The sequence below is a fragment of the Methylobacterium durans genome, from assembly GCF_003173715.1.
Classification (GTDB): Bacteria; Pseudomonadota; Alphaproteobacteria; order Rhizobiales; family Beijerinckiaceae; genus Methylobacterium; species Methylobacterium durans.
This window is the reverse complement of sequence record NZ_CP029550.1, coordinates 1589409-1644094: the sequence shown is the minus strand read 5'-3', so window position 1 is coordinate 1644094 and position 54686 is coordinate 1589409. Positions and strand designations below refer to the sequence as shown.

General features: G+C 72.1%; 51 protein-coding genes and 10 pseudogenes (2 of these 61 cut by a window edge). 33 read left to right on the top strand and 28 right to left on the bottom strand.

The window, feature by feature from the left end; all coding sequences use genetic code 11:
- On the bottom strand, positions 1 to 326 hold the 5' portion of the coding sequence (locus DK389_RS07640; protein ID WP_236960718.1) for a cytochrome P460 family protein. It extends 172 nt beyond the left edge of the window; only the first 326 of its 498 coding nucleotides appear in the window; the start codon lies at positions 324 to 326; its stop codon lies off the left edge, out of view.
- Between the two features lie 263 nt (positions 327 to 589).
- Positions 590 to 1587 (bottom strand): annotated as a pseudogene (locus DK389_RS07635) (SIS domain-containing protein).
- A gap of 182 nt (positions 1588 to 1769) precedes the next feature.
- Between DK389_RS07635 and DK389_RS35535 the strand changes: the two are divergent.
- Both DK389_RS35535 and DK389_RS32130 read left to right on the top strand, forming a co-directional pair.
- Positions 1770 to 1970 (top strand): annotated as a pseudogene (locus tag DK389_RS35535) (hypothetical protein); the annotation flags it as partial.
- Positions 1971 to 2143: 173 nt separating this feature from the next.
- Positions 2144 to 2296, top strand: a complete 153-nt coding sequence (locus tag DK389_RS32130; protein WP_162560547.1) for a hypothetical protein — start codon at positions 2144 to 2146, stop codon at positions 2294 to 2296.
- A gap of 25 nt (positions 2297 to 2321) precedes the next feature.
- Here the strand turns inward: DK389_RS32130 and DK389_RS07625 are convergent, their stop codons facing one another.
- On the bottom strand, positions 2322 to 2534 hold the full coding sequence (locus DK389_RS07625; RefSeq protein WP_109888563.1) for a DUF6494 family protein: 213 nt from the start codon (positions 2532 to 2534) through the stop codon (positions 2322 to 2324).
- A 240-nt stretch (positions 2535 to 2774) separates the two neighbouring features.
- Here DK389_RS07625 and DK389_RS07620 point away from each other — a divergent pair, with 240 nt between their 5' ends.
- The gene (locus DK389_RS07620; protein WP_109888561.1) at positions 2775 to 4085 is read left to right on the top strand and encodes a solute carrier family 23 protein; all 1311 of its coding nucleotides are present in this window, start codon (positions 2775 to 2777) and stop codon (positions 4083 to 4085) included.
- 151 nt (positions 4086 to 4236) lie between these two features.
- Complete coding sequence (locus DK389_RS07615) at positions 4237 to 4962, top strand: glutathione S-transferase C-terminal domain-containing protein (RefSeq protein ID WP_109888560.1); 726 nt, start codon at positions 4237 to 4239, stop codon at positions 4960 to 4962.
- A gap of 34 nt (positions 4963 to 4996) precedes the next feature.
- Here DK389_RS07615 and DK389_RS34925 read toward each other — a convergent pair whose 3' ends face one another.
- The 5 genes and pseudogenes from DK389_RS34925 to DK389_RS07595 all read right to left on the bottom strand — a co-directional run bounded on the left by DK389_RS34925 (position 4997) and on the right by DK389_RS07595 (position 9133).
- A complete protein-coding gene (locus tag DK389_RS34925; protein ID WP_257791932.1) occupies positions 4997 to 5122 on the bottom strand; it encodes a hypothetical protein in 126 nt (41 codons plus the stop codon).
- A 47-nt stretch (positions 5123 to 5169) separates the two neighbouring features.
- A pseudogene (locus DK389_RS35530) lies at positions 5170 to 5985 on the bottom strand (DUF2336 domain-containing protein); the annotation flags it as partial.
- 291 nt (positions 5986 to 6276) lie between these two features.
- Positions 6277 to 7335: an HD-GYP domain-containing protein gene (locus DK389_RS07605; RefSeq protein ID WP_109888558.1), complete on the bottom strand. Its 1059-nt coding sequence runs from the start codon at positions 7333 to 7335 to the stop codon at positions 6277 to 6279.
- 122 nt (positions 7336 to 7457) lie between these two features.
- Positions 7458 to 8246 (bottom strand): trypsin-like serine protease, encoded by a 789-nt coding sequence (locus DK389_RS07600; protein ID WP_109888556.1) that lies wholly within the window; start codon positions 8244 to 8246, stop codon positions 7458 to 7460.
- Between the two features lie 140 nt (positions 8247 to 8386).
- Positions 8387 to 9133 (bottom strand): hypothetical protein, encoded by a 747-nt coding sequence (locus DK389_RS07595; protein WP_236960709.1) that lies wholly within the window; start codon positions 9131 to 9133, stop codon positions 8387 to 8389.
- Positions 9134 to 9451: 318 nt separating this feature from the next.
- Between DK389_RS07595 and DK389_RS34000 the strand changes: the two genes are divergently transcribed.
- From DK389_RS34000 to DK389_RS07585, 3 genes are all read left to right on the top strand, one after another.
- Positions 9452 to 9634, top strand: a complete 183-nt coding sequence (locus DK389_RS34000) for a hypothetical protein (RefSeq protein WP_236960707.1) — start codon at positions 9452 to 9454, stop codon at positions 9632 to 9634.
- Positions 9631 to 9777 (top strand): hypothetical protein, encoded by a 147-nt coding sequence (locus DK389_RS33995; protein WP_236960705.1) that lies wholly within the window; start codon positions 9631 to 9633, stop codon positions 9775 to 9777. Before DK389_RS34000 ends, DK389_RS33995 begins: the two co-directional genes overlap by 4 nt.
- A 73-nt stretch (positions 9778 to 9850) precedes the next feature.
- A complete protein-coding gene (locus DK389_RS07585) occupies positions 9851 to 10483 on the top strand; it encodes a 5-formyltetrahydrofolate cyclo-ligase (RefSeq protein WP_109888555.1) in 633 nt (210 codons plus the stop codon).
- A 33-nt stretch (positions 10484 to 10516) separates the two neighbouring features.
- Here DK389_RS07585 and DK389_RS07580 read toward each other — a convergent pair whose 3' ends face one another.
- From DK389_RS07580 to DK389_RS07570, 3 genes are all read right to left on the bottom strand, one after another.
- Positions 10517 to 10762 carry a hypothetical protein gene (locus tag DK389_RS07580; RefSeq protein WP_194075173.1) on the bottom strand — a complete coding sequence of 82 codons (246 nt, stop codon included), beginning with the start codon at positions 10760 to 10762 and terminating at the stop codon, positions 10517 to 10519.
- Between the two features lie 114 nt (positions 10763 to 10876).
- Positions 10877 to 11728, bottom strand: a complete 852-nt coding sequence (locus tag DK389_RS07575) for a DUF1206 domain-containing protein (protein ID WP_109888553.1) — start codon at positions 11726 to 11728, stop codon at positions 10877 to 10879.
- Between the two features lie 131 nt (positions 11729 to 11859).
- The gene (locus tag DK389_RS07570) at positions 11860 to 12087 is read right to left on the bottom strand and encodes a hypothetical protein (protein WP_109888551.1); all 228 of its coding nucleotides are present in this window, start codon (positions 12085 to 12087) and stop codon (positions 11860 to 11862) included.
- A 668-nt stretch (positions 12088 to 12755) separates the two neighbouring features.
- Here DK389_RS07570 and DK389_RS07565 point away from each other — a divergent pair.
- Both DK389_RS07565 and DK389_RS07560 read left to right on the top strand, forming a co-directional pair.
- Positions 12756 to 14027 carry an HlyD family secretion protein gene (locus DK389_RS07565; protein ID WP_109888549.1) on the top strand — a complete coding sequence of 424 codons (1272 nt, stop codon included), beginning with the start codon at positions 12756 to 12758 and terminating at the stop codon, positions 14025 to 14027.
- Positions 14028 to 14036: 9 nt separating this feature from the next.
- Complete coding sequence (locus tag DK389_RS07560; RefSeq protein WP_418292016.1) at positions 14037 to 16178, top strand: peptidase domain-containing ABC transporter; 2142 nt, start codon at positions 14037 to 14039, stop codon at positions 16176 to 16178.
- Positions 16179 to 16188: 10 nt separating this feature from the next.
- Here the strand turns inward: DK389_RS07560 and DK389_RS07555 are convergent, their stop codons facing one another.
- Positions 16189 to 17115, bottom strand: coding sequence for a histone deacetylase family protein (locus tag DK389_RS07555; protein ID WP_109888546.1), 927 nt, complete (start codon positions 17113 to 17115; stop codon positions 16189 to 16191).
- A gap of 368 nt (positions 17116 to 17483) precedes the next feature.
- Between DK389_RS07555 and DK389_RS33990 the strand changes: the two genes are divergently transcribed.
- The 4 genes from DK389_RS33990 (at position 17484) to DK389_RS07535 (ending at position 21620) form a co-directional block, all read left to right on the top strand.
- Positions 17484 to 17741, top strand: a complete 258-nt coding sequence (locus DK389_RS33990; RefSeq protein WP_109888544.1) for a (2Fe-2S)-binding protein — start codon at positions 17484 to 17486, stop codon at positions 17739 to 17741.
- A gap of 52 nt (positions 17742 to 17793) precedes the next feature.
- Positions 17794 to 18291 (top strand): bacterioferritin, encoded by a 498-nt coding sequence (gene bfr, locus DK389_RS07545; RefSeq protein WP_109888542.1) that lies wholly within the window; start codon positions 17794 to 17796, stop codon positions 18289 to 18291.
- A 226-nt stretch (positions 18292 to 18517) separates the two neighbouring features.
- Complete coding sequence (locus DK389_RS07540; RefSeq protein ID WP_109888540.1) at positions 18518 to 20203, top strand: methyl-accepting chemotaxis protein; 1686 nt, start codon at positions 18518 to 18520, stop codon at positions 20201 to 20203.
- A 70-nt stretch (positions 20204 to 20273) separates the two neighbouring features.
- Entirely contained in the window at positions 20274 to 21620 is a 1347-nt protein-coding gene (locus tag DK389_RS07535) for a carbohydrate porin (RefSeq protein WP_109888538.1), read from the top strand.
- Here the strand turns inward: DK389_RS07535 and DK389_RS07530 are convergent.
- On the bottom strand, positions 21611 to 21838 hold the full coding sequence (locus tag DK389_RS07530; protein WP_109888536.1) for a hypothetical protein: 228 nt from the start codon (positions 21836 to 21838) through the stop codon (positions 21611 to 21613). The two genes, DK389_RS07535 and DK389_RS07530, sit on opposite strands and share 10 nt — an antisense overlap.
- A 208-nt stretch (positions 21839 to 22046) precedes the next feature.
- Between DK389_RS07530 and ruvB the strand changes: the two genes are divergently transcribed.
- From ruvB to tolB, 6 genes are all read left to right on the top strand, one after another.
- Positions 22047 to 23102 (top strand): Holliday junction branch migration DNA helicase RuvB, encoded by a 1056-nt coding sequence (gene ruvB / locus DK389_RS07525; RefSeq protein ID WP_418292015.1) that lies wholly within the window; start codon positions 22047 to 22049, stop codon positions 23100 to 23102.
- Positions 23103 to 23196: 94 nt separating this feature from the next.
- Positions 23197 to 23616 carry a tol-pal system-associated acyl-CoA thioesterase gene (gene ybgC, locus DK389_RS07520; RefSeq protein WP_109888535.1) on the top strand — a complete coding sequence of 140 codons (420 nt, stop codon included), beginning with the start codon at positions 23197 to 23199 and terminating at the stop codon, positions 23614 to 23616.
- Between the two features lie 198 nt (positions 23617 to 23814).
- The gene (tolQ, locus tag DK389_RS07515) at positions 23815 to 24537 is read left to right on the top strand and encodes a protein TolQ (protein WP_109888533.1); all 723 of its coding nucleotides are present in this window, start codon (positions 23815 to 23817) and stop codon (positions 24535 to 24537) included.
- A 27-nt stretch (positions 24538 to 24564) separates the two neighbouring features.
- A complete protein-coding gene (locus DK389_RS07510) occupies positions 24565 to 25011 on the top strand; it encodes an ExbD/TolR family protein (protein ID WP_109888531.1) in 447 nt (148 codons plus the stop codon).
- 13 nt (positions 25012 to 25024) lie between these two features.
- The gene (tolA, locus tag DK389_RS07505; protein WP_109888529.1) at positions 25025 to 26380 is read left to right on the top strand and encodes a cell envelope integrity protein TolA; all 1356 of its coding nucleotides are present in this window, start codon (positions 25025 to 25027) and stop codon (positions 26378 to 26380) included.
- Between the two features lie 57 nt (positions 26381 to 26437).
- On the top strand, positions 26438 to 27769 hold the full coding sequence (gene tolB / locus DK389_RS07500; protein ID WP_109888527.1) for a Tol-Pal system beta propeller repeat protein TolB: 1332 nt from the start codon (positions 26438 to 26440) through the stop codon (positions 27767 to 27769).
- An 83-nt stretch (positions 27770 to 27852) separates the two neighbouring features.
- Here tolB and DK389_RS34830 read toward each other — a convergent pair whose 3' ends face one another.
- The gene (locus tag DK389_RS34830; RefSeq protein ID WP_250645685.1) at positions 27853 to 28035 is read right to left on the bottom strand and encodes a hypothetical protein; all 183 of its coding nucleotides are present in this window, start codon (positions 28033 to 28035) and stop codon (positions 27853 to 27855) included.
- A complete protein-coding gene (locus DK389_RS07495; RefSeq protein WP_250645684.1) occupies positions 27969 to 29147 on the bottom strand; it encodes an ammonium transporter in 1179 nt (392 codons plus the stop codon). Before DK389_RS07495 ends, DK389_RS34830 begins: the two co-directional genes overlap by 67 nt.
- Positions 29148 to 29543: 396 nt before the next feature.
- Here DK389_RS07495 and DK389_RS33985 point away from each other — a divergent pair, with 396 nt between their 5' ends.
- Entirely contained in the window at positions 29544 to 30272 is a 729-nt protein-coding gene (locus DK389_RS33985) for a trehalase-like domain-containing protein (RefSeq protein ID WP_236960703.1), read from the top strand.
- The gene (locus tag DK389_RS33980) at positions 30239 to 31399 is read left to right on the top strand and encodes a glycoside hydrolase family 15 protein (protein ID WP_236960701.1); all 1161 of its coding nucleotides are present in this window, start codon (positions 30239 to 30241) and stop codon (positions 31397 to 31399) included. Before DK389_RS33985 ends, DK389_RS33980 begins: the two co-directional genes overlap by 34 nt.
- 1 nt (position 31400) lies before the next feature.
- Here DK389_RS33980 and DK389_RS07485 read toward each other — a convergent pair whose 3' ends face one another.
- The 4 genes and pseudogenes from DK389_RS07485 to DK389_RS07470 form a co-directional block, all read right to left on the bottom strand.
- Positions 31401 to 32501: an HD-GYP domain-containing protein gene (locus DK389_RS07485; protein ID WP_194075226.1), complete on the bottom strand. Its 1101-nt coding sequence runs from the start codon at positions 32499 to 32501 to the stop codon at positions 31401 to 31403.
- Positions 32502 to 32728: 227 nt separating this feature from the next.
- Complete coding sequence (locus DK389_RS07480) at positions 32729 to 33199, bottom strand: RrF2 family transcriptional regulator (RefSeq protein WP_109888525.1); 471 nt, start codon at positions 33197 to 33199, stop codon at positions 32729 to 32731.
- A 46-nt stretch (positions 33200 to 33245) separates the two neighbouring features.
- Positions 33246 to 33731: a dUTP diphosphatase gene (gene dut, locus DK389_RS07475; protein ID WP_109888523.1), complete on the bottom strand. Its 486-nt coding sequence runs from the start codon at positions 33729 to 33731 to the stop codon at positions 33246 to 33248.
- Positions 33728 to 34614 (bottom strand): annotated as a pseudogene (locus DK389_RS07470) (HpcH/HpaI aldolase/citrate lyase family protein). Before DK389_RS07470 ends, dut begins: the two are co-directional and overlap by 4 nt.
- Between DK389_RS07470 and DK389_RS35525 the strand changes: the two are divergent.
- From DK389_RS35525 to DK389_RS07455, 4 genes and pseudogenes are all read left to right on the top strand, one after another.
- Positions 34556 to 35157, top strand: a pseudogene (locus DK389_RS35525) (DUF429 domain-containing protein); the annotation flags it as partial. The pseudogenes DK389_RS07470 and DK389_RS35525 overlap by 59 nt on opposite strands.
- A 169-nt stretch (positions 35158 to 35326) precedes the next feature.
- Entirely contained in the window at positions 35327 to 35488 is a 162-nt protein-coding gene (locus tag DK389_RS35850; RefSeq protein WP_472436461.1) for a hypothetical protein, read from the top strand.
- A pseudogene (locus DK389_RS07460) lies at positions 35485 to 36008 on the top strand (NUDIX hydrolase). Before DK389_RS35850 ends, DK389_RS07460 begins: the two are co-directional and overlap by 4 nt.
- Before the next feature lie 75 nt (positions 36009 to 36083).
- Positions 36084 to 36747: pseudogene (locus DK389_RS07455) on the top strand (carbonic anhydrase).
- Between the two features lie 93 nt (positions 36748 to 36840).
- Here DK389_RS07455 and DK389_RS07450 read toward each other — a convergent pair.
- Complete coding sequence (locus DK389_RS07450) at positions 36841 to 37542, bottom strand: DUF4142 domain-containing protein (RefSeq protein WP_109888521.1); 702 nt, start codon at positions 37540 to 37542, stop codon at positions 36841 to 36843.
- A gap of 375 nt (positions 37543 to 37917) precedes the next feature.
- Between DK389_RS07450 and DK389_RS07445 the strand changes: the two are divergent.
- The 4 genes and pseudogenes from DK389_RS07445 (at position 37918) to nudC (ending at position 41153) form a co-directional block, all read left to right on the top strand.
- Positions 37918 to 38783, top strand: a pseudogene (locus DK389_RS07445) (universal stress protein).
- Positions 38784 to 38934: 151 nt separating this feature from the next.
- The gene (locus DK389_RS07440; protein ID WP_109888519.1) at positions 38935 to 39540 is read left to right on the top strand and encodes a hypothetical protein; all 606 of its coding nucleotides are present in this window, start codon (positions 38935 to 38937) and stop codon (positions 39538 to 39540) included.
- Between the two features lie 257 nt (positions 39541 to 39797).
- Positions 39798 to 40214 carry an HIT domain-containing protein gene (locus DK389_RS07435; RefSeq protein ID WP_109888518.1) on the top strand — a complete coding sequence of 139 codons (417 nt, stop codon included), beginning with the start codon at positions 39798 to 39800 and terminating at the stop codon, positions 40212 to 40214.
- 9 nt (positions 40215 to 40223) lie between these two features.
- On the top strand, positions 40224 to 41153 hold the full coding sequence (gene nudC / locus DK389_RS07430; RefSeq protein ID WP_109896117.1) for an NAD(+) diphosphatase: 930 nt from the start codon (positions 40224 to 40226) through the stop codon (positions 41151 to 41153).
- Between the two features lie 27 nt (positions 41154 to 41180).
- Here nudC and modC read toward each other — a convergent pair whose 3' ends face one another.
- From modC to DK389_RS07405, 5 genes are all read right to left on the bottom strand, one after another.
- Positions 41181 to 42287 (bottom strand): molybdenum ABC transporter ATP-binding protein, encoded by a 1107-nt coding sequence (gene modC, locus DK389_RS07425; RefSeq protein ID WP_109888516.1) that lies wholly within the window; start codon positions 42285 to 42287, stop codon positions 41181 to 41183.
- A gap of 4 nt (positions 42288 to 42291) precedes the next feature.
- Positions 42292 to 42984, bottom strand: a complete 693-nt coding sequence (gene modB / locus DK389_RS07420; protein WP_109888514.1) for a molybdate ABC transporter permease subunit — start codon at positions 42982 to 42984, stop codon at positions 42292 to 42294.
- 218 nt (positions 42985 to 43202) lie between these two features.
- A complete protein-coding gene (locus tag DK389_RS07415; RefSeq protein ID WP_109888505.1) occupies positions 43203 to 43403 on the bottom strand; it encodes a hypothetical protein in 201 nt (66 codons plus the stop codon).
- Between the two features lie 164 nt (positions 43404 to 43567).
- Positions 43568 to 45406 carry a dihydroxy-acid dehydratase gene (gene ilvD, locus DK389_RS07410; protein ID WP_109888503.1) on the bottom strand — a complete coding sequence of 613 codons (1839 nt, stop codon included), beginning with the start codon at positions 45404 to 45406 and terminating at the stop codon, positions 43568 to 43570.
- 107 nt (positions 45407 to 45513) lie between these two features.
- Entirely contained in the window at positions 45514 to 45750 is a 237-nt protein-coding gene (locus tag DK389_RS07405; protein ID WP_109888501.1) for a DUF2798 domain-containing protein, read from the bottom strand.
- A 106-nt stretch (positions 45751 to 45856) separates the two neighbouring features.
- On the opposite strand from DK389_RS07405, the gene DK389_RS07400 reads away from it, so the two are divergent.
- The 3 genes and pseudogenes from DK389_RS07400 (at position 45857) to DK389_RS07390 (ending at position 50940) form a co-directional block, all read left to right on the top strand.
- Positions 45857 to 46774 carry a 50S ribosomal protein L11 methyltransferase gene (locus DK389_RS07400; protein WP_109888500.1) on the top strand — a complete coding sequence of 306 codons (918 nt, stop codon included), beginning with the start codon at positions 45857 to 45859 and terminating at the stop codon, positions 46772 to 46774.
- Between the two features lie 42 nt (positions 46775 to 46816).
- Positions 46817 to 48669 (top strand): annotated as a pseudogene (locus DK389_RS07395) (aminopeptidase P family protein).
- A gap of 106 nt (positions 48670 to 48775) precedes the next feature.
- Positions 48776 to 50940: pseudogene (locus tag DK389_RS07390) on the top strand (protein-disulfide reductase DsbD family protein).
- A 42-nt stretch (positions 50941 to 50982) separates the two neighbouring features.
- Here DK389_RS07390 and fabI read toward each other — a convergent pair.
- The 3 genes from fabI to fabA all read right to left on the bottom strand — a co-directional run bounded on the left by fabI (position 50983) and on the right by fabA (position 54035).
- A complete protein-coding gene (gene fabI / locus DK389_RS07385; RefSeq protein WP_109888498.1) occupies positions 50983 to 51813 on the bottom strand; it encodes an enoyl-ACP reductase FabI in 831 nt (276 codons plus the stop codon).
- Positions 51814 to 52164: 351 nt separating this feature from the next.
- On the bottom strand, positions 52165 to 53391 hold the full coding sequence (gene fabB, locus DK389_RS07380) for a beta-ketoacyl-ACP synthase I (protein ID WP_109888496.1): 1227 nt from the start codon (positions 53389 to 53391) through the stop codon (positions 52165 to 52167).
- 110 nt (positions 53392 to 53501) lie between these two features.
- Positions 53502 to 54035 carry a 3-hydroxyacyl-[acyl-carrier-protein] dehydratase FabA gene (gene fabA, locus DK389_RS07375; protein ID WP_109888495.1) on the bottom strand — a complete coding sequence of 178 codons (534 nt, stop codon included), beginning with the start codon at positions 54033 to 54035 and terminating at the stop codon, positions 53502 to 53504.
- A gap of 303 nt (positions 54036 to 54338) precedes the next feature.
- Here fabA and DK389_RS07370 point away from each other — a divergent pair, with 303 nt between their 5' ends.
- Positions 54339 to 54686: the 5' portion of a YoaK family protein gene (locus DK389_RS07370; RefSeq protein WP_109896115.1), read on the top strand. The gene runs 303 nt beyond the window's last position; 348 of the gene's 651 nt are visible here — the first part of the coding sequence; its start codon is at positions 54339 to 54341; its stop codon lies off the right edge, out of view.

The following is a 54686-nucleotide window of genomic DNA, read 5'->3' as shown; positions in this document are numbered from 1 at the left end:
ATGTTCGTCGCGGCTCCCGGGACGAAGGATTGCGCCTGACCGAAGATGGCGTTGTTCTCCTCCGAGGGCACGTATTTCCAGGCCAATCGCCCGATGATCGTGCCGTCGGGGAAGGGGCGGGTCCCGTCCCGATAGGCCTTGACCGCGACGTCGTTTCCGAGCACGGCGCGGAGGTCGTTGAGGCTGCCCGCCTCGTGCGCGACGCTGATCAACTGCCAGTCGCGGTAGCCGGCGGGAAGCCTGACGTCGAAGATCGGTGAGGCGTCGTCGTCGGCACCGCCGACAGCGAGGGGTATCAGGGCGACGGCACATGCGGCCATTGCCATCGCGGGTGCCCGTCTCGATGCCCGTCTCATGGAGCGCCCTCCCGCTCGCTTGAGGATGCCGGCCCGCCCCACATCTTGCAATTGCCGAATCCGTCCCGCGAACGCGAGGCTGGAAGGGGATGAGGCACCGGGCGGGGATCTCTCGGTCCCGGCTGTCCAGAAGGCAGCGCGGTGCGGGCGACCGGCCCGCTCCCGGGGAGGCTCCGGGTCCGCCGCCTCCGGTGACCGGACGCTGAAAAGACCTTGGATCGCGGCCCCGTCCGCTAGAGCGTCTCGGTCACCTTGGTCAGGCCGGCCGGCGCGTCGGGATCGAGGCCGCGGCGGCGGGCCTCGCGCTCGATCGCCCGGTAGGCCGGCACGAGCATCAGGATCGGATCGCAGGCCGGGTGTCCGTCCGGCAGCCAGGGGAGGGTGCCGTCCGGCCCGCCGCAGGCGTGCACGGCGAGGCCGTCGCGGCGCAGGTCCCGGACGAGACGGTCGACCCCGTCCGCGGTCGGGTCGGCCTGGCGCAGGGCGAGCACGGGCGTGGCGGGGCCGATCGCGGCGCGGGGCCGTGCCGCAGCTCCGCCGCGCTGTAGCCGAGGGCGGGCAGGCGCAGGGTCTCGGCGAGCTTCAGCGCGATTTCCCGGACCGTGCCGAGCCCGTGCCCGCGCCCCGTGACGAAGGCGGCCGGCGCCGCGGCGAGGTCGGCGCTCCAGGCCGACCAGTCGAGCGCGAGCGCCTGCCCGAGCCGGTCAGGCAAGGCCGCGAGGCCGTCCGCGAGCGCGCGGTCTCCCGCCCAGCGCGCGACGAGGGCCGCGCCGAGGACGAAGGAATTCACCACGGTCTTCGTCGCCGCCACCGCGCGCTCCGGCCCCGCGTCGAGCGGCAGGACCAGCTCGGCGGCGCGGGCCACGGGCGAGGCGGCGTCGTTGACGAGGGCGAGCGTCAGCGCCCCGCCGGCCTTGGCGGCCTCGGTCGCCGCCACGAGGTCAGGGCTGCGGCCCGATTGCGAGACGACGATGAACAGCGCGCCGGCGACCCGCGGCACGTGCTCGTAGCCCGTGACGATGGAGGGCGCGGACGCCGAGACCGGAAGGCCGAGCCGCGTCTCGATGAGGTAGCGCAGTGCGATCCCCGCATGCCCGGAACTGCCGCGGCCGCAGAGGACGACCAGGGGAAAGCTGCGCCGGGACAGGGTGGCCGCCACCCGCTCCGCCTCGCCCGAACCGGGCCACAGGCGCGCGGCCGCCTGCGGGATCTCGGCGATCTCCCGCGCCATGTGGCTTTGCGATGGGCCGGTCTTCGGCGTGATCCCGTTCATGCGGAGGGCGTTGTGGGTTGGGACGGGGGTCGGCTCGCCCGACTGACTCATGCATCGGGTTCGCCGGTCGGGCTCTTCGGGGAAAGCTCGGCCGCGCGCCGGCGGTTCCGCGCCGTCCGGGTGGCGGGCGGGCCCGGCGCGTGCCAGGGATAGGCATCGTGCCAGACTTGGGCATCGTGCCGGGTATAGGCACGGGGCCTCCGGCCCGAAGCGCGCACCGGGAGGGGATCCGCGTGGCCCACAGCATCGACAGGTCCGCCCTCGACCGCCTGATCGCCCTCGGCAGGGGGAAGGGACAGCTCGGCCCGGCCGACCTCGAAGCGCATCTGCCCATCGACGCGATGGGGCCCGAGGACATCGCCCTCGTCGTGCTGGAACTCGAGGAGGCGGGCGTCCCGGTCGAGCTCGACGCGGCGCCCGGGAGGCGGCGCGGGGGGCGCTGTCCGGGCGCCTGCCCGACCTGCCCGCGGCGGCCCTTCCCGATCCCTCGGCGGGCGCGGGTGGCGCGGCGCCCGTGTCGCCCGCGCCTCCGCCGCCCGCCCGCGCGGGCGGGGCCGGGCCCGCGGCGGCGCCCGCCCGGGACCGGGCCGCCGCGAGCCGGGTCGTCTACGTCGCGGGGCTCGCGACCTTCCTCGTGCTCGCGATCCTCGTCCTCCTGCTGCGCTGACCGGGGCGCCCCGCTCCGAGGCCGGTCAGCCCGCCTCGCCCCTGTCCTCGCCGAGGGAGATCGTCCGCTCGACGACGTGGTCGAGCGGCGCGTTTTCGGCGGTGAGGGTCATGCGCAGCTTCAGCGTGCCGCCCTGCACCTGGCCCTCGCGGGCGACGCGCTCGATCTCGCGCTGGGAGGTGACCCCGACCTCCTTCAGGAACTTCCGCAGCTCGATGTTGAAGCGGTCCTCGTCCATGGCGTCTCCTCCGGGTTCGCGCCGGCCCGATCTCCGGATCGTCCGTCGCGCCGTTCGGACAGGAAACTTCCGATCCCCCGCTTCGCTCCGGCCCGCCGCGCGACGGGGGCCGCGGGCCCGGTCGGTCCCCATGATCGCTATCTACGTCGGCGGCGTCCGAACGTGATCGCTCGCGGGCATGACCGGCGCGCCCGCGCTCTGTTCTAATGACCCGGATCGAGGCGCCGGGAGAGAGGCCGCATGGGGTTGCAGGACCGGGAGACGGGGCGGGGTTTCGAGCCGGGCTTTCCGCGTTGGCGGCTCGCCCGGGGCGCGGTGATCCAGCCCGACGAGCGGCCGCCCCTCGGCCAGATGCTGGTGCTCGCCCTCCAGCACGTCGTCGCGATGTTCGGCTCGACCGCGCTCGCGCCCGTGCTGATGGGGTTCGACCCGAATCTCGCCACCCTGTTCTCCGGCATCGCGACGCTGCTGTTCTTCGTCGTGGTCGGCGGCCGGGTGCCGAGCTATCTCGGCTCCAGCTTCGCCTTCATCGCCGTGGTGATCGCCGCCACCGGCTACGGCGGCAGCGGCCCCAACCCGAATCTCGCGGTGGCCCTCGGCGGCATCGTGGCGGCCGGTGCGGTCTACGCGCTGATCGGCCTCGGGGTCATGCTCGCCGGCGATGCCTGGATCGGCCGTCTGATGCCGCCCGCCGTCACGGGGGCGATCGTCGCCGCGATCGGCCTCAACCTCGCGCCGATCGGCGTGAAGGGCATCTCCGGTTCCGGCCTCGACGTCGGCGTCGGCCTCTTCACCGTGGCGGCGGTGGGCGTCGCGGCCGCCTACCTGCCGGGAATGGCCCGGCGGCTGCCCCTGCTGATCGGGGCCCTGTCCGGCACCCTGCTGTACGCCGCCCTGGCGAACGGCCTCGGGCTCGCCCCGCCCGTCGACGTCGCGCGGGTGGCCGCGGCCCCCTGGTTCGGCTGGCCGAGCGTCACGGCGCCGGTCTTCGAGCCGTCCGCGATCTGGCTGATCGCCCCGGTCGCCCTGGTGCTCGTCGCCGAGAACCTCGGTCACGTGAAGGCCATCGGCGCGATGACCGGGCGCAACCTCGACCCGTATCTCGGCCGCGCCTTCCTCGGCGACGGCCTCGCCACGATGCTGTCGGGCGCCTTCGGCGGGACCGGGGTGACGACCTACGCGGAGAACATGGGCGTGATGGCGGTCACGCGGATCTACTCGACTCTGGTCTTCGCGCTCGCGGGCGCCGTAGCCATCCTGTTCGGCCTGTCGCCGAAATTCGGCGCCGCGATCCTGGTGATCCCGGGGCCCGTGATCGGCGGCCTGTCCGTGGTGGTCTTCGGCCTGATCACCGCCGCGGCGGGGCGGATCTTCGTGGAGAACCGGGTCGACTTCTCCCAGAGCCGGACGCTGCTCACGGTCGGCACGGCGCTCGTCCTCGGCGCCGGCGACTTCACGGTGAGCCTCGGCGCGTTCCGGCTCGGCGGAATCGGAACGGCGACGGTTGCGGCGATTCTTCTCTACCACCTCCTGCGGGACGAGCCGGCCTGAGGCCGGACTCGTCGGCCGAGGCTGCCGGCAGGGTGGCGAACGGGACCCTCCGGATTGCCCGCCCGGCCCTGAGGGTCCGGAACCGGAACGGGCCGCAGGGCGTGGCAAGCTGCTATGATCCGCCGCTTTCCGAGCCGACCCGGAGCACGCGATGATCACGCTCTACGCCTATCCGGACCTGTTCGGGCTCGCCGACAACAACGGCTACGGGCTCAAGGTGTACGCCTTCCTGAGGCTCGCCGGCCTGCCCTTCGCCCACCGGCACATCGTCGATGCCTCCGGCGCGCCGCGCGGGCAGCTCCCCTACATCACCGACGGGGACGAGCGGATCGGCGACAGCGACACGATCCTCGCGCATCTGACCCGCGCCTACGGCGTGACGCTCGACGCCGCGCTCACGGCGCGGCAGCGCGACCTCGGTCTGATGATCGCGCGCCTGCTCGACGACCTCTATTGGGTGATGTCCTACAGCCGCTGGAAGGACGATCGCTACTGGCCCGCCTTCCGGGACGCCCTCCTCGCCGAGCATCCGAGCTTGACCGAGGCCGACCTGCAGGCGGCGCGGGACTTCAACGCCCAGCGCTACCACTTCCAGGGCATCGGGCGCTTCGATCCGCCCGCCGCCTATGCCCGCGGGCTCGCCGATCTCCAGGTGCTCGCCAACCTTGTTCCGGCGGACGGCTACCTGTTCGGCGCGAGCCCGACGAGCGTCGATGCCGGTCTCTACGGCTTCCTCGCCAACATCCACTTCTCGCCGATCGAGACACCGCTGAGGCAGTTCCTCGCAGCGCAACCCCATCTCGTCCGGCACTGCACGGCGATGCACGCGGCCGTCGCCTCTGCCGGTGCCGGTCCGGACGCGAGCCGCGGGGCATGAGCCGTTCCGGAGCGCCCGGACGCGGCGGCGATGCTCAGGCGGCGCTCGACTGCTCCAGCTTGTCGCGGGCGGCGGTGAATCGGACGACGCGCTGCGCCGTCGCCACCGAGAGGTCCTGGAAGGCCTGGAAGGCGCTCTGCAGCGCCTCGGCATCGGGCATGCCCCCGGGCGGCTCGCGAGGAGGAGCTTCAGCGTCTTCCAGCCGAAGCGGACCGAGCGCACCAGGAACAGGAGCGGGTCGGTGGTCGGCGCAGCGTGCGCGTTGAGGGCGATCGCCGAGGGAACGCCCGCGAGCCGGGCCAGCGCCACCAGCGCGTAGGTGGTCTCGCCGGAGGTCAGCCAGGTCTGCACGGCGCCCTCGTCGAGCCCGTACTTGGCGTGGCAGGCCACCGCCACCTCGGCGGGCGTGAGGTCGAGCGGCGGCTCGGCCATCGTCGCGGCGATCGACAGGGTCGCCTGCGCGGCGGCATTCTCGCCGAATTCCGCCGCCAGGGCTCGGCGGGCGCGCTCGCGGGCGATGGCGACGAGTTGCGCGCGCTGCGCCTCCGGCACGTCGGAGCGCTTCGTCAGCACGCGGCCCAGCTCCGAATCCTGCTGGGCCCGCGTCGTCAGGATCTGGAAGCCGCCGGCCGAGAACCGGGCGCCCTGGTTGCCCGCGACGCTGCGCACCACCTGCTCGTTGCCCCGCGAGACGATGACGTCGGTGACGCGCTCGGCCAGCGTGCTGCGGCGAGAGAGGGCCATCAGGTGCTGCTGCCCGGCGCCGCTCGCGATCTGGACGAGGTCGCTCTCCTCGAGGCGGTTCGAGCGCTCGAGCACGGGGCCGGCCACCTCCGCGGAGGGATCGTAGGCGAGGTTGCGCACCACCCGGCGCGGGGCATTGGCCACGTCCGCGAGGTGCGCCGACAATTCGGCTCGGGCGCGGGTCTCGATGTCGCGCGAGAGCCGCAGGATCACCTCGTCGAAGGCGCCGATCTGATCCTCGCTGAGCCGCGGCGCCTGCGCCGTGAACAGGCCCGTCATCTGGCGCAGCATGCTGACGCGCTTGGCCGGGTCGCCACTCGCGATGGCGCCCTCGACATCGTTCACCACCGAACTGAGCGCGAGCATGCGGACGTCCTACTGACAGCCGGAGGAATGTCGCGGCGGGCGGCTTGCGATTCGATTAAAATCGATCTCGGGCAGGCTTCGACTCGACAAAAATCCAGCTTTTGTGCTCGATTGCGCGTGCAATTCTGATCTCTCCGGCGCATCGACACGTCATTCCGGGGCCTGGACTTAACGAAGCGTTAGGTGTCGCCCCGCGAAGGACGCCTATGCCGCGCGCGCCACGGCCTTGCCGAAAGCCTGGACGAAGCGCGTCTCGATCCGGCCCTGCATGCCCTGGAGGATGCCCATCGCCTCGTCCGGCGTCATGGCCGGCTTGTAGGACCGGCGCTCGGTCAGGGCCGCGTAGATGTCGCAGATCGTCAGGAAGCGGACGACGTCGCTGATCGCGTCGCCGCTGATCCCATCCGGGTAGCCGCTGCCGTCGAGCATCTCGTGGTGATGGCGGACGGCGTCGAGCATCGCCGGGTCGGCGCCGCCGCTCGCCCTCAGGATCTCGTAGCCGAGGATCGCGTGCGTGCGCATGATCGCGGCTTCCGCCGCGTCGAGGGAGCCGCGCTTGAGGAGCAGGTCGCGCGGGATCCGCGCCTTGCCGACGTCGTGGACCAGGGCTGCCCGCACGAGGCGCTGCCGCTGCGCCTCCGGGAAGCCGATATGCGTCGCGAATTGCGCGGCGAGGCCCGCCACCACGAGCGAGTGCTGGTAGGTTGCATTGTCGTGCGCCCGGATCGTGTTGAGCCAGCGCGAGAGGCCCCCGTCGCTGAGGGCGAGGAGCAGCGGGTCGACACAGGTGTCGATCGCCTGCAGGTCGACACGCCCGTTCGTGCCGGCCGTGGCGAACAGGCCGGTCAAGGCGGCGCCCGCGCGCTCGGCGCATTGGCGGACGGTGGCGTTGAGCGAGCCCTCGTCGGGATTGATGAGGTTGAGGAGCGCCGTCACGACGATGTGCGGCTCGGCGTAGTAGGGCAGGCAGGCGCTGGCGCCGAGGACCTGCGCCTGCCGCAGCGCCTTGTCCGAGGTGCGGTGCGCGATGCACAGAAGCGGGCAGGTTTCCGCCCAGGGCTGGGTGCGCAGGCCGAGCAGGCACTGCATCGCGGCAGGCCGCGTGAGGTCGAGATCGGTCACGACGGCGATGGCCGTCTCCCGAGCGGACCAGTTCACGTCGGGACCGACCAGCTCGCAGCGCCCGACGCCGCGCAGGGCCTCGGCCAGCGCCGCGCTGCGGTTGGGCTGATCGCTGACAAGAACAACCACACCGGGCAGCAACGCCGACTCCTTCCTGTCCGTCGAGGCAGTAGACGGCACAAGCTCTTCAGGTGCGGTTAAAGGATTGCAGTTCAGCCGGGCTCCTTCCTGCAGGCTTAACAGGTCGTGGCCGGCGTCGGACCTCAGGGCCCGGCGGAGGCGATCGAGGGCCCGCCCCGCGCCCCGAAGACCTGGGCCGCCGGCGCGACGACGACGAGGCTGCCGCAGGTTGCGCGGTCGGTGATCACCGCGCTGGCAACGCCCCAGACGAAGAGCCCGCGCCGATCCTGCGCGACCACGGGCCCGCCCGAATCCCCGAGGCAGACCCGGGCGCCGTCGACGCGCGCGATCGTCAGTCCCGTGCTCGACGCGGCGAGGGGCACGAGCCGCGCCGTGCGCAGGCGTCCGACGCCGCGGCCCGAGAGGCCGACGCCGGCCATCCGCAGGGCGCTCGGCACGCGCTGCGGGCTCGCGGCCAAGGGGACCGGCACCCGGTCGCGCACGGGAGCCGACAGCCGCAGCACCGCGAGGTCGAGGGAGAGGTCCGCGAGGGTGATGCCCGCGGCGCTCGCGCTGAGGTCGCCCGGATCGGGGCTGAACCGGGCGACGACGCGGGCCGTGTAGACCGGACGCACCGCCTCGCTGCCGCGATAGAAGACGATGATCGCTCCGAGTGGATCGCCATTCAGGCAATGGGCCGCGGTGAGCACCAGATCGGCGCTGATCAGGACGCCCGAGCAGCGGGTCAGGCGATAAACGTCGTCGGGCCGGGTCACGGTGCCGATCCCGACGGTCGCCTGCGCGAGGGCATCCCTGCGGCTGGCGGCGGCGCCGCCGTCGATGGCCCGCGCCGGCAGGCTCGCGACGCAGGCGGAGGCGACGGCGGCCAGGATGGCGGCCCGTCGGATCGCGGAGCGGGCAGGGGCAGGCATGGCTGTCGCGTCTCGGTCCACGGCTTGTTCCCCGGCATCGGGCCCGGATGCGGGTAGGCTGCGCCTTCGCCCGCGCGGGCAAGTCGGACGCGAGGACGCAGGATCTCCGAGCCTGCCGGCGGCCAAACCCGCCGCCGTCCTCAATAGGGTTCCTCCGGCGCCGCGGCACCCGGCGGCTGCAGGGGGATGGGATCCTCGGGACCGGCGCGCGAGCGCGATCGGTCCGGGTCCTGCGCGCCCCGCGTCCCCACGACGTTGCGCGGCCCCGGCGGCCCGGCAGGCCCGCGCGGGCCGATCTTGCCGGGCGCTCCGGCCGGCCCGGCGGGACCCGTCTCGCCCGGATGTCCGGCCGGTCCCGCCTCGCCGCGCGGCCCCTGCGGGCCCGGCGGCCCGGGAAGGCCGGCCGTGCCGCTCGTCCCGGCCGGACCCGGCAGCCCCGCCGGGCCGGGTTCTCCCGCCGGTCCGGGAGGGCCTTGCGGACCGGGCTTGCCCGCCGGTCCGGGTGGGCCCGGTGGTCCCGCGACGGCCTCCGCCGCGGCCGCACGCGGGCCGGCGGGTCCGGGGGCGCCGGCCGGGCCCTGCTGCCCGCAATCGCCCACGACCGCGGCGCGGTCCTGCTGGCGGACCCGCAGGGTCACGATGCAGCTCGCCGGATGGTAGACGATCCGGAATTCGAAGTTTCCGCTCTTGTCGGTCCGGGCGGAGAAGCGGGTGTCGAGGGTGATCTCGGAATCCACGGCATCGGCCGAGCCGAGCACCCAGAGCTCGCCGCCGGTGATCTTGGCGGCGAGAACACGGATCTCCGCCTTCGCCGGTCCGGCGAGCACGCCCGTCTGCAGCAGCAGAGCGAGCATCAGCCGCCGCGGGCCGAGTCCTTGCCGCTTCATGCGGTGCGCCCTCTTCATGCCGACCGGCGTTAAGTTGCCCCGTTTCCGGGGACGGCGGAAGCGCGCCGGGCGCGGGTCCACACGGTTCGGCGCAGGGTACGCTCGCAGACGGTCGGGATCGGACGCTCCCGCAGGTCAGGCCGACACGAGAGGCGCCCGCGGGGCTGCGCTCCTTTCGGGTCGTCTCGGCGAAACCTCGGGGCTGTCCTCCAGATTCCGTATTCGCCCGCTGGGAAGACATGCTACCGTCGCTCCGTTCCGGCCTGCGTCGCGGGCCGAGGCCGAGCGTCGTGCCCGACGATAGCGAGGTGGCCCGCCATGAGTGCGCAACGGACACGGTCGGCGGACGAGTGGGCGGACATCATCACGGAGGCCTACGCCGCGAAGACCCGGCCGCCCCTGACGCCGCAACTCCTGACGGAGATGCGTGCCGTCCTCCTGGAGGCGGTCCGCGAGGCCGAGGCGGTCCACGCCCGGGCGCCGAGTGGTGCGAGCGGGTGAACCTCGTCCTCGATCGGAGCGAGATGTCGCTGCACGCGGCGGTGGGGCCGCGGCTCGCCGCGATCGATCCGGACGCGGGCAAGGCGGAGATGGTGCACCGCTCGGAAGCCGGCCGTCCCCTGCGGGCCTTCGGAGGCCAGTGACGGGCCGCCGGACCGAACCCGGCCCCGCGGGGCCGTCCCTGAGAGCCCTTTGGCGACGGAGTGGAGTGGCGTGATGGGTGACGTGTCCGAGGATTCCCGGCCCGGTCTGGAGGCGCCGGCCGAACTGCCGGCCCGCCCCGGGGGCGACGCCGACTGGCCGACGGTGCGGACGTGGCGCAAGGAGACGCGCTCCGCCCTCATCGCTCGGCGCGTGGCGATTCCGTCCGACGACCGCATCGCCTGCAGCCGCCAGATCGATCTCGCCCTCGCCCAGGCGGTGCAATCGAGCGGCGCCGGCCTGATCGGGTTCTACTGGCCGTTCCGGGGCGAGTACGATCCGCGCGGCGTGATGGCGGCCCTGCGGGAGCAAGGCGCCCGCCTCGCCCTCCCGGTGATCGTGGCGAAGGGCGAGCCGCTCGTCTTCCGCGAATGGTCGCCCGGCAGCCTGATGGTCCAGGGCATCTGGAACATCCCGACCCCGGAGGCCGGCGACCCGGTCCAGCCCGACCTCCTCGTCGTGCCCCTCGTCGGCTTCGACGGGCAGGGCTACCGCCTCGGCTACGGCGGCGGGTTCTACGACCGGACCATCGCCGCGATGCCGGCGAGGCCGCGGACGATCGGGGTCGGCTTCTCGCTGGGGCGCCTTGAGACGATCTACCCGCAGCCGCACGACATCGCGCTCGACCGGGTCATCACGGAGGGGTGAGGGCGCCGGCTCAGCCGGCGCCCGGCATCGTCCTCAGGTGCCGACGGCGTCCGTCACGCACTTCTTGGTGAAGCTGGTCTTCGCCGCGCCGGAGAGCTTCTTGTCGCCGGCGGAGGTGTCGCAGGTGGTCTGGGCGTCGGTCTCGCACTTCTTCATAAAGCTCGTGAGCGCGGCGCCCGCGAGCTTCTTCTCGGAGGCCCTGGCTTTGCAGGTGCCCTCGGCAGCCATCGCGTGGCCCGCGAAGGCCAGGACCAGAACGGCAACGGACACGGCGCGCATGATCGTCTCCTCTCGACCGAGATGATCAGGTGAGAGGAGCACGGACTCAGGTCTTCGCAAAGGGCCGTCCGGCCCGGGCACACGCCTTTTGCACCGTCGTTTCCGGAATGCGCGTCAGGTGCCGCGCAGCGACGAGGCGGCGTTCCGCAGCGCCGCCTTCGCGTCGGAGGCGTCCGGCGCGTCGATGTGGCGGTAGCGGGCCTGCACCAATCCGAACAGGCCGAAGGCGAAGAGGCCCGCCGCGGTCACCGCGAGGAGCACCCAGCCGAAGGGCTGCCGCCCGATGAATTGCAGGGCCTCGCCGAGTCCCTTGGCCTCCGCCGACCGGCTGTGGAAGGCGGCGAGGATGAGGAAGGCGCCGATGAGGGTGAACACCACGCCCCGCGCGGCGAAGCCGAGGCGCCCGACCGGCACGGCCCAGCGATGGACCTCCGAGGGGAGCGAGAGCCGCCGCAGGACGTCGCCCTTCCAGCTCTTGCGAAGGTAGGCGAGGCCGACCCCGATCACGATCGCGCCGATGAGCCCGGTGAGGACTTGGCCGAGCGGCTTGGCGAGGAGCCACGCGGTCCAGTCCCGCGCCGCCCGGTCGTCGCCACCGCCGCCGCTCCCCATCGCGAGCCGCGCGGCCGAGAGCGCCAGGCCGCCGTAGACGACGCCGCTTACGGCATGGCCGGCGCGCACGGCGAGGCCCTTGGCCGAGTGGCCGTGCCGGTCCGCGTCGGTCACGGCCTCGATCACCCGCCAGAGCGCGAAGCCGACGAGACCGAGCGCGATGAGGCCGATCCAGGCGCGCCCGAAGGGTTGGCCGAGCAGGCTCGCCAGCGCGCTCTTGCTACCGCCGGTCTGGCCGCCCGAACCGATGGCGGCGAGCGCGGCGAGGCCGCCCACGAGGCAGTAGACGATCCCGCGCGCGCCGTAGCCGAGGCGGGCGAGCAACTCGAGTTTCGAGGCGTCCGGGTGAAACACAGGCGGCCTCCGGGCCGGGACCGAGGAGGCTTGAGTAACGGGGCCGTGACGGACCCGTTCCGGACGGATTCGAGATCGCTGCCGCACCCTGCATGGGCGGCGGGATTGTCCCGCCGCCCGAGGCTTCGCGCCTACTTGTTGAGGCCGACGCTGCCGGTGACGCCGCCGAGCAGCCCGCCGACCGTCCCGAGAAGACCGCCTACCAAGCCGCCGACCTGATCGATCGCACCCGAGACCGCGCCGAGCTCCTGGCTAGCATCGACGTGGAGACCCACGCCGAGGCCGACATCGAGGCCACCGCCGACCTCATCCAGTTCCGAAGCACCCAGCTCACGGATGGTATCGAAGTTCTGCGACATAAATTTTCTCCTAGACTGCAAACTATTGGCTAGAATTTCTTCCAGCCTCTAGAGAAGCGCTCTAAGCAACGCTTCGTCCAATAGGGGAGCATGGCCGGAATGAAGCTTCAACCCGTGCAAATTGTGCAGAGCAATACGAATTGCTCGGCATTCAAAATTCATGCTGCCCCGTTCGAGCTGCAGCTCGGCGGTATCTTCCTCCGGGAACGGAGCTTTTGGAGCGGTCAGAGCGCTGCGCCGTCGGGGAGATGGCCAAAGCAAGGCAGCGCCGCAATTCGGCCTCAATGGCGGCAAGCTGCCGGAAGCGCGCGCGAAATCGCGCAGGGTGCGGTCGGATGACGCAACCTGCGTTCGTGACGCCGCGGGGCGCGATGCGGAAACGGTCAAGCATCGGCTCAGCGCGCGCCTCCAAGTGCCTGAAACAGGGTATCTTCGTCCTGTTTCGTACGAAGAGTTGCGTAGGCCGGCCGGGGCAGGTTCGGCGATCGGCTCATGCTGCACTGCAACATCGAGGAATGCCGGTCTGCAGTGCTCCGCCTCGCACTGTCGCTTCGGCGGCCGTCGCTTCCGTGGGGACGCCCATCCCGTCGAGCGGCGGGTCCGCGAACCGTGCGCTTGCGGACATTGCCCCTTGATCTTCACCGCCCCGGCCGGCCAAAAGGGCCGCGATGACGTCGCCGCTCTTCCGGCGCGAGGTCGCCGCGGCCCGGCGCGATGCCTGGCTCGGCGAAGCGCAGCTCGTTCAGCCGCTGCCTCTGCGCTTCGTGACCGGGGTCTGCCTCGCGCTGATCCTCGCCGCGCTCGCCTACGCCGCCCTCGGTAGCTACACCCGCCGCGTCCATGCGCAGGGCCTGCTCACGCCGAATGTCGGCCTGATCACGCTGACGAGCCCCGTTGCGGGCCGGGTCAGCGCCGCGGGGGGCCGCGAGGGCGGTCGGGTCGAGCGGGGCCAGCTCCTCTTCACGATCGATCTCGACGCGGTCTCCGCGAGCGGCCCGACCCAGACCCGGGTCATCGACGAGCTCGGCCGGCAGAAGGAGAGCGTCGAGAAGCAGCGGAGCCTGCGTGCCTCCACCGCCGAGACCGAGAAGCGCGCGCTCTCGGAGCAGATCGCGAACCTAGAGGCGCAGGCCCACCAGCTGTCCGAGCAGATCGACCTGCAGGAGCGGCTGGTCCAGCCCCTGCGGGAGCGCGTCGACGTGCTCGCGAAGGCCGTCACCAACGGCCTCGCCCGCGCCGCCGACCTGCAGAGCCAGAACTACCTCTACATGCAGGCGAGCACGCAGCTTGCCCAATTCAAGCAGACGAACCTGCAGCTCGGTGGCCGGATCGCCGACCTCAAGTCGCAGCGGGCGACCTTCGACGACCGCCTCGCCCGCGACATCGCCGACATGGACCGCAGCGCGGCCCAGCTGGAGCAGCAGCGGGCCGAGAGCGAGGCGCGCCGGGCGATCGAGGTGCGTGCGCCCGAGGCCGGCATCCTCACCTCGATCCGCGCTCAGGCTGGCCAGAGCGTGGGGGCGGGCGCAACCCTGCTCACGCTGTTGCCGAGCGAGGGGCGGCTTCAGGCGAATCTCTTCGTCGATTCCGCTTCGATCGGCTTCATCGAGACGGGCGCTTCGGTGATGCTGCGCTACGCCGCCTTCCCCTTCCAGCGCTTCGGCCTCTACCGCGGCGTGGTGACGGAGGTGACGCGCGCACCCCTGGACGGGGACGACGTGCCCGAGACCGCGGGCGTGCGGAAGGCCGGCGGCATCTACCGGATCGTGGTGCGGCCCGACGAGGACGGCGTGCTGGCCTACGGCGAGCGCCGCCGGCTCGAGGCCGGCATGCGCGTCGAGGCGGACATCGCGCTGGAAACGCGCCCGCTCTACCGCTGGCTGCTCGACCCGCTCTTTCGGGTCAAGCGCAGCGTCGATCTCGTCACCGAGGGCGGCTGAGGCGTGGCCGTGCGCGACGCCCTCCAGTTCGGCTTCGGCCGGCGCCTGCCCGTCATCCTGCAGGCCGAGGCCGCCGAGTGCGGCATGGCCTGCCTCGCCATGGTGCTCGGCCACCACGGGCACGCGATCGATCTCGGCGCGCTGCGCCGCCGCCACGCCCTCTCCCTCAAGGGCATGACCCTGCGCAACCTGATCGACCTCGCGGGGACGATGGGTCTCGCGGCCCGGGCGCTGCGCGTCGAGCTCACCGATCTCGGCCGCCTCAAGCTGCCCTGCATCCTGCACTGGGGCCTCAACCACTTCGTGGTGCTGGCCGAGGTGCGCGCCAGGGGCATCGTCGTGCACGATCCCGCCCGCGGGCGCCGCAGCCTCACCCTGGCCGAGGCCTCGCGCGAGTTCACGGGCGTGGCGCTCGAGGTGAGCCCGAATCAGGGCTTCGTGCGCGCGAGCCCGCCCCCGGGCTTTCGCCTCGCGGACCTGTTCCGCAACATCGGCGGCGTGCGCGGCGCGCTCGGGCAGATCCTCGCCCTGTCCCTCGGAATCGAGCTCATCGCGATCCTGATGCCGATCGCCTCGCAGATCGTGATCGACGAGGTGATCGTGAACGCCGACCTCGACCTCCTGCTCGTGGTCGCGATCGGCGTCGTGCTCCTGCTCCTCGTCCAACTCGCCCTCGCGGTGGCGCGCACCTGGGCCATCATGCTGGCGGGCTCGACGCTGAATTATCAATGGTCGGGCAGCCTGTTCGACCACCTCTCGCGCCTGCCCCTCGACTATTTCGAGAAGCGGCACGTGGGCGACGTGATCTCCCGGTTCGGCTCCCTCGCGACGATCCAGAAGGGCCTCACCACCGACCTCGTCCAGGCGGTGCTCGACGGCATCATGTCGATCGGCATGCTGATCATGCTCGCCGTCTACGGCGGCTGGCTCGCCCTCGTCGCCCTGATCTCGACGGCGCTGACGACCGCGCTCCGGGTCGCGGCCTTCGCGGCCTACCGCGAGGGCACCGAGGAGGCGATCGTCGCCGAGGCGCGCCAGCAGACGCATTTCATCGAGACGGTGCGGGGCATGGCGAGCGTGAAGCTCCTCGGGCTTCGCGAGCGCCGCCGCGGCGCCTGGATGAACCAGTTCGTCACGGCGCTGAACGCGCGGCTGCGCCTGCAGCGCCTCGACCTCGTCTTCGGCCGGGCGAACGAGCTGCTGTTCGGCGCCGACCGGCTGATCCTGCTGGTGCTCGGCGCGCGCGCCGTGATCGAGCAGTCGATGACGCTCGGCATGCTCGTCGCCTTCCTGACCTACCGGGACCAGTTCTCGCAGCGGGTCGGCAATCTCATCGAGTCCGGCTTCAAGCTGCGCATGCTCGACGTGCAGACGGATCGGCTCTCCGACGTCGTGCTGACCGAGCCCGAGGAGCGGCCGGGCGCGGCCCCGCCGGAGGTGGCGGCTCCCGCCGTCGCCGGCTCGCGGGCGGGCGCCATCGCCGTGCGCGGCCTCGCGCTGCGCTACGGCGCCGACGAGCCCTGGATCTTTCGCGGCCTCGGCTTCGACGTGCCGGCGGGTACGAGCTTCGCCATTACCGGCCCCTCCGGCTGCGGCAAGACCACCATGATGAAGATCATGATGGGATTGCTCTCGGCGAGCGAGGGCAGCGTCGCGGTCGACGGGCGCGACATCCGCACGATCGGCCCCGCCGCCTATCGCCGCCGGATCGCGGGCGTGATGCAGAACGACGGGCTGTTCGCGGGCTCGATCGCCGAGAACATCGCCTGCTTCGACGAGCGGCCGGACCAGGGCTGGATCGAGGAATGCGCCGCCCGCGCCGCGATCCTCGCCGACATCCGGCGCACGCCGATGGGCTTCGAGACGCTGGTCGGCGACATGGGCTCGACGCTCTCCGGCGGACAGAAGCAGCGGGTCATCCTCGCCCGCGCCCTCTACCGGCGCCCCGACATCCTGTTCCTCGACGAGGCGACGAGCCACCTCGACGAGCCGACCGAGGCCGCGATCGCCGCAGCTTTGCGCGAGCTTGACATGACCCGGGTCATCGTCGCCCACCGCCCCGCCACGATCGCGCATGCCGACCAAGTGCTCGGCTTCGAGCGGCCGGAGCCGACGCCCGCCGCGCTCGCGCCGGCGCGGGCGGCGGAGTGAGAGGGAAGGCTCACGCCTCCATCAGCACCTGCACGTGCGCGGAAACCGAATCCGCGAGGCCGGTCAGGTCGTAGCCGCCCTCGAGCAGCGAGACGACGCGGCCCTGGCAGCAGCGCTCGGCCTCCTCCAGGACCTGCCGGGTCGCCCATTCGAAATCCTCGGCTTCCAGCATCAGGTTCGCCAGCGGATCGCGCCAATGCGCGTCGAAGCCCGCCGAGATGATGATGAGGTCGGGCCGGAACGCCTTGAGGCGCGGCAGGATGCGGCTCTCGAAGGCCTCGCGGAAGCTCTCGCCATCGGCGCCGGGACGAAGCGGCGCATTCACGACGGTGCCGTGCTCGCCCTCCTCCGAGACGGCGCCGCTGCCGGGATAGAGCGGCATCTGGTGGCTCGAACAGAACAGCACCGAAGGATCATCCCAGAAGATGTCCTGGGTGCCGTTGCCGTGGTGGACGTCCCAGTCGACGATGGCGACGCGCTCGACTCCGTGCACGGTCCGGGCGTGCCGCGCGGCGATCGCCGCGTTGTTGAACACGCAGAACCCCATGGCGCGTGTCTTCTCCGCATGGTGGCCGGGCGGGCGCATCGCCGAGAACGCGTTCTTGGCCGCCCCGCTCATCACCGCATCGACACCCTGGACGCCCGCGCCGACGCCCCGCAGCACGCAATCGAGCGTGCCCGGCGACAGGACGGTGTCCGAATCGATGCTGACCAGGCCGTCGGTCGGGGCCGCTGCCACGATCGCCTGCACCCACGCCTCGGGATGGGCGAGGGTCACGGTGGCAAGGGGAGCCGGCTCGGGGGCGCGCCGGTCGAGCCCGGCGAAAGCCTCCGCTTCCAGCGCCTTCTGCACCGCGCGCATCCGCTCCGGGCGCTCGGGATGCCCGTGCGGAGTCCGGTGCTCGAACGCGGCGGGATGGTGGAACAGAATGGTCATGCGGGCGCCCTCCGTTTGTTGGCATTCCGTATACCAGATTGGCGCGGCCGGTGCTACGATGGCGCGAGGCGGGCCGGTTGAGCGACCGGGTCAGGCCGCACCTGTCACATTCGGACGCAGCCGACACGGGTGGTGCGCGGGAGCCCTTGACGGAGCGAAGCCGCGCTGCCAAGTGAGGTGCATCAAGGCTAACCCATTGAAAGTGCTCTAGATTTCAATAATTCTAATCTAGTCGTCAAAGCTGTGCCGGAACTCGGATTTTCGGATCCTCCCCTGTCCCGGCATCGTCGCACCATCGGTCGGGTGGTCATCCCGCTCGGCCGTCCGTCACCCTGCGGCCTACGCCGCATCCCGAGTTGCGGTCCCGAATGATCGTCTGTTCCTGCAACGTCCTATCCGATGGCGCCGTGCGCTCCTGCCTGGGTCCGGGACCGGGCTGCCCGCGCACGCCCGCGCAGGTCTATGCCTGCCTCGGTTGCAGCCCGAAATGCGGGCGCTGCGCCCGGACCATCCGATCGATCATGCAGAAGGCCCTTGATGAGGCCGCACATTCCTGTTCGCCCGCTTGCGCAAGCACCTGCTCTTTGGTCAAGGTCCAAACAGCGGAGGAGGGGATCGCCGCCTGACGCGTGCAGGACCGCCCCTCCCGGCTGACAAGTGCCTCAGGGAGACAGGCGGATGAAGGGCGACACCAAAGTCATCGAGTACCTCAATCGAGGGTTGCGTAGCGAGCTGACGGCGGTCAACCAGTACTGGCTCCATTTTCGCATGCTCAACGATTGGGGCTACGTCGAGCTCGCCAAATACTGGCGCAAGGAATCCATCGAGGAGATGAACCACGCGGATCGCTTCGTCGACCGCATCCTCTTCCTCGAGGGCTTTCCCAATCTCCAGGAACTCGACCCGCTGCGGATCGGGCAGAACGTCCAGGAGATCATCGAGTGCGACCTCGCCGCCGAGAACGAGGCCCGCTCGCTCTATCTGGAGGCGGCGAAATACTGCGAGTCGATCAACGATCGCGTCTCGAAGATCCTGTTCGAGGATCTCGCCACCGATGAGGAAGGCCACATCGACTTCCTCGAGACGCAACTCGAACTGATCAAGCAGATCGGCCTGCCGCTCTACGCGCAGCGCCACATCGGCGGCCTCGACAAGATCGAGCCCGAGGTCGAGTAGCGGCTCGCGCTCCGGCCGGCGCGCCGCGCGCCGGTTCGGAGCGGGTCCTCGTGAACAGAAATGCGTGACGCCGTCCAGGGACACCCTGGGCGGCGTTTTCTTTTGACGCGAAATGTTCTTGGCGATCGGCGCGTCATCATCGCTGCGAAATGCCGGGTTAATCAGTAAAATCTATATTTAATGGCAGCAATAGCTTCTTTTTGACGGGTCTCGATTGGACAAGGCCATGAAATTATCAATTAAATCAATATTGATGTCGCTCTTCGCCGTGATGGCCCTCATGACTGCGGCGCAGGGCCTGTTCATCGTCCACGAAACCCGGACGATGCGGGGCCACCTCGATCAGATCGCGACGAACTGGCTGCCCTCGGTCGACATCGTCAACCGCATCAACACCATCACCTCCGACTACCGCCTGCGGCAGTACCGGCTGGCGACGCTCGGAGACGATGCCGGCTCCCTCGCCGAGGCGGTCGAGCTTCTGGGCAGGCAGGTGACGCTGCTGGCGGACGCGCGCAAGACCTACGAGCCGATGATCTCGTCGCCGGCGGAGCGGTCGACCTACGAGACCTTCTCGACGCTCTGGGAGCGCTACGTCGCCGCCACGGCGCCGATCCAGGCGGCCGCCGCGCGCGGGGAATCCGCCGGAGCCCTCAGGCTCGTCGCCGATCCGGATGCCCGCAAGCTCTACGACGCCTCCGGCGAGGTCCTCGACCGGCTCGTCGAGATCAACCGGCAGGGGGCGGCGAGCGAAGCCGCGGGTGGCGTCGCGAGCGCGACGCGCTCGGGGAGCGTGAGCCTCGCGAGCTTGGCGCTGGCGATCGGTCTCGCGCTCGGCGCTGCCGCCCTGTGCTTTTTCTGGATCGCCCGGCCGATCACCGGCATCACGGCATCGATGCGCGTCCTGGCCGAAGGGGACACGGGCCGGGAGATCCCCGGTGCGCATCGCCGCGACGAGATCGGCGCCATGGCCGCGGCCGTGCAGGTGTTCAAGGACAACCTGATCCGCACCCGGCAGCTCGAGGTGGAGACGGCGCAGGCCCGCACCGATGCCGAGACGCAGCGCAAGGCGGTGCTGCGCGACATGGCCGACCGGTTCGAGCAGGCCGTCGGCGGGATCGTCGGCACGGTGTCCGGCTCGGCGGGCCAGCTTCAGCTCACCGCGACGGGCATGACGAGCGCGGCGGGCGAGACGGCCGCCCAATCCGCCACGGTCGCGGCCGCGGCGGAGCAGGCCGGATCGAACGTCGCCACCGTGGCGGCCGCGGCCGAGGAGCTCGGCGCCTCGGTGGCGGAGATCGGGCGGCAGGTCGACGGCTCGTCGCAACTCGCCGCCTCCGCCGTCACGGAGGCCGACGCGACGAACGAGCTCGTCCGCGACCTCGCCGAGTCCGCCACCCGGATCGGGGAGGTCGTGGCCCTGATCTCGACCATCGCCGATCAGACCAACCTGCTGGCGCTCAATGCGACGATCGAGGCGGCCCGGGCCGGCGAAGCGGGACGCGGCTTCGCGGTGGTGGCGAGCGAGGTCAAGGAACTCGCGGGCCAGACGGGCCGGGCCACCGGCGAGATCGAGCGCCAGATCGGCGCGATCCAGGCCGCGACGGGGCAGGCCGTCGGCGCGATCGGCGGCATCTCGGCCCGCATCCGCGAAATGAACGCGGTCGCGGCCGCGATCGCGGCGGCTGTGGAGGAGCAAGGTGCGGCAACGCGGGAGATCGTCCGCAATGTCGGGCAGGCGGCGGTGGGCACCGGTGAGGTCTCCGCCAACATCGCGGGGGTGGCGAGCGCGGCCGACGAGACCGGGGCGGCCGCCGCCCAGGTCCTCGCCTCGGCCTCCGACCTGACCGGGCAGGCCACGGCCCTCGACCGCGAGGTCAGGAGCTTCCTCGCCACGATCCGCGCCGCCTGACGGCCGATCCCCGCGGGAGTCCCATTCTCGGGCTCCCGTCCTCCGCGTTTCCAGAGTTCGAGTGGCGTCAATGGCCGGACGGCTGCGTTCGCGTCTATGCGGCATCCTGCTGGCCGCAGCCTTCCTCGCCGGCGCGCCGGCAGGGCTTGCCTCGGCCCTCGATGACGGGCGCGCGGCCCTTAAGGCGCGGGGCATCGAGATCGGCCTCACCTCCATCGGCGAGACCATCGGAATCCTGCGCGGCGGCCTGCGGCGGCGGAGCGTGTACGAGGGCCGGCTCGACGTCCAGGTCGATGCCGATCTCGGCGTGCTGGCCGGCTGGCAGGGGCTGCGCGTCCACGCCAATGCCTACCAGATCCACGGGACCGGGCCGACGCGCTACCATGTCGGGAGCCTCGCGCCCGTCAGCGGGATCGAGGGCCTGCCGGCGACGCGGCTGCACGAACTCTGGCTGGAGCAGGGCTTCCTCGACCGGACGCTCAGCCTCCGCGCCGGCAACCTCGCCGCGGACGCCGAGTTCCTGGTCAGCCCGTCCGCGACGCTGTTCACGAACGGCACCTTCGGCTGGCCGGTGATCGCCGCGGCCAACCTGCCGTCGGGCGGGCCGGCCGCGCCGCTCGCGACCCCGGGTCTCCGGGTCAGATGGGAGGCCGCCCCGGAGACGAGCCTGATGTTCGGCCTCTTCAACGGGGACCCGGCTCACGCGCGCGGGAGCCGCCTCGCCCTCGATCCGCAGCGCCGCAATCCGGACGGGACGGATTTCAGCCTGCACGGATCGCCCTTCCTGATCGCGGAGGCCGCGCGGGCCTACAGCCTCGGCGGCCCCGGCCCGGACCTCACGGGCGTCGTGAAGGTGGGCTACTTCCACCATTTCGGCGCCTTCGACGATGTCCGGATCGATCGCGGCGGCGTGCCGCTCGCGGCCCCCTGGAGCTCCGGCCTGCCGGCCCGGCGCCGGGGGAACGACGGGCTCTACGCGCTTTTCGATCAGACCGTCTATCGGGAGGACGAGGCGGGCGAGCGCGGCGCGGCCGTGTTCGCGCGCGTGGCCGCCTCGCCGTCGCCCGCGAGCCTCGTCAGCCTCTACGCGGATGCCGGCATCGTCTACAAGGGGCTGCTGCCGGGCCGGCCCGACGACGTCGCCGGTCTCGGGCTCGCCCATACCCGCATCGCCCGGCGCGCCCGCCTCTCCGACTGGGACCGCGCCCTCTTCGCGGGGCTTCCCCTCCCGATCCGGCGCAGCGAGACCGCTTTGGAGCTGACCTATCAGGCGGTCGTCGCGCCCGGCTTCACCGTACAGCCGAGCCTGCAATACGTCGCCGCCCCCGGCGGCGGGGCCGGCAATCCGCGCCGGCCCGACCTCGCGCGGCTCCGCAACAGCGTGGTGCTCGGCCTGCGCGCGACGGTTCAGTACTGACCGGACCCGCGCGGGCGCCGGCCGTCGCCGCGCGGCGGCTCCGCGGTCTCGGTCGCGCAGACGAAGCAGCTCAGGCGCTTGCGCGCGCCGGTCTGGACAACCGCCGCGGGCGAGTTGGCGGCCGAGGTCTTGCCGGAGGTCTCGGGCACGATCTGGGCCGGCGCCGGCCCGGCGCCGAGGATCGCGAGCGCGGCTCCGGCGAGGGCGAGTCTCGCCATGGGACGCATGACTTTCATAACCCTGTCTCGATACGGAAAACTAATGCTGTTCGGGGCAGGGCGTTGCAAGTCCCCGGCCCGCCTCGGCCAACAGGGTTCAGGGGGGCTGCGGCGGGAGGATGCGGGCCGAGATGCCGCGGTGGTGCTGGAGCGCCGGAGCGGTTAACACCTCCGTGACCTTCGCTTTCAGCCCGACCCGCGAGCCCCGTTGAGCAAGTTGCCCGCCCCGAAGTCGCTCCTCAATCCCGAGAGCCGCCCGGACGACGTCGACCAGTCGATCCGCCCCCTGAGCCTCGCCGAGTTCGTGGGGCAGCGGGCGGCGCGCGCCAACATGCAGATCTTCATCGAAGCCGCCCGCAAGACGGGCCAAGCCCTCGACCACGTCCTCTTCGTCGGACCGCCCGGCCTCGGCAAGACGACGCTCGCGCAGATCGTGGCGCGGGAGCTCGGCGTGAACTTCCGCTCGACGTCGGGCCCCGTCATCGCCAAGGCGGGCGACCTCGCGGCGCAGCTTACGAACCTCGAAGAGCGCGACGTGCTCTTCATCGACGAGATTCACCGCCTCAACCCGGCGGTGGAGGAGATCCTCTATCCCGCCATGGAGGATTACCAGCTCGACCTGATCATCGGCGAGGGCCCGGCCGCGCGCTCCGTGAAGATCGAGCTGCCGAAATTTACCCTCGTCGGCGCCACCACCCGCGCCGGCCTGCTGACCACCCCCTTGCGCGACCGGTTCGGCATCCCGATCCGCCTCGAATTCTACGACATCGACGAGCTGGAGCTGATCGTCAGCCGCGGCGCCCGGGTGCTCGGCCTCGGCATGTCGTCCGAGGGCGCCAACGAGATTGCCAAGCGGGCCCGCGGCACGCCCCGCATCGCGGGGCGCCTGCTGCGCCGGGTGCGCGACTTCGCGATCGTGGACGAGGCGCCGATCGTGACGCGGGCGATCGCGGACCGCGCCCTCCAGATGCTCGACGTCGACCCGGTCGGCCTCGACGTGATGGACCGCAAGTATCTGACGATGATCGTCAATTCCTTCGGCGGCGGGCCGGTCGGCATCGAGACGATCGCGGCCGCCCTCTCGGAGCCACGCGACGCCATCGAGGACATCATCGAGCCCTACCTGATCCAGAGAGGCTTCGTGCAGCGCACGCCGCGCGGGCGCGTGCTCACCCCCCACGCCTACCGCCACATGGGCTTCGCCGAGCCCCGGCGCGACCCGGCCACGCAGTTCGGGCTGTTCGCGGATGACGGGGAGGGTTGAGGACGCCCGTGAGTCGCGGTCTCCGCTGGATCCCGGCTCGCCGACCGATTGCGACGTTGCCGAGGCTTCCGACGCCTGACTTGAGGATGGTCGCGTGAGCGATTTCAGTTTCGAGGGCGCCCACGCGCTGCCGGTGCGCGTCTATTACGAGGACACCGACTTCTCGGGCTTCGTCTACCACGCGAGCTACCTGCGCTTCATGGAGCGCGGGCGCACGGAGTTGCTGCGGGGCCTGGCCGGCGACCAGTCGGACCTGCACCGCGACGCGGACGGCCTCGTCTTCGTGGTGCGCCGGATGGAGATCGACTACCTCAAGCCCGCCCGGATGGACGACGGCCTGACCGTGCTCACCGCCACCCGGGACTTGCGCGGCGCCTCCATGCATCTCGCGCAGGCCGTGCGCCGGGGCGACGAGACGCTGGTGCGGGCCGAGGTGGTCGTCGCCTGCGTGCGGGCCGGCCGGGCGATCCGCCTGCCCGATTCCCTCCGGCGCGCCCTCGCGCCGCCGGCCTGAGGCAGGTTCGGCAACCATTCCTTAACCCTGCCGCCCCTTAACTCGTCCGGTCGAAGTGTTCGGGCCGGCCGCGCAAGCCTGGCCCTTACTTTCGACAGATTCGACGGCGATTCCCCGTTGATATCGCTCGCGGATCTGAGCTGGAGCGGGCGGGCTGCGCCCGCGCTTCGGTGGCCCCGGGGACTTGAGGATCTTGCCATGAACCCAGCCGATGCCATGCAGGCGGCGCAGGCGCCCGTCGCCGACATGACGCTGCTCGGCCTGTTCCTGCAGGCCCACTTCGTGGTCAAGATCGTGATGCTGGGGCTTCTCGGGGCTTCGGTCTGGTGCTGGGCGATCATCGTCGACAAGACGCTGCTGTTCCGCCGCACCAAGGTGGAGATGGATGCGTTCGAGGATGCGTTCTGGTCCGGCCGCTCCCTCGAGGAGCTCTACCGCTCCTTCAACGACCGCCCGGCCACGGGGCTCGCCGCCCTCTTCGTCGCCGCGATGCGCGAGTGGAAGCGCTCCTTCGAGGGCTCCGGCCGGCAGATCCAGTCGCTCAACCAGCGCATCGACAAGGTGCTCGACGTCACCATCCAGCGCGAGGTCGAGCGCCTCGAATCGCGCCTCCTGTTCCTCGCCTCGATCGGCTCGGCCGGCCCCTATATCGGCCTGTTCGGCACGGTCTGGGGCATCATGACCGCCTTCACCTCGATCGCGGCCTCGAAGAACACCTCGCTCGCGGTTGTGGCGCCGGGCATCGCCGAGGCGCTGTTCGCGACCGCGATCGGCCTCTTCGCGGCGATTCCCGCGGTTCTCGCCTACAACAAGCTGCAGGCAACGGTGGCGAAGTCGCAGTCGCGGCTGGAGGGCTTCGCCGACGAATTCTCGGCGATCCTCTCCCGCCAGATCGACGAGCGCCTCTCGCTCGCCGCCTGATTTCCCCGACATCCGAGGACGAGCAGCATGGGCATGGCCCACGGAGCGGCACAGGGCGGCGGCAAGCGGCGGCGGCGCGGCCGGCGCACGGGCGCCATCAACGAGATCAACATGACGCCGTTCATCGACGTCGTGCTGGTGCTGCTGATCGTGTTCATGGTGGCCGCACCCATGATGACGGTCGGCGTGCCCCTCGACCTGCCGCAATCGAAGGCGAGCCCCCTCAACTCCGACACCAAGCCCGTCACCCTCTCGATCCGCCAGAGCGGGCAGATCTTTCTCGGCGAGGACGAGCTGAGCGACGAGGCGATCGTGCCGAAGCTGACCGAGGTCTCGAAATCCGGCTTCGAGGAGCGCGTCTTCGTGCGCGGCGACAAGCGGGTCGATTACGGCCGCGTGGCCCAGGTGATGGCGATCGTGACCGGCGGCGGCTTCAAGAAGGTCGCCCTCGTCACCGAACCCGACCAGAAGTAGCGGACGGGCCGCCGTGGCGCTCCCCTTCGACCGCAGCGAACCCGGGTTCTGGCTCTCGGCCGGCGTGCACGTGGTGCTCTTGACGCTCGCCCTCGTCGGCATTTCCGCCGAGGCCCTGCCCGAGGCGCAGGAGGGCGTGCCCGTCGAGGTCATCACCGAGAACCAGTTCTCCGAGATCACCAAGGGCGAGCGCAACGCCGAGAAGCCGCTCCCGGACGCGAAGCCCCGCGCCGACCGCAAGGCCGAGACCTTCGAGGAGCGCGAGCCCGAGAATGCCAAGGTCGACGCGCCGGCCGCCCCGACGCGCACGGCCGACATGAAGGTCGCGAGCGTGGACGAGGTGCCGCTGCGCATCGCCGAGCCCGACCCGCAGGAGGTCGCCAAGGCCGCCAAGGCCGCCAAGGAGAAATCCGAGAAGGCGGCCCAGGAGAAGGCCGAGAAGGCCGCTCAGGAGAAAGCCGAGGCTGCGGCCGAGGCGAAGGCCGCCGCCGAGGCGAAGAAGGCCGAGGCCAAGGCCAAGGCGGAGGCGAAAGCCGCCCAGGAGAAGGCCGAGACCGAGCGCCGCGAGCAACTCGACAAGCTGATCGAGCGCCAGGAAGCCGAGGCCGCCGCCGCCGAGGCCAAGGCCAAGGCGGAAGCGAAAGCCAAGGCCAAGGCGGATGCCGAGGCGAAGGCCGAGGCCAAGGCGAAGGCGGACGCCAAGGCCCGCGCGGAGGCCGAGGCGAAAGCCAAGGCGGAGGCCAAGGCCGAGGCCGAGCGCCAGAAGGAGATCGCTGAGGCGAAGGCGGCCGCCGAGGCCGAGGCGAAGGCCAAGGCGGATGCCGCCGCCAAGGCCGAGGCGGCCGCCAAGGCGAAGGCGAAGGCCGTGGCGGATGCCAAGGCCAAGGCCGATGCGGAGGCCAAGGCCAAGAAGCAGGCCGAGCTCGCCGACAAGTTCAACGCGGGCGACATCCGGCAGATGCTCGCCTCGAAGGTCCCCTCGCAATCGAGCGGCGCCACCGGCCACGAGGTGCAGCGCACGGCCTCGCTGGGCGCCGCGACCGGCACGGCGCAGCGCCTGTCGCCCTCGCTCCGCGATGCCCTCGTGGGCATGCTGCAGCAGCAGATCGAGCGGTGCTACTCGGCCCCGCCGGGCGCCGCCCAGGGCGTCGTCCTGCCGATGCTCGACATCCGCCTGAACCAGAACGGCTCGCTCGCCGCCGAGCCCCGGATCATGCGCGGCGGCGCCAGCGCCGTCGACCAGTCGATCGCCCAGGCCGCGCTGCGCGCCGTCAGGCGTTGCGCGCCCTACAAGATCCCGGCCCAGTACGCGCCGTACTACAACGACTGGAAAGCCATTAACGCGGAGTTCGAGTTCTCGGCGGCGTGACCCGCCGGCCAAACCCTCCCCGACAGCTCAGACGTTCCCGAAACAAAGCGAAGCCCCATGCCTCATCGCCCGACGCCGCGGCGCCGCACCGTCGCCACGCTGCTCGCCGCCCTCGCGCTCGCCCTGTTCGGCGGCCTCTCGCCCGCCTTCGCGCAGCTGCAGCTGCGCATCGGCGGCGGCGCCTTCCAGCCGATGCCGATCGCGGTGACGGATTTCTCCGGCGATCCGAGCCTCGGCAACCTCGTCTCGAGCGTCGTGACGAACAACCTGCGGCGCTCCGGCTACTTCGTGCCGCTGGACAAGGCGCGCTTCCCCGAGGTGCCGTCCTTCGACGCGGCCCCGAGCTTCGAGAAGTGGCGCGCCACCGGCATCCAGGGCCTCGTGACGGGCCGCGTCTCCCGCGACGGCGGCGGGCGCCTCAAGGTCGAGTTCCGCCTCTGGGACGTGACGTCCGGCCAGCAGATGACGGGCCAGCAATACGCCACCGACCCGGCCAATGCCCGGCGGACCGGCCACCTCGTCTCGGACGCGGTCTACACCAAGATCACGGGGCTGGGCCCCTTCTTCGACAGCCGCATCGCCTTCGTCGACGAGTCGGGCCCCAAGGAGAACCGCCGCAAGCGCCTGATGGTGATGGACCAGGACGGCGCCAACGTGCGCGCGCTCACAACGGGCGAGAGTTCGATCGTCGCTCCGCGCTACTCGCCGGCGACGCAGGACATCGCCTTCATGACGCAGCAGACCGGCCACCAGCCGCGCATCCAGGTGATCAACCTGGAAACGGGCACGCGTCAGGCGGTCGGCAATTTCGACTCGATGAGCGCGAGCCCGCGCTTCTCGCCGGACGGGCGCCGCCTCGTGCTCAGCGTCCAGCAGGGCGGCAACGCCGACATCGTCACCATGGACCTCGCCTCGAAGGCGCAGCGCCCGATCACCCAGGGCATGGCCATCGACACCTCGCCGACCTACTCGCCGGACGGCAGCCAGATCGTGTTCGAGTCCGACCGGGGCGGGTCGCAGCAGATCTACGTGATGGGCGCGGACGGCGGAAACCCGCACCGCATCTCCTTCGGCGAGGGCTCCGCCTCGCAGCCGGCGTGGTCCCCGCGGGGCGACCTCATCGCCTTCACCCGCCAGCGCAAGGGCGGCTTCGCCATCTGCGTGATGAAGCCCGACGGCTCGGGTGAGCGGGTGCTCACGGAAGGCTTCCACAACGAGGGCCCGACCTTCGCGCCGAACGGCCAGTACGTGCTGTTCTTCCGAGATCCGGGCGGGCAGGGCGGCGGCAAGCTCTACATGGTCGACATCACCGGCCGGGTCGAGCAGCCGGTGCCGACGCCCTCCTACGCCTCGGACCCGACCTGGTCGCCGCTACTCTCGGGCAAGTAGGGCCGACCGCGCTCGCTCCCTGATCGGCCGGCGCCGACGCGCCGGGCTGCCCGGCACCGAGGGGATCGGTGCCGGCGCGCGCCTCAGGTGTACTCGTAGGCCCGCTCGCCGTGGCTCGCGATGTCGAGGCCCTCGTACTCGGCCTCCGCCTCGACCCGCAGCGGGGTGATCGCGCCGATCATCCGCGTGAGCGCGTAGGTCACCAGGCACGACCACAGGGCGGTGACCGCGATCGCGAGGGCCTGCACGCCGAGCTGGCGCAGCATCGTGCCCCCTCGCCGAGGCCCGCGCCGCCGAGGTCGGGCAGGGCGAAGACGGCGAGCAGCAGCGAGCCCAGCATGCCGCCGACCCCGTGCACGGCAAAGACATCGAGGGAATCGTCGATGGCGAGCCGGTGCTTCACGTAGAGCGTGGCGTAGAAGCAGAGGAGGCCGCCCGCGCTGCCGATGGCGAGGGCGGCCGCCGGCGAGACGAAGCCGGCCGCCGGCGTGATCGTGGCGAGGCCCGCGATGCAGCCGGTGACGATGCCGATCGAGGTCGGCTTGCGGATCTTCACCCACTCGGCCGCGGTCCAGGCAAGCGCGCCCGCCGAGGCCGAGAGGTGGGTCGCCAGGATCGCGTTCGCGGCGCTGCCGTCCGCCGAGAGGGCGCTGCCGCCGTTGAAGCCGAACCAGCCGACCCAGAGCATACCGGCGCCCATCATGGTCATGCCGGGGCTGTGGGGCGGCTGCAGCGCGGCCGGGAAGCCCCGACGCTTGCCGACCATCACGGCGAGCAGGAGCGCTGAGACGCCGGCCGTCGTGTGCACGACGATGCCGCCCGCGAAATCGAGGGTGCCGAGCCCGGCGAGCCAGCCGCCGCCCCAGATCCAGTGGGCCACGGGCACGTAGACCAGCATCAGCCACAGGGCCGAGAACAGGGCGACGAAGGGGAAGGCGACGCGCTCGGGGAAGGCCCCGATGATGAGCGCGGGCGTGATTACCGCGAAGGTCATCTGGTAGAGCGCGAACACGCTCTCGGGCAGGAGGGTGGGGGCCCGCACCGCGTCGAGATGAGCGAGGAACGCCTTGTTGAGCGTGCCGATCAGGGCGCCGTTCCCATCGAAGGCGAGGCTGTATCCGCAGATCGCCCAGAGCACGGAGGCGATGCAGCAGATCGCGAAGCACTGCATCAGCACCGAGAGGACGTTCCGGGCCTGGACGAGGCCGCCGTAGAACAGGCCGAGGCCGGGCAGCGTCATGAACAGGACGAGGGCCGAGGCCGTGAGGATCCAGGCGACCTGCCCGCTGTCGACGGTGCCGGCCGCCGCCAAGCTCGGCGTCGCGGACAGAAGGAGGAGCGCGAGGCCGGGCAGGCCCCGTCTGAGGAAGAATCGCATGTCGAGCCTCTCGGGCAGGCGTGCCGTTCTGTGCGGCTTTCTGCCTTGTGGATGTGCAGCCGGTGCCGGCCGGACAGGCAGGTTGCTGCGGGTCGGACGACGGGTGAAGGGTCGATCGGAGGGCGCGGCTTCACAGGACCGTGAAAGCGATCCGGCGGGAGCCGCGCCGGCTGCACAGCATGCAATCATCCTGCCGATTCCTGTGGCAGTCTTGCATCGCTGGAGGCAGACATTGCCCGACAGTGCGGCAGCGCCGGAATCCGCGGATCGGCTCACGCCGGGCCGGCGGCCGGGGAAGCACCCCGCCTCCGTGTGGCAGATTGTCGGTCCGGATCGATCCGAACCGCTCTGGCGCTACCTCGTGCCGGATCCCCGTCACGCGAGCCTCCCGCCCCAGTGTCGAAGCCCATCTGCGACTACGCCATCGTCGGCGATACCCATGCCAACGCCCTGATCGCCCGCGACGGCTCCGTCGACTGGCTGTGCTGGCCGCGCCACGATTCGCCGGCCCTGTTCCTGCGCCTCCTCGACGACGCGAAGGGGGGAGCCTGCAGCGTCGACCTCGGCGGGATCCGGCACATCGAGCGCCGCTACCTGCCGGGCACCAACGTGCTCGAGACCACCTTCGCCACGGCGACCGGCCGGGCCCGGCTCACCGACCTGATGCCGGTGAACCCGCCGGAGGCGGAGCCCGACGAGGGGCCGGACGGGGAGGGCGACAGCCGGCTGATCCGGCTGCTCGCCTGCGATGAGGGCCGGATTTCCGGCCAGTTCGTGGTGCGCCCGACCTTCGACTACGCGCGCCGTCCCTGCACGGCCCGCTCCGAGGCCGGCACGGTGCTGTTCGAGGCGGGCGACCAGCGCCTGCGGGTCAGCGCCTCGTGCGCATTGTCGGTGGAAGGCGAGGTGGCGGCGTGCAGCTTCGCGCTCGCGGCCGGCGAGACGTTCTACCTCATCCTCACCCACGGCGAGGACGGGAAGGCGCCCGCGATCGAGGATCTCGCGGGTGCGCGGGACTGCCTCGACCGGACCGTCGCGTACTGGCGGCGCTGGAGCGAGCGCTGCACCTACGGGGGCCGTACCGGGAGGCCGTGCTGCGCTCGGCGCTCTGCCTCAAGCTCCTGACCTACGCCCCGAGCGGCGCCATCGTGGCGGCCGCCACCGCGGGGCTTCCCGAGGCGATTCCGGGCAACCGCAACTACGATTACCGTTTCACCTGGATGCGGGACGCGAGCTTCACCGTCACCGCCTTCGTGATGCTCGGCTACGTGCGCGAGGCCGCCGAGTTCCTGCGCTTCCTGCGCGAGGCCGACGGCAGCTACGGGCGCGACACGCGCCTTCTCTACGGGATCGCCGGCGAGCCGCCGCCGGAGGAGGCGCTGCATCACCTCTCCGGGTGGCGCAACGTCGGTCCGGTCCTGATCGGGAACGCCGCTGCGAACCAAGACCAGCACGACATCTACGGCGAGCTGATGCGGGCCCTGTGCGGCTTCCTGGAGGCGGTCGATTACGACCCGCCCGAGAAGGTCAACGATCGCCTTCCCGAGGTGCTCGACAACCTTACGGCCCGGGCACTCGCCTGCCGCGACGCGCCGGACCACGGCATCTGGGAGTTGCGCACGGAGCGGCGCCACCAGACGCACACCAAGGCGATGATCTGGGTCGCCCTCGACAACGCGGCGCGGATCGGGCGCAACATCCAGGGCGTCCCGGCGGAGAAGATCGCCGCCTGGGAGGCGGCGGCCGCTGAGATCCGGGCGGATTACCTCGCGCGGGCCTGGAACGCGCAGAAGCAGGCCTATGTCGGCACCTACGAGACCGACGACCTCGACGCGGCGGTCCTGCGCGTCGTGCTGTTCGGGGCGATCGAGCCCGACGATCCGCGCATGGTCTCGACGCTCGCGGCGATCGAGCGCGAGCTCGGCGCGGGCGACCTGATCTACCGCTACCGGATGCCGGACGGGCTGGAGGGGCGGGAGGCCACCTTCACCCCGTGCGCCTTCTGGCGCGTCAGCTGCCTCGCGCTGGCGGGCCGCACGGCGGAGGCGAAGGCCGCGTTCGAGCGCCTGATCGCGCGCGGCAACGATGTCGGGCTGTTCGCCGAGGAGATCGATGCCGCGAGCGGTGAGCAGCGGGGCAACACGCCCCAGGGCTTCACCCACATGGCGCTGATCAATTCGGCGATCCGCCTGCAGGATTGCATCGAGCGGTTCGGCCTGCGCGGGGCGCCGGCCGAGCAGGCGGCGGAATAGCTCAGGTCGCGCCTGCCCCCGCCGGGCGGTCGCGCATCAACCCGCAGATGTCGTCCCAGCGGGACAGGAACGCGTCGACGCAGGCCGGATCGAAATGGCTGCCCCGATGCTCCACGAGGTAGGCCCGCGCCTTCTCCGGGGGCCACGCCGCCTTGTAGACCCGCTCCGAGATCAGAGCGTCGAAGACATCGGCCACCGCGATGATACGTCCGCTGAGGGGGATGTCGGTACCGGAGAGGCCGCGCGGATAGCCGGTGCCGTCCCAGCGCTCGTGGTGGGTGAGGGCGATCTCGGAGGCGAGCTGCAGCAGGCGCGAGGGCGAATCGTGCAGCATCCGGTAGCCGCGCTCGGCGTGCTGCTTCATCTCCTCGCGTTCCGCGTCCGTGAGCGGGCCGTTCTTCAGGAGGATACTGTCGGGAATGCCGATCTTTCCGATATCGTGCATCGTGGAGGCGAGCGCGATGTCGTTCGCTCCGTCCTCCGACAGGCCGAGGCCCTCGGCGATCGCGATGGCGCAGCCCGCGACGCGGGTCAGGTGGTCGCCGGCCTGATCGTCGCGGAACTCGGCGGCGAGCATCAGGCGCTGGATGATCTCCCGCTCGCGCCATTCCGATTCGGCCCGGATCCCGGCCACGTGCCGGTCCATCAGGCTCGCGGTGCGCGCCGCATCCCTCCGGGCGAGGGAGAGGTCGATCAGCGTCCGGGCGCGGATCTGGAGATCGAGCGGGTCGACGGGGCGCACCAGCACGTCGGTCGCCCCGGATTCGATCGCCGCGCGACGGATCATGCGCGCCTCGCCGGACCCGACGAGCAGAACCGGCGTGGCGGCATGCACCGGCAGCGCGCGGAACGCCCGGACCAGCGCGAGGCCGTCGAGCCCGTCCCCGTCGACGATGAGGAGGTCGACCGCGCCGAGGGCGAGTTCGGGAAGCTGGCTTGCCGCCAGGACCGGCGTCTCGCAGCCGAGCGGCCGCAGGGCGAGGACGAGCTGGAGCGGCATCGCCGCGGCCAGGATCGGCACGTAGGGGGAACCGTCCGCGGCCGAGCCTCGCTCGTCCGCCTCCGATCTGCCCGGGTGCTGCCGGGACCGCTGAAACTCCATGCCCATGCCGCCATCCGATCCGTCGGCAGGATCATGCCGGCTTGCCCGTTAAGCGAGCTTGAAGGCGGGAGGCCCGCAACCCGAACGGTCCGAATCGGAACCGGACAAAAATCGACCGATCGCGCGGACGGCTTAGGCTGCGTGCACAAAATCCTGCCGGTGCCCGTCGCCTCGACGCCGCGAAGGCGTGAGAGCGTCGGCTTCGCCCCGATCATCCGGAGGCCGCGTCAGATATCGAAATGAGGTTCCTGGCGCTCCGGCCGCACCGCGTCGAGCGCCTCGGCCTGACGGCAGAGATCCTCCACCGTCACGGCATCGAGGGCCGAGAGGAAGGCCGCCTGGGCCGCACGGATCGTCGGCTCGACGATCGCCCCCATGGGGCTCGACGTCGCCCCGTCCTCCTCCTCGAGGCTGCCCGCGGCGCGGGCGATGTCGCCGACGCTGATCCGGCGCCGCTCGCGGGCAAGTTCGTAGCCTCCGCGCGGGCCGCGCACGCCCTTGAGCAGGCCGTGCCGGACGAGGGCCTGCAGCACCGTCTCCAGGTGGCGCGGCGGCAGGCCGTGGCGGGCGGAGAGGACGCGGGCGTTGACCGGCTGCGGCCGCGCGTGGAGGGCGATGTCGATCACGGCCGCCGTGGCGAGGCGGAGGCGGGCGGCCGCGGGGCCGGCCGGCGCTGGGGGCGGCGGATCGGAGCGCATGGGGCTCACCTGTACGCCGTTCGACCGCGGAATGCGCCCATCCGCGTCAGCGCCGGCCGCTCGATCCGAACCCGCCGCTGCCGCGGGCGGAGCCCGCCGCCGCCTCGCCGTCCGGCACGATGACGAGGGTCGGGCGCGTGACGCGCGTGAAGACGAGCTGCGCGATCCGGTCGCCGGGCTCGATCCGGATACCCAGGCCCGGGGCCGGGTTGCGGTTCCAGGCCGAGACGAGGAGCGGCCCCTCGTAATCCGCGTCGATGACCCCTGTGCCGTTGCCGAGGATCAGCCCCTCCCGGTGGCCGAAGCCGGAGCGGGGCAGCACCAGCCCGCACCAGTCCGGATCGCGGATCGCGACCACGATCCCGGCCGGGATCAGGGCAGGCGCGGCCTGGGGCTCCAGGACGAGGGGGACGTCGAGGCAGGCGTGGAGATCGAGGCCCGCCGCCGCGGGCGAGCCCCAGCGCGGAAATCCCCAATCCGGGAGCCGCTTGTCGAGGAGGCGGATCGCGACCTCCAGGGGGGCGCCGCTCATGCCCGGCGCGCGTCGATGGCCTCGGCCATCGCGAGGGTGCGGCGGGCCTCGTCCGCGTGCAGGCGCTCGATCATCCGCCCTCGAAGGGGATCGCGCCGCGCCCCCGGTTCTCCGGCGCGGCGAAGGCGTCGAGGATCGCGCGCGCTTGCCCGATCTCGGCCTCGCCCGGCCCGAACACGGCGTTCGCCGCCTCGATCTGGCTCGGATGAATCAGCATCTTGCCGTCGAAGCCGCAATCGCGGCCCTGCTCGCACTCGGCCCGGAAGCCGGCCTCGTCCCGGAACGCGTTGTAGATGCCGTCGATGATGTCGATCTCGTAGGCGCGCGCCGCGGCGACCGCGCTCATCAGCCAGGGCATCAGCGCCGGCCGGCCCGGCACGCCGAGTCGCACGCGGCTCGCCCGGGCGAGGTCGTTGGGCCCGAGCACGAGGCAGGCGAGCCGGGTGTCGACGTCGCGGGCGGCGCTGGCGATCGCGCCGATCTCCAGGATGGCGAGCGGGCTCTCGATCATCGCCCAGACCCGCAAGGGGCCGGGCGCCCCGAACCGGCGCAGGCGCGAGCCCACCGCGACGAGATCGTCCGGGCGGTGGACCTTCGGCACCACGATGGCGTCCGGGCCGGCAGCCGCGATCGCGGCGAGGTCCGCTTCGCCCCAGGGCGTCTCGAGCCCGTTGACCCGCACCACCACCTCGCGCCGCCCGAAGCGGCGGTCGGCGACCGCCTCGGCCACGCGGGCGCGGGCCTCGTCCCGGGCCTCCGGCGCCACCGCGTCCTCGAGGTCGAGCATCACGACGTCGGCGGGAAGGCCGGCCGCCTTCTCCAGCATGCGCGGGCTCGATCCCGGCAGGGACAGGACGCTGCGACGGGGGCGGATCTCGGTCATGGGGGCGCCTCCTCCTCGCCGGGTATCCTGCCGGCCGGTTCGCGGATACCGTCCCGCGGGACCCGATTCAAGGATCGGGCGGGGAGGGGCGAGGATGGCGCGCTGGATCGCGGGCCTCGACGGCTGCCGGGGCGCCTGGGCCGGCGCCTTGCTCGATCTCGACGATCCGGAATCCTGGCGCGTCGCGCTGTTTCCCAGCATCGCCGCGCTCCTCGACGGGCCGGAGGTGCCGCTCGCGGCCGGCATCGACGTGCCGATCGGCCTGCCGGACCGGGTCGCGGGGGCGGGCGCGTCGCCGACCGGGCGGCGCGGGCCCTGCTCGGGCCGGGCGGACGATCCAGCGTCTTCCCGGTGCCGCCGCGCTCCGCCGTCTACGCGGAGACCTACGAGGAGGCCAAGGCGCTGTCCCGCGCGGCGAGCGAGCCGCCCTTCGCGCCCTCGATCCAGTGCTGGAACATCCTGCGCTACGTGCGGGAGGCGGACGGGCTGCTGCGGTCGCGGCCGGATCTCGCCGCGCGCCTGCACGAGGTCCACCCGGAAGTGGCCTTCCGCACCCTCAATCGCGGGCAGCCGCTCGCCGGCGCCAAGAAGGGCCGGCGCGGCGGCAGGGGCTCGACGCGCGCCGCGCCCTCCTGCTGGCGGCCGGCCTGCCGCCGCCCTCGTCCGCTCGGAGCGGCCCCGCGGGGTCGGCGCCGACGACCACCTCGACGCGATGGCGGCCCTCGTCGTCGCCCGCGACATCCTCGAGGGCCGCGCGGTCCCGCTGCCCGACCCGCCGGGGCGCGACGCCTACGGGCTACCGGTCGTGATCTGGGCGCCCGGGGACCCGTCGTCGCGACAGGGAGCGGGCGAAGCTGCTATGCGGAGGGCATGAGCGACACGAAAGCCGACGCGCTGCCTCTGCGCCACATCGCCCGCGCCCTGGTCTTCGACCCGGCCGACCGCCTGCTCCTCATCGCCTACGAGGCGGTGCGGCCGATCGATTCCGAGCGGCCCGACGCGCGCGCCTTCTGGTTCATGCCGGGGGCGGCCTGGAGCCTGGCGAGACCCACGAGCAGGCCTGCCGGCGCGAGCTCGGCGAGGAGATCGGCGTCGCGGACGCGCCGATCGGCCCGCTCGTCGCCACCTGCGACGGCCCTTTCCGCCTGTTCCGCAAGCCCCGCGACGCCCGCGAGCGCTACTTCCTGGTGCGCCTGCCCTCGGACGAGATCGACACGGGCCGGCTCGCCGAGACCGAGGACAACCCGGTCCTCGGCACCCGCTGGTGGAGCCTCGCCGAACTGGAGGCGAGCGGAGAGCGCATCGAGCCGGCGGGCCTGGCGGCCCTCGTCCGGCGCATCCTCGCCGGGGATATCCCGGCCGTTCCGGTCACGTTGTCGTGGCGTAATGCTTGAGTCGGCAACGCTGTCGAGACATGCCAGTTACATCGCCGCCATTCTGATACGCCGCGACGGCCGGAGAGATGCACGATGTTCCCTGAATCCCTGACCGAGGGCTACCGCTCCTTCCTCGGAAACCGTTTCCCGAACGAGAGCCGGCGCTATGCCCAGCTCGCCAAGACGCAGGACCCCGACGTGCTCGTCATCGGCTGCTGCGACAGCCGGGTGTCGCCGGAGGTGATCTTCGACGTCGGCCCGGGCGAGTTGTTCGTGATCCGCAACGTCGCCAACATCGTGCCGCCCTGCGAGACCGGCGGCGAGTATCACGGCACCTCGGCGGCGATCGAGTTCGCGGTGCAGGCGCTGGAGGTGAAGCACATCGTCGTGCTCGGCCACGCCACCTGCGGCGGCATCAAGGCGTTCGCCAACAAGGCCAAACCCCTCTCGTCGGCAACTTCATCGGCAAGTGGGTCTCGCTGGTGAAGCCGGCCGAGGAGAAGGCGGGCGATTCCTCCGCACCCGACTACCTCACCCGCATGGAGCACGCGATGGTGAGCCAGAGCATCGAGAATCTCGGCACCTTCCCTTCGTGCGCGAGCGCGTCGAGGCCGGGACGCTTCAGCTCCACGGCGCGCATTTCGGCGTCGCGACCGGCGAACTCCTCGTGCGTGACCCGGAGACCGGCGATTTCGCCCCGATCACCGACCGGGCCGGCCAGAGCCTGCGCCCCTCGTCCCTGATCAGCTGCACCTGAACGGGCCGCCGCATGCGAGAACGGCGGGCTCACGCCCGCCGTTCCCCCCGATCCGGTGGCGGGAACCCGCCACCGGCTATCCATCACCGCGGATCAGCGGGCGCCGGGCAGGCGCTGCGCCATCGCGTAATGCTCCTGGAGCACCGGCAGGGCCTGCTGGGCGTAGTTCCGCAGCGCCGGGCTCGGCCCCGACGAGGCGTAGGCCTGCGTCAGCGCGAGCGACTGCTGGTGCGCCATGACCTGCTGCTGGCCGTAGAGGCGGTCGAAGCGCGGGCCGGGCGGGGTCGCGGAGAGTTCCGCGAGCATCGCCTGCTGCTCCGGGTTCGGCGGCACGATCGTGGTGCCGGCCGTGCCGTCGACGTCGCCCGTCGCCACGCGGCTGCCGACCGCCGCGCCCCGCGCCGCGCCCGCGCCGATCCCCTCGACGCCGCCGACCGGGCCGCCTGCCAGCGTGCCGCCGACCGCGCCGGCCGCTGCACCCGTGGCCGCGCCGACCGCACCGCCGGCTACCGCCAGCGGCGCCTCGATCAGGCCGCCGACCGGGCCACCGCCCGCGACGTAGTTCCGCTCGCCGCCCGCCAGCGCCACGTTGGCGGCGCGGTGATCTCTGATCGCGTGCTGCGCGAAGTTACGGACAGCCGGGTTGCGCGACTTCGACAGCGCGATCTGGCTCGACTGGATCTCGAAGGCGTTGGCCTGCATGGCCTGGAGGCGGAAATCGCCCGCGCCCTGGGCCATCGCCGGGGTGGCGAGAGCCGTCATCAGGGCGGACATGGCAACGTACTTCTTGAACATAGGGGACCTCGATCTGCGATATTCGACGTGCGCAGCCGGCCCCGGCGGTCGATGACCAATCGTGGCTGCCGCCTTGCACTTCACGCCGTCAACGGGGACTTCCGGGCTTTGTTCCTAGATAAGCTGGGCCCATTTTCACAGGCGGTCAGCCAAGACTTGGCTGTTGTCTTCCCTTCGCGACGCTGAGCTTGGCCGTGATCTGAGCAAGATGTCGGCGCGGGCCGTCTCGCCCCTGCGAAAATGCGTGTGCGTCCGCGAGATCGATGAGTTCCACGCCGGAAGGAAGCGCTCTAGCATCGGCGCGCGAGCGCGCGATGCGGCCGAACTCCCGGGCGGCCGCGTCACCCCGCCCGCGCCGGTATGGAGTTCACGGTGATGAAGACGCTTCTCGTACCCGTCGCCCTGCACGACACGCTGCCCTCCGTGTTCGCCACCGCGACCCTCGCCGCACGCCGCTTCGGCAGCCTGATCGAGGGCGTGTCGCTGCGCCCGGCGCTCGCGGAATACGTCCCCGTCGACATGGTCGGGGGCATGACGTGGCTGCGCGACGAGGAGGCCGACCGCGCCGAGGCCGAGGAGGCGGGCGAGCATTTCATCGCGGCGATGGAAGCCTCGGCGATCCCGCGCCACCCCCGTGACGGCCTCTGCATTCCCGAGAACGTCGCGGCGGGCTGCGGGCCGCGCTACCGCTGGCGGCAGGACGTGCCGGCGGGCGACGCCTTCCTCGGCCAGTACGCGCGCCTGTTCTCGGCGACGGTGGTCGGGCGGCCGGGCTCGGAGGATGCCTCGCCCCGGATGGCGACCTTCGAGACGGCTCTGTTCGAGGGCGGCCGGCCGATCCTGCTAGCACCTCCGGTCCCGCCGACGAGCCTCGGCGAGGCGGTGCTGATTGCCTGGAACGGCTCGACGGAGACGGCCCGGGCCGTCGCCTTCGCGATGCCCTTCCTGCTGCAGGCCAAGCGCATCCTCGTGCTCAGCGTCGAGGGCGGGACCGTGCCGGGGCCGAGCGCGGAGGACCTCGCGCAGTCGCTCGCCTGCGAGGGCATCGCCGCGGCGCACCGGGCCCTGCCGGCCGGGCGCCGCACGCCGGGCGAGACCTTCCTGGCCGAGGCGAAGGAGTTCGGGGCCGACCTCCTGATCAAGGGGCCTACACCCAGAGCCGCCTGCGCCAGATGATCTTCGGCGGCCCGACGAGCCACGTCCTCGCCCACGCCGACCTGCCGGTGCTGCTGGCGCACTGAGCGCGTCCCGCGCGAAGCTCTGTAGGGAGCAGAACGGGCCCGTCCCGCGCGAAACCGTGAGCGTACGGTCCGGAACCGAGGCGGCGGGTCCCCGTTGCCGGTGATCCCGGCCAAGCTAGTCTGGCCGGGCCGGAGGCTTGGCCCGACCCGCATGCGATCGATTCTCTCCGCCCTCGTCCTCCTCGGCCTGTCGGCCGCGCCCGCGCTCGCCGATCCGGACGAGGATTTCGGCACGCGCTACCGCGGCACGGTGGAGACGCGGGAGGGGGACGTCCTCACCCTGCGCCTGCGGGCCGGCGGAACGGCCGCGATCCGGATGAACGACACGACGCGGCTGCTCACGGCGGCGCCGGCCACGGTGCGCGACATCAAGCCGGAGAGCTACGTCAGCGCCCTGTCGCTGCCCGAATGCGGGACGGCGCGCCGGGCCGAGGCCGTGACGATCCACGCACCCGACCTGCGCGGCTGGTTTTCGGGCCACCGGTCCTGGGACACGATGCCCGACGCGGCGCTGACCGGCGGCTGGATCGGGGATCTCTCGGGCGACGATCCGCGCCGGGTCGTGCTGAATTACGAGGGCGGCACCAAGACCGTGACGGTCGCGGCCGACACGAAGGCGACGCAGATCACGCGGGGCGAGAAGGCGCTCCTGACCGCGGGCGCCGAGGTGACGGCCTTCGTCGCCCCGGACGAGGCGGGCAAGCCCGTCGCCGAGATCATCGCGGTCGGCCGCCGCGGCGCCGTGCCGAGCCTGTGAGGCCGTCGCGCGCGGACCCGGCGGCCACCTCTCCATTCAGGCATCGTCTGCACCATCGTCTGCACCGAGGCTCACGTGCGGGCGCGGGAGACGCGCCGCGCCCCCTCTCCCGTTCGGGAGGGGGTCGGGGCGAGGGGTGCGCCCTTTCCGGAAGGACCTGTATCCCTCACCCGGTCCGCATCCTGCGGACTCGACCTCTCCCGGACGGGAGAGGTGGGCCTCGCGGATCGGGCGGCGCTGCCCTAGATGCTGGCGCGATGCACCCGGAATTCACCCTCGACCCGCGGCTTGCCGCCGACACCGTGCCGGTCGGCGACCTCGCCCTGTCGAGCGTCCTCCTGATGGACGACGCGCGCTTTCCCTGGCTCATCCTCGTGCCGCGCCGGGAGGGCGCGAGCGAGATCACCGATCTCGGCGCGGACGATTCCAGCCTCCTCTGGGAGGAGATCCGCCTCGCGATGGGGGTGATGCAGGCCCTGTCGCGTCCGGACAAGGTCAACGTCGCGGCCCTCGGCAACGTGGTGGCGCAGCTGCACGTCCACGTCGTCGGCCGCTTCCGCTCGGATCCCGCTTGGCCCGGCCCGGTCTGGGGGCAGGGAGAGCGAAAGCCCTACCCGCCGCACGCCCGCGCCCAGCTCGTCGAGCGCGCCGCCGCGCTCTTCGCCGCGGCCTGACCGCCCGTGCTGGACGCCTCCCTCGCCCGGCTCGGCTACGCCCGGAGCCGGCTCCGCCGCCACTCGGCCGAGGCCGGGGAGGGCGCGGTGCCGCCCCTCGACGCTCCGGACGCCGCCTGGGTGCTGTTCGCCGGCGACCGAGTGGTGCTCACGCGCGAGCCCGCCAGCGCATTGCTGAATCCGGACGTCGCGGCGCGGGTGCCCGCGCTCGCCGTGCCGGTCTTCCTCGGACGCCTCGACGGGGGGCGCCTCGACGGGCGTCCGGTCTTCGCCGCCGCGATCGAGCCGGCGGCCGCCGACGACCTCGCGGGCGGGCCCGCGCACCACAGCCTCGACCTGCGCAGCCTCGCCGCCGAGGGTGCCGTGGCGGCGGACGAACTCGGCCTCCTCGCCACGGCGAAGTCGCTCCTCGCCTGGCACGCCCGCAACGGCTTCTGCGCGCATTGCGGCTCGCCGAGCCTGCCCGCGGCGGGCGGCTTCCGGCGCGATTGCCCGGCCTGCGGCACGCACCATTTCCCGCGCACCGACCCGGTGGTCATCATGCTGGTGCGCCGGGGCGACACCTGCCTGCTCGGCCGCGCGCCCCGCTTCAAGGAGGGGATGTATTCCTGCCTCGCCGGCTTCCTGGAGCCCGGCGAGACCGTGGAGGACGCGGTGCGGCGCGAGACGCGGGAGGAGGCCGGCATCCGGGTCGGCGCGGTGCGCTACCTCGCCTCCCAGCCCTGGCCCTTCCCGGCCTCGCTGATGCTCGGCTGCGTCGGGGAGGCGCTCGACGACGCGATCACGATCGACCCGACGGAGCTCGCGGACGCCCGCTGGTTCCCGCGCGCGGCGGTGGCGCAGATGATCGCGGGCGCGCATCCCGAGGGCTTGAGCGTGCCGCCGCCCATGGCGATCGCGCATCTCCTGATGCGCGCCTTCGTCGACGGGGCGGCGTGACCGGTCCTCGATCGGCGCGCGACGGCGTCAGATCTCGATCGGGCGCCGGCCCGTGCCGACGCCGGCCGGGTCGAGGGCGACGCTCTTGACGATGGCGTAGACGGCAAGACCCGGGACCAGCCCGAGGTCCTGCGCCGAGGCGCGGGTCAGGTGCGCGGCGATCGCGACGCCGCCGCACGCGATCTCGACCATCACGGCGTCCCCCATCGGCGTCAACGCGGCGATGCGGCCGGGCAGCATGTTGCGGGCACTGAGCCCCACCGGCCTCTGCGTCGCCAGGAGCACGTCCCGGGCGGGCAGGCGCACCCGCACCGGGCTGCCGAGCGGCCGCCCGAGATGCGGCACCACGAGGTGCCCGGCGTCGCCCGTGAGCCGCGTGATGCCACCCGCCGGGTCGTGGTCCTCCACCACCATGTCGAGGAGGGCGCCGGCCTCCGCCTCGTGGGCGGGTAGGAGTTCGGCCCGGCGCAGGATCGTGTCGGCGGGCCCGGCGGCGGCGACGCGCCCCTCCTCCAGCACCACCACGGTGTTGGCGAGCCGCGCCACCTCGGCCACCGCGTGGCTGACGTAGACGATCGGGATGCCGGCCTCGTCCCGCAGCCGCTCGATATAGGGCAGGATCTCGGCCTTGCGGGCCTCGTCGAGGGCGGCGAGCGGCTCGTCCATCAGGAGCAGGCGGGGCTTGGCCAGCAGCGCCCGACCGATCGCGACCCGCTGCGTTTCCCCGCCCGAGAGGCCGGCCGGGCGCCGGTCGAGCAGGTGACCGATGCCGAGCATCTCCACCACGGACGGCAGGTCCGCGCCCAAGCCCGCCCGCCGCCCGGCGAAGAAGCGCCCGTAGCTGAGATTGCCCCGCACGCTGAGATGCGGCAGCAGCCGCGCCTCCTGGAACACGCAGGCGATCCGGCGGCGGTGCACCGGCACGCTGAACCGTGTCTCCGTGTCGAGGAGCGTCTCGCCGCCGACCGCGATGTGGCCCCGGTCCGGCCGGGCGAGGCCCGCGATCAGGTGGATCAGGGTGCTCTTGCCGGAGCCCGAGCGGCCGAACAGGGCGGTGAGCCCCGGCCCGCTCGCGAAGGCGGCCTCGAGCGAGAAGGCGCCGCGCTTCAGCGCCACGTCGACCGCGAGCGTCATCGGATCAGGCGCTCCCGAGCCGGCGGGAGACCCGCCGGGCGAGCCACTCGGACGCGAGGAGCGCGCCCATCGAGACGGCGATCGAGACGAGGGTCAGCCGCAGCGCGCCGCCCTCGCCCCCCGGCACCTGGGTCAGGGTGTAGATCGCGGAGGGCAGGGTCTGGGTCTCACCCGGAATGTTGGAGACGAAGGTGATGGTGGCGCCGAACTCGCCCATCGCCTTGGCGAAGGCCAGCACCGCGCCGGCCAGGATGCCCGGCAGGCTGAGCGGCAGGGTCACGGTGAGGAAGACGGCGAGCGGGTTGGCGCCCAGCGTCGAGGCCGCCTGCTCCAGGCGCCGGTCGACGGCCTCGAGCGACAGGCGCATCGCCCGCACCATCAGGGGGAAGCCCATCACCGCGCAGGCGAGCGCCGCCCCGGTCCAGCGGAAGGCGAAGACGATGCCGAACTCGGCGAGGAACGCCCCCGCCGGGCCCTTCCGTCCGAAGGCGAGAAGCAGCAGGTAGCCCGTCACCACGGGCGGCAGGATCAGGGGCAGGTGGACGAGCCCGTCGAGGAGGGTGCGGCCGTGGAAGTCGCGACGGGCGAGGAGCCAGGCGACCGCGAGGCCGGGAACGAGGCTCGCCAGCGTCGCCACGCTCGCCACCTTGAGGCTGAGGGTGAGGGCGACCCATTCCTCGGGCGTCAGGCCGAGCATGGCGCGATCCCGGTGTCGTGTGCGCCCGCCCGCCCGCGCCGGCGGGCGGCCGACGAGCGCGGACCGGGTCCGCCGCGTCGATGCCGTCGTGAGGGTTCGATGGGGGCGCCCCTGTCACTGCGACGCCGCGTCCGGACGGCGGGTCGCGGGGATGATAGGGGCGGACGCCGCGCACACAAGCGCCGTCCCGCACACGCGGGCCCTGCGCGGGGCGAGAATCAGCCCCGTGCCTCGTCGTCCGTCCGGGCGACGACCGTCTCCGACCGGTGCAGCCGGCTCAGCAGGACGAGGAGCTGGCCCGGCATCGGCGTGTCGAGCCCGTCGCCGCCCAGCGACCGGCTGCGGCGGCGGCCGGGTCGGGGGCGGGGTTCGGTGGTGAGGATCACCGGCTCGCGGCGGCCGGACCGTTTCTTGTTCATACGCGAACGCAGCCTCAGAAGCCTTTCCGACTCGGCGGAAAGCCAGCTAGAACGCGCATCCGCGCTCTCCGTTCCGGCCGAGCTTACGCCCACAGGATGAACAAACTGCCGCATCCTTGGGCGGTTCCAGCTCGGCCGTGCGGAGGACCACCGAGATCCGCGGATCACGCCTCCGGGAGGCTGCGCACCGCGCCCTTTGCGGCGCTCGTCGCCAGCATCGCGTAGGCGCGCAGCGCCGTGCTGACCTTGCGCTTGCGGGGGGCGGCCGGGCGCCAGCCCGCCGCGTCGCGCGCGGCCCGGCGGCGGGTCAGCTCGGCCTCGTCCACGGCGAGGTGGATGCGCCGGTTCGGGATGTCGATCTCGATCGGGTCGCCCTGCTCCACGAGGCCGATCAGCCCGCCCTCGGCCGCCTCCGGCGAGACGTGGCCGATCGAGAGGCCCGAGGAGCCGCCCGAGAAGCGCCCGTCGGTCACGAGGGCGCAGGCTTTGCCGAGGCCCTTCGATTTCAGGTAGCTCGTCGGGTAGAGCATCTCCTGCATGCCGGGGCCGCCGCGGGGGCCCTCGTAGCGGATCAGCACCACCTCGCCGGCCTTGACCCGGCCGTTGAGGATGCCGTCCACCGCCGCGTCCTGGCTCTCGAAGACGTGGGCGGTGCCCGTGAAGGTGAGGATCGCGGCGTCGACGCCCGCCGTCTTCACGATGCAGCCGTCCACGGCGAGGTTTCCGTAGAGCACCGCGAGCCCCCCGTCCTGCGAGTAGGCGTGCGCCGCGTCGCGGATGACGCCGGCCTCCCGGTCGAGGTCGAGCTCGTCGAAGCGGGATTCCTGGCTGAAGGCGACCTGGGTCGGCACCCCGCCGGGCGCCGCCCGGTAGAAGGTCTGGACCGCGGCGCTGCCCGAGCGGCGCACGTCCCAGCGCTCGAGGGCGGCGCTCAAGGTCCCGGCGCTGACGTTGCCGACGTCTGTGTCGAGGAGGCCCGCCCGGTCGAGCTCGCCGAGGATGCCCATGATGCCGCCGGCCCGGTGCACGTCCTCCATGTGGATGTCGGCCACCGCCGGGGCGACCTTGCAGAGCACCGGCACGCGCCGGGACAGCCGGTCGATGTCGGCCATGGTGAAGGGCACCTGCCCCTCGTGCGCGGCGGCCAGGAGATGCAGCACCGTGTTCGTCGAGCCGCCCATGGCGATGTCGAGCGTCATCGCGTTCTCGAAGGCCGCGAAGCTCGCGACGGCGCGGGGCAGCACGCTCGCGTCGTCCTGCTCGTAATGGCGGCGGGCGAGGTCGACGATGAGGTGGCCGGCCTCCACGAACAGGCGGCGCCGGTCGGCGTGGGTGGCGAGGACCGAGCCGTTGCCCGGCAGCGCCAGGCCCAGCGCCTCGGTGAGGCAGTTCATGGAATTGGCCGTGAACATGCCCGAGCACGAGCCGCAGGTCGGGCAGGCCGAGCGCTCGATCACCGCGACGTCCTCGTCGGAGACCCGGTCGTCGGCCGCCGCGACCATCGCGTCGACGAGGTCGAACTTGCGGGTCACGCCCTTCATCACGACCTTGCCGGCCTCCATCGGCCCGCCGGAGACGAACACGGCCGGGATGTTGAGGCGCAGCGCCGCCATCAGCATGCCGGGGGTGATCTTGTCGCAGTTCGAGATGCAGACCATGGCGTCGGCGCAATGCGCGTTGACCATGTACTCGACGGAATCGGCGATGAGCTCCCGCGAGGGCAGGGAGTAGAGCATCCCGTCGTGGCCCATGGCGATGCCGTCATCGACCGCGATCGTGTTGAACTCCTTGGCGACGCCGCCGGCCTGCTCGATCTCGCGCGCCACGAGCTGGCCGAGATCCTTCAGGTGGACGTGGCCGGGCACGAACTGCGTGAACGAGTTCACCACCGCGATGATCGGCTTGCCGAAATCGGAATCCTTCATGCCGGTGGCGCGCCAGAGGCCGCGGGCGCCGGCCATGTTGCGGCCGTGGGTGGTTGTGCGGGAGCGATAGGCGGGCATGGGGGTGCGCGGGATCCGGGATCTTTCGGGCCTTGGCCCTAACCCGGCACCCTCTCTCACGAATGCGGCCGGGAATTCAACGCGGGGCGGCCCGGCCACGCTTCCGGTCAGCCCTGCTTCTCCAGCGTGAGCGCGTCGGCGAGCCGACGAATCAGGGGAGCGGCCAGCAGGACGACGGGCAGCATCGCCCCCCAGGCGATCAGCCACGACCGGAGCCAGCCCGCGAGGAACGCACCCTCGGAGGCGAGGGGCAGGCTCGCGATGCCCGAGGCGACGGCGCAGGTGAGGCCCGACTGGATCACACCGTAGATGAAGTGGCTGTGCCTGCGCGACAATCCGAGCATTCCGCGAGCGTCTCCTGTGGGGGGCGGTTGCCGGGAGCGGATTCATGCCCCGTGCCAGGGCGGAAACCATGTGACAGGCGGGCCTTTGGCGCTTAGAGCCGGGCCCATGCTCGAAGGCTTGCCGCCCCACCGCCCGACCCACGTCCTGCGCCTCCTCACGGACGAGCGATCGGCCCGCGCCATGACCGACATCCTCGGGGAGATGTTCGACCCGACTGAGACGGCGGTGGCCGCCTTCGAGGCGGAGGACGGCGTGACGTGGCGGCTCGAAGCCTACTTCGCCGAGGCGCCGGACGAGGAGATGGTGCGCGAGCTGATCCGCCCGATCGTCGGCGATCAGGCCGACGTCGCGGATTTCCAGACCATCGACCAGCAGGATTGGGTGCGCGCCTCCCTGGAGGGCCTGAAGCCGGTGCGGGCCGGCCGCATCCTCGTGCACGGCGCGCATGACCGGGCGCATGTGCGCGCCAACGACCTGCCGATCGAGATCGAGGCGGCCCTCGCCTTCGGCACGGGCCATCACGGCACCACCCTCGGGTGCCTGCGCGCCCTCGTCGCCGCAATGAAGCGCGGCCGCCCGGCCCGGGTGCTCGATGTCGGGACCGGCACCGGCATCCTCGCCTTCGCGGCGGCCCGGGCGCTGCGCTCCACGGTGGTCGCGGGCGACCTCGACCCGGAGGCGGTCCTCACGGCGCGCGCCAACGCGCGGCTCAACGGGCTGACGCCCTGGCTCCGCCTCTACCAGGGGCCCGGCGTGCAGCACGCGCTGGCCAACCGCCCGCGCCGGTTCGACGTGGTCTTCGCCAACATCCTGGCCCGGCCGCTGAAGCGCCTCGCCCCCTCCCTGACGGCCGTCGTGGCGGAGGGCGGCGTGCTGATCCTGTCCGGGCTGATCGAGCGCGACGTGCCGGGCGTGCTCTCGACCTATCGGCACAGGGGCTTCCACCTCGCCGAGAAGGGCGTCATCGAGGGCTGGGCGACGCTCGTGCTGCGCCGTGGCGGGGCGGCCCCACGTCCGCGCTAGAGCCGGTTGCCCGGCGCGGGCCGGCGACGTAACCCTTCGCCCATGACTCCTCCGCGCACGACCTCCGCCGAGCCGCGCCGCCGCTTTCAGACCTTCGACGACCCGAGCCACCGCAAGGGGCCGGAGCGGATCGCGGCCCTGCGCGCGGCGATGCGCGAGGCCCGGGTCGACGGGTTCGTGGTGCCGCGGGCGGACGAGCACCAGTCCGAGTACGTGCCGGCCAATGCCGAGCGCCTCGCCTGGCTCACCGGCTTCACGGGCTCGGCCGGCACGGCGATCGTCCTGGCCGACGCGGCCGCGCTCTTCGTCGACGGCCGCTACACGCTGCAGGCGCCGGAGCAGGTCGACACGGGCGTCATCACGCCGGTGGCGCTCGCCGAGAAGACGCCCGAGGCGTGGCTCGGCGAGACCCTGCCGGAGGGGGCGGTCCTCGGCTACGATTCCTGGCTGCACACGCCGGACGGGGTCGCCCGGCTGGAGCGGGCCGCCGCCAAGGCCGGCGCCAGCTTGCGCCCGCTGGAGGAAAACCTCGTCGACGCCGTCTGGGCGGGCCGGCCGCGCCCGCCCGCCGGCCCGGTCGTCCTCCAGCCCGAGGCGCTGGCGGGGGAGGGGCCTCCGACAAGCTCGCCCGTATCCGCGAAGCTCTCGCCGAGGCCGGCTGCGACGCGCTCGTGATCTCCGATCCGCACAACCTCGCCTGGGCCTTCAACCTGCGCGGCGGGGACGTCACGCACACGCCGCTGGCGCTCGGCTACGCCCTCGTGCCCCGCGAGGGGCGGGCGCGCCTCTTCCTCGCCTCCTCCGCGATCGCGCCGGAGGTGCGGAGCGCCCTCGACGGGCTCGCCGACCTCGCGCCCCGCGGCGCCTTCGCGGACGCGCTCGCCGACCTCAGGGGCGGCCGCATCCGCCTCGACGCGGCGACGGGGGCCGCCGCCCTGAAAAATCTGGTCGAGGCGGGAGGCGGCGTCGCCGATGTCGGGCCGGACCCGATCACCGCCATGAAGGCGGTGAAGAACGCGGCCGAGATCGCGGGGACCCGCGCCGCCCATCGCCGCGACGGGCTCGCGGTGACCCGCTTCCTCGCCTGGCTCGACGCCCGCGCCGCCTCGGGCGAAGCCGGCGAGATCGAGGCCGTCGAGGCGCTGGAGGATTTTCGCGCGGCCGGGGGCGAATTGCGCGACGTCTCCTTCCCGACGATCTCGGGCTCGGGGTCCAACGGCGCCATCGTCCACTACCGGGTGACCCGCGCGACCGACCGGCGCGTCCGGCCGGGCGAGCTGTTCCTCGTCGATTCCGGCGCGCAGTACCGGGACGGCACCACCGACATCACCCGCACCGTGGCGGTCGGCGAGCCGGACGCCGAGATGCGCGACCGCTTCACCCGCGTCCTCAAGGGTCACGTCGCGATCTCCCGAGCCGTCTTCCCGAAGGGGACGACGGGCGCGCAGATCGACGCGCTCGCCCGCCTCAGCCTGTGGGAGGCGGGGCTCGACTTCGACCACGGCACCGGCCACGGCGTCGGCAGCTTCCTCTCCGTCCACGAGGGGCCGCAGCGCATCGCCAAGACCGGGACCGTGGTGCTCCAGCCCGGCATGATCCTCTCGAACGAGCCGGGCTATTACCGGGCCGGCGCCTACGGCATCCGCACCGAGAACCTCGTCCTCGTGCGGGAGGCCGAGATCGCGGGGGCCGAGCGCCCGATGCTCGGCTTCGAGACCCTGACGCTCGCGCCCTACGACCGCCGCCTGATCGAGATTGCCCTCCTCTCGCCCGCCGAGATCGCCTGGATCGACGCCTATCACGCGCGGGTCCGCGAGACCCTCTCGGCCGATCTCGACGGAGAGACGGCGGCGTGGCTGGAGCGGGCGACGGCGCCCCTCGTGCCGGGCGCCTGAGCGGCCTGCGACGGCGTTCCGCGCGCGGCCTCGGTTCCGGCCGGGCCCGAAAACCCGTATGGTCGCGCCGTCAGACACGTGCCGGAGCGCGGCACGCAAGGGCGCGATGATCCGGCTTCTCCCCCTCCTCGTCCTGCTCCTCGGCCTCAACGGGGCCGCGGCACAGGGATTCAAGGCGCCGACCGACCTCGTCCGGGCGAGCCTCGTCGCCGAGCCCGCCGCATTGCGCGCGGGCGAGCCCTTCACCGTCGCCCTGCGGATGGTGATGAAGCCGGGCTGGCACGTCTACTGGCGCAATCCCGGCGATTCCGGCCTGCCGCCCGAGATGGTGTGGACGCTGCCCGCGGGCGTCTCGGCCGGCCCGATCCAGTGGCCCGCGCCCCACCGCATCCCCGTCGCCCACCTGATGAACTACGGCTACGAGGGCGAGACGGCGCTCCTCGTCACGGTGACGCCGCCGCCGAGCCTCGACCCGGCGATCCCGGTGCGGCTCTCGGGCAAGCTGAGCTACCTCGTCTGCGAGATGGAATGCGTGCCGGGCTCGGCCAGCTTGAGCCTGACGCTGCCCGTCACGTCGGGTCCGGCGCGCGTCGATCCGGGCAGCGCCGCCCTGTTCGCCCGGGCCCGCGCCGCGCTGCCGAAGCCGGCGCCCGGGGCCGCGCATCTCTCCGCGGAGGGCGACCACCTCGTCCTCGCGACGGGCCCGCTCGGCCTCGACCCGGACAGCGTCCGCTCCGCCGTGTTCTTCCCCTATTCCGAGACGGCGATCGACAATGCCGCCGCGCAGGATCTCAAGGCCGATGCCGCGGGGTTCCGGCTCACGCTCGCCCGCGCCACGCCCTCCGAGCCGCCGCCCGCGACGCTGCCGGGGTGCTCGCGGTCGAGACGGAGAGCGGCGGGGCGACGCTCCGCCACGCCTTCGCGATCGGCGAGGAGCCGGCGCCCGCACCCGCGGCGGGCCAGATCCCCGACGGCGCCTCGCTGGCGCCGGCCGCGCCCGCCTCCGGCGACGAGGCGCTCACGCTTCTTAGTGCGGCGGGCCTCGCCTTCCTCGGCGGCCTCCTCCTCAACCTGATGCCCTGCGTCTTCCCGGTCCTGTCGATCAAGGTGCTGAGCCTCGTGCGCCATTCGGGCGCGGCGCCGGCCCGGGTGCGCCTCCACGGGCTCGCCTACACTGCGGGCGTGCTCGCCGCCTTCCTGGCGCTGGCCGGGCTGCTGATCGCGCTGAAGAGCGGGGGGGCGACGATCGGCTGGGGCTTCCAGCTGCAATCGCCCCTCGTGGTGGCGGGTCTCGCCTATCTGCTCCTCGCGATGGGCCTGAGCCTGTCCGGCGTCGTGCATCTCGGCGGCGGCCTCGCCGGGATCGGCGACGGGCTCGCCCGGCGCGGCGGCCTCGAAGGCTCGTTCTTCACCGGCGTGCTCGCCACCGTGGTGGCGACCCCCTGCACCGCGCCCTTCATGGGCGCCGCAATCGGCTTCGCGCTCACCCAGCCGGCGCTGACGGGGCTCGCCATCTTCGCGAGCCTCGGCCTCGGGCTGGCGCTGCCCTTCCTGGCCCTGACCGCGTGGCCGGGGGCGCTGGCGCGGCTGCCGCGGCCGGGCGCCTGGATGGAGACCCTGAAGGGCGCGCTCGCCTTCCCCGTCTACGCGACGGCGGCCTGGCTCGTCTGGGTGCTGGCGCAGCAGGTCGGCCCTACGGGACTGCTTGCGGCGCTCCTCGGCCTCGTCCTCGTGGCCTTCGCGGCCTGGGCCTGGGAGCAGGGCCGGCACGCCCGGCCCGTGGCTGCCCGCCTCGCGCAGGGTCTCGCCCTCGCCGCGCTCCTCGGCGCCGGCGCGCTCGCCCTCGGCCTCGACCGGGACCGGGCAATCGTCGCCAGCGCGGCAGGGGAGGGGGCCGAGCCCTTCACGCAGGCGCGCCTCGCCGCGCTCCTCGGCGAGGGCCGGCCGGTCTTCGTGAACCTGACGGCGGCGTGGTGCATCACCTGCCAGGTCAACGAGCGCACGGCGCTCGCCACCGACGCCGTCCAGGCCGCCCTCAAGGCCCGCGGCATCACCTACCTGAAGGGCGACTGGACGAACCAGAACCCGGAGATCACGCAGCTCCTGGAGCGGCACGGCCGCAGCGGCGTGCCGCTCTACCTGCTCTACACGGGCGCGGGCGATCCGGTGGTGCTGCCGCAGATCCTGACGAAGGGCACGGTTCTCACGGCCCTCGAAAGCGTGGTTCCGGCCGGCGCCCCGCGCAGCGCGGCACTGGGCGAGCGGCCTTGAGATGCGATGATCGCGATCAACGCGGGCCGGTCGCGTTCGTGATCACTCGTCGCCGACCACGCCGGCCGCATCCTGGGCCTGCAGCACGTCGGGGCGCGGCATCGAGATGATGTTGTAGCCCGAATCCACGAAGTGGATCTCACCGGTCACCCCACCCGACAGGCTCGACAGCAGGTACAACGCCGAGCCGCCGACGTCCTCCAACGTCACCGTGCGCCGCAGCGGCGCATGCGCCTTCTGGTGGTTGAACATCAGCCGGGCATCGGCGATTCCGGCCCCCGCCAGCGTCCGCATCGGCCCCGCCGAGAGGGCGTTGACCCGGATGCCGGCCGGCCCGAGATCGGCAGCGAGGTAGCGCACCGAGGCTTCGAGGGCGGCCTTGGCGACACCCATCACGTTGTAGTTGGGCATCACCCGGGTCGAGCCACCGTAGGTGAGTGTGAGGAGCGAGCCGCCATTCACCATCCGCTTGGCCGCCCGCTGCGCGATCTCCGTGAAGGAGAAGCACGAGATCGTCAGGGTCCGCGAGAAATTCTCGCGGGTGGTCACGTCGACGTAGCGGCCCTTCAGCTGTGCCTTGTCGGAGAAGCCGATCGCGTGGACCACGAAGTCGAGCTCGCCCCCGAAGCGCTCGTCGAGACCCGCGAACAGCGCGTCGACGGAGGCGAGGTTCTCCACGTCGCAGGGAAACACGCTGTCGGAGCCGAGGCGGGCGGCGAGCGGGCCGACGCGGCGGCCCAGCGCCTCGCCCTGGTAGGTGAAGGCGAGCTCCGCGCCGTGCTCGTGCAGGGTCTTGGCGATGCCCCAGGCGATCGAGTGATCGTTCGCCACGCCCATGATCAGGCCGCGCTTGCCCGCCATCAATCCCGTCATGCGCCCATCCGCCTCGCTGAAACACCTGCCGCCCGCGCGCGGCGGGCCGGGGAGAGGCTTAGCCCGGTGCTCGCGCGCCTGTCCAATCCGGGCCTGGGCGAAGGGGACGCCGCCCAGCAAAAAGCCCCGCCGGAGGGCAGGGCTTTGCACGGTCTATCGGACGAGGGCGTGTCAGAAGTAGCCGCGCGTCTCGGCGCGTGCGTCGTCGATCAGTGTCTGCTTCGCGTAGGCGACGCCGACGAGGGCGCTGCCGACGATGGCCACGAGGGCGATCCAGAGCATCTGCGAGAATCCCTGCCTGTGGCAGGAAAAACGCGGGCGCTCGGGTTTCCGTTCCGGCACCGGGCCAGGTCAGGCGTCCACGTGCTTCAGCACCAGGGTGGCGTTGGTGCCGCCGAAGCCGAAGGAATTGGACAGGACGTGGCCGAGCTTCGCGTCGTCCCGGCGCTCGCGCAGGATCGGCATGTCGGCGAAGGCCGGGTCGAGCTCGTCGATATGGGCGCTCTCGCAGATGAAGCCGTTGTTCATCATCAGGAGCGAGTAGATCGCCTCCTGCACGCCGGTGGCGCCGAGCGAGTGGCCGGTCAGCGACTTCGTCGCCGAGATCGGCGGGCAGGCATCGCCGGTGCCGAACACCTCGCGAATCGCCTCGATCTCCTTCTCGTCGCCGACCGGCGTCGAGGTAGCGTGCGGGTTGATGTAGTCGATCTGCGCACCCTTGAGGCCGCTCATCGCCTGCCGCATGCAGCGCACCGCACCCTCGCCGGACGGAGCCACCATGTCGTGCCCGTCCGAGGTCGCGCCGTAGCCGGCCACCTCGCCGTAGATGCGGGCGCCGCGGGCTTTGGCGTGCTCGTACTCCTCCAGCACCAGCACGCCCGCCCCGCCCGCGATCACGAAGCCGTCGCGGTTCACGTCGTAGGCGCGGGAGGCACGGGCCGGCGTGTCGTTGTACTTCGAGGACATGGCGCCCATTGCGTCGAACAGGACGGAGAGCGTCCAGTCGAGTTCCTCGCAGCCGCCCGCGAAGATGATGTCCTGCCGGCCGGCCTGGATGATCTCGGCGGCGTTGCCGATGCAGTGGTTCGACGTCGCGCAGGCCGACGAGATCGAGTAGTTCACGCCCTTGATCTTGAACCAGGTCGCGAGCGTCGCGGAGGCCGTCGAGGACATCGCCTTCGGCACCGCGAAGGGGCCGACCCGCTTCGGACCCTTGTCGCGGGCGATCGCGGCCGATTCCACGATGGTCCGGGTCGAGGGGCCGCCCGACCCCATGATGATGCCGGTGCGGTCGTTCGAGATGTCGCCCTCGTCGAGCCCGGCGTCGCGGATCGCCTGATCCATCGCGACGTGGTTCCAGGCGGTGCCGCCGCCGTGGAAGCGCATCGCGCGCCGATCCACCACGCCCTCGGGATCGAGGCTGGGGGCGCCCTCCACCTGGCTGCGGAAGCCGTGCTCCGCGTAAGCCTCGGCGCGGACGATGCCCGACCGCGCCTCGCGCAGCGAGGCGAGCACTTCCTGGGTGTTGTTGCCGATGGACGAGACGATGCCCATCCCGGTGATCACGACACGGCGCATGAAAGTCGTTCTTCTCCGCCGCGGCGCTTGCCCGCGCGCCGCGCTCATCCGGGTCACCTAGGACGACGCGGGCCCGATCTCAACCGGTGCGTAGCGCACGCCGTCCCGCGTCAGGACTGGAACAGCGCCACGCGCAGGTCCTGGGCCTCGTAGATGCGCTTGCCGTCGGCCTCGACGGTCCCGTCGGCGATGCCGAGGACCAGCTTGCCCTGGCGGACGCGCTTCAGGTCGACATTATAGACCACCTGGCGGACGCTGGGCAGCACTTGGTCGGTGAACTTCACCTCGCCGACGCCGAGAGCCCGGCCGCGCCCGGCCGCGCCGAGCCAGCCGAGATGGAAGCCGACCAGCTGCCAGAGGGCGTCGAGGCCGAGGCAGCCCGGCATCACGGGATCGCCCTGGAAATGGCAGCCGAAGAACCAGAGATCGGGCCGGATGTCGAACTCGGCCCGGACATGGCCCTTGCCGTAGGCGCCGCCCTCGGTGCCGATCGAGGTGATGCGGTCGAACATCAGCATCGGCGGCAGCGGCAGCTGCGCGTTGCCGGCGCCGAACAGCTCGCCGCGGCCGCAGGCAAGCAGATCCTCGTAGCTGTAGCTCGACGCCCGTGCAGGGGCCGACGGGGCGGTCTGGTCGGAAGACATGAAGGCGGTACGGTCCTCGGCTCGCGGGTGCTCGTCGGATGCGTCCGCGCGGGGCCCGGTCCCGTGACGCGGCGGAAATCGCGGCCTCGTTAGCACAGGGGGCAAGCGCCATCAAAGAGCGCCATCGCGGGTGCTCCGGCGTGGCATTCATTGTTCCAGGGCCGAGCCTTGCGCTACACGGAGCCGGAGGGACCCGTCCGCGGCCCGTTCCTGAGAGACGATGCCTTGAGTTCGCAGGCCTCCGCCCAGCCGCCCCTCGCCGCCGCCGCGGCTCCCGACCGGCGGGCGCGGAGAGATCTCCTCATCGGCACCGGCCTCGGTTTCGTCGCGGGCTTCGTCGACGCGGCGGGCTTCGTTGCCCTGTTCGGCCTGTTCACGTCGCACGTCACCGGGAATTTCGTGCTGATCGGAGCCGAGCTCGTCGCCAGCTCGAGCGGCGTCATCGCCAAGCTTCTCGCATTGCCGGCCTTCATCTTCGCGGTCGCGGCCACCCGGCTCCTGACCCTGGCACTGGATCGGCGCGGCGCAGCAACCCTGCGCTGGCTCCTCCTGCTGGAGGCCGTGATGCTCGCCCTGTTCGGCGCGATCGGCCTCGCCCTCTCGCCGCTGCACGCGGCCGACGGGCCGGACGCCATCCTCGTGGGCATGCTC

What these genes read in the sequence shown, in the direction of transcription:
- DK389_RS34000 (WP_236960707.1), top strand. Translation starts at nt 9,452, where the DNA reads ATGAGTGCGCAACGGACACGGTCGGCGGACGAGTGGGCGGACATCATC.
- DK389_RS07615 (WP_109888560.1), top strand. Translation starts at nt 4,237, where the DNA reads ATGATCACGCTCTACGCCTATCCGGACCTGTTCGGGCTCGCCGACAAC.
- DK389_RS07540 (WP_109888540.1), top strand. Translation starts at nt 18,518, where the DNA reads ATGAAATTATCAATTAAATCAATATTGATGTCGCTCTTCGCCGTGATG.
- DK389_RS07400 (WP_109888500.1), top strand. Translation starts at nt 45,857, where the DNA reads ATGCTCGAAGGCTTGCCGCCCCACCGCCCGACCCACGTCCTGCGCCTC.
- fabA (WP_109888495.1), bottom strand. Translation starts at nt 54,035, where the DNA reads ATGTCTTCCGACCAGACCGCCCCGTCGGCCCCTGCACGGGCGTCGAGC.
- fabB (WP_109888496.1), bottom strand. Translation starts at nt 53,391, where the DNA reads ATGCGCCGTGTCGTGATCACCGGGATGGGCATCGTCTCGTCCATCGGC.
- DK389_RS07585 (WP_109888555.1), top strand. Translation starts at nt 9,851, where the DNA reads ATGGGTGACGTGTCCGAGGATTCCCGGCCCGGTCTGGAGGCGCCGGCC.
- ilvD (WP_109888503.1), bottom strand. Translation starts at nt 45,406, where the DNA reads ATGCCCGCCTATCGCTCCCGCACAACCACCCACGGCCGCAACATGGCC.
- DK389_RS07480 (WP_109888525.1), bottom strand. Translation starts at nt 33,199, where the DNA reads ATGCGCTCCGATCCGCCGCCCCCAGCGCCGGCCGGCCCCGCGGCCGCC.
- DK389_RS07450 (WP_109888521.1), bottom strand. Translation starts at nt 37,542, where the DNA reads ATGTTCAAGAAGTACGTTGCCATGTCCGCCCTGATGACGGCTCTCGCC.
- DK389_RS07620 (WP_109888561.1), top strand. Translation starts at nt 2,775, where the DNA reads ATGGGGTTGCAGGACCGGGAGACGGGGCGGGGTTTCGAGCCGGGCTTT.
- DK389_RS07600 (WP_109888556.1), bottom strand. Translation starts at nt 8,246, where the DNA reads ATGCCTGCCCCTGCCCGCTCCGCGATCCGACGGGCCGCCATCCTGGCC.
- tolB (WP_109888527.1), top strand. Translation starts at nt 26,438, where the DNA reads ATGCCTCATCGCCCGACGCCGCGGCGCCGCACCGTCGCCACGCTGCTC.
- DK389_RS07530 (WP_109888536.1), bottom strand. Translation starts at nt 21,838, where the DNA reads ATGGCGAGACTCGCCCTCGCCGGAGCCGCGCTCGCGATCCTCGGCGCC.
- modC (WP_109888516.1), bottom strand. Translation starts at nt 42,287, where the DNA reads ATGACGCTCGCGGTCGACGTGGCGCTGAAGCGCGGCGCCTTCTCGCTC.
- dut (WP_109888523.1), bottom strand. Translation starts at nt 33,731, where the DNA reads ATGAGCGGCGCCCCCCTGGAGGTCGCGATCCGCCTCCTCGACAAGCGG.
- DK389_RS07595 (WP_236960709.1), bottom strand. Translation starts at nt 9,133, where the DNA reads ATGAAGCGGCAAGGACTCGGCCCGCGGCGGCTGATGCTCGCTCTGCTG.
- DK389_RS07580 (WP_194075173.1), bottom strand. Translation starts at nt 10,762, where the DNA reads ATGCGCGCCGTGTCCGTTGCCGTTCTGGTCCTGGCCTTCGCGGGCCAC.
- DK389_RS07535 (WP_109888538.1), top strand. Translation starts at nt 20,274, where the DNA reads ATGGCCGGACGGCTGCGTTCGCGTCTATGCGGCATCCTGCTGGCCGCA.
- DK389_RS07570 (WP_109888551.1), bottom strand. Translation starts at nt 12,087, where the DNA reads ATGTCGCAGAACTTCGATACCATCCGTGAGCTGGGTGCTTCGGAACTG.
- DK389_RS07495 (WP_250645684.1), bottom strand. Translation starts at nt 29,147, where the DNA reads ATGCGATTCTTCCTCAGACGGGGCCTGCCCGGCCTCGCGCTCCTCCTT.
- DK389_RS07440 (WP_109888519.1), top strand. Translation starts at nt 38,935, where the DNA reads ATGCGATCGATTCTCTCCGCCCTCGTCCTCCTCGGCCTGTCGGCCGCG.
- DK389_RS07625 (WP_109888563.1), bottom strand. Translation starts at nt 2,534, where the DNA reads ATGGACGAGGACCGCTTCAACATCGAGCTGCGGAAGTTCCTGAAGGAG.
- tolQ (WP_109888533.1), top strand. Translation starts at nt 23,815, where the DNA reads ATGAACCCAGCCGATGCCATGCAGGCGGCGCAGGCGCCCGTCGCCGAC.
- DK389_RS34830 (WP_250645685.1), bottom strand. Translation starts at nt 28,035, where the DNA reads ATGCTGCGCCAGCTCGGCGTGCAGGCCCTCGCGATCGCGGTCACCGCC.
- DK389_RS35850 (WP_472436461.1), top strand. Translation starts at nt 35,327, where the DNA reads ATGGCGGCCCTCGTCGTCGCCCGCGACATCCTCGAGGGCCGCGCGGTC.
- DK389_RS07555 (WP_109888546.1), bottom strand. Translation starts at nt 17,115, where the DNA reads ATGACCATTCTGTTCCACCATCCCGCCGCGTTCGAGCACCGGACTCCG.
- DK389_RS07510 (WP_109888531.1), top strand. Translation starts at nt 24,565, where the DNA reads ATGGGCATGGCCCACGGAGCGGCACAGGGCGGCGGCAAGCGGCGGCGG.
- DK389_RS07415 (WP_109888505.1), bottom strand. Translation starts at nt 43,403, where the DNA reads ATGAACAAGAAACGGTCCGGCCGCCGCGAGCCGGTGATCCTCACCACC.
- DK389_RS33990 (WP_109888544.1), top strand. Translation starts at nt 17,484, where the DNA reads ATGATCGTCTGTTCCTGCAACGTCCTATCCGATGGCGCCGTGCGCTCC.
- bfr (WP_109888542.1), top strand. Translation starts at nt 17,794, where the DNA reads ATGAAGGGCGACACCAAAGTCATCGAGTACCTCAATCGAGGGTTGCGT.
- DK389_RS07565 (WP_109888549.1), top strand. Translation starts at nt 12,756, where the DNA reads ATGACGTCGCCGCTCTTCCGGCGCGAGGTCGCCGCGGCCCGGCGCGAT.
- fabI (WP_109888498.1), bottom strand. Translation starts at nt 51,813, where the DNA reads ATGACGGGATTGATGGCGGGCAAGCGCGGCCTGATCATGGGCGTGGCG.
- modB (WP_109888514.1), bottom strand. Translation starts at nt 42,984, where the DNA reads ATGCTCGGCCTGACGCCCGAGGAATGGGTCGCCCTCACCCTCAGCCTC.
- DK389_RS07435 (WP_109888518.1), top strand. Translation starts at nt 39,798, where the DNA reads ATGCACCCGGAATTCACCCTCGACCCGCGGCTTGCCGCCGACACCGTG.
- DK389_RS07405 (WP_109888501.1), bottom strand. Translation starts at nt 45,750, where the DNA reads ATGCTCGGATTGTCGCGCAGGCACAGCCACTTCATCTACGGTGTGATC.
- DK389_RS07485 (WP_194075226.1), bottom strand. Translation starts at nt 32,501, where the DNA reads ATGGAGTTTCAGCGGTCCCGGCAGCACCCGGGCAGATCGGAGGCGGAC.
- DK389_RS34925 (WP_257791932.1), bottom strand. Translation starts at nt 5,122, where the DNA reads ATGCCCGATGCCGAGGCGCTGCAGAGCGCCTTCCAGGCCTTCCAGGAC.